A 57,671-nucleotide genomic window follows, 5' to 3' on the forward strand; every position below is an offset into this window, starting at 1 on the left:
AATCATTCCTCAGAAGCATTTAAAGCAATTGATCAATCAAGATTTGGTTTCATCGTATCTGCGCTAAATTCTACATAGAAAGAACTTCTTCATATACCTCAAAAGAAATTTACTAAAACAATTTTATCTGCCTCAAATAAAGTGATAGAGTATTATAAAACTTCAAAAAGGATATACGGTGCAGAAAGAGATGTCTATGTTGTTTTAGACTCAAAAAAGAAGAAGAAATATGTAATCTTACTTAATGAGAAACTTAATGAAATAATCTCGAATATTAATGAATACTTTAATAATAGGCTTAACGTGAAGAAATGGCGTGATAAAGAGGCTGTTGAGAAGAAAATAGAGTCAATGATTGGAAAAAATCCATTTAGAAGCATTATAAATTTCAAAGTTTCTGGTAGCTATGGAAAAGTCACATTTAAGATAAAAATAGATGAGAAAGAGAAGAAAAAGCATATAGAAACCTTGGGAAAGACTATTCTATTTACAAATAGGTTAGATTGGCCTCCCGAATCGATAATTTGGGGATATCGTGAACAGTATATTGTAGAACACGCATTTCGTAAAATGAAATCTCCAACTTCTATCGCTATTCGTCCAATGTATCATTATTCAGATAGTTGTATTCGCGCCCATGTATTTATATGCGTTATTGCCTTGCTTCTGTTATCATTGCTTCGTTTAAAGCTAACAAGGAAATCTGTTCCTGTTTCCTATGAAGAATTGTTAGACGAATTAAGCTCTGTTCACGCATTGAGAATAAATACATCCCCAAAGTCAATTCCGTTATGGAAACTCGACTCTGTCAATGGTTTAGCCTTAAAATTAGTAAAAAAATTGAAATTAAAGAATTTACTAAAAGTTTAATAAAACATGCCCCCCAACTTTTTTATTGTAAGTCGCATTCATCGATGAATTTTCAACTATTTTTGAGAAAATATTTTTGTCGGATCGTTAACTTGTAAACTTAAGAAGTGGAATAAAAAAAAGTAAAGCATAATAAAATTCGATTTAACTAAAGACAGAAATATAAGAAAAATGATTATGAAATAGAAGTAAAAAAATCAATTTACTTTTTGAGTATAAGCATCGTGAATTCCATTCCCGCAAAAATGGGCTCGTACGAACCAGTACGTACCGAAAATTAAATGGAAGGTAGCGATACATTACTTACCCTTTAGATAGAGGATTCATCATGGAAAATAAAATGTTTTGCTATCAGTGCCAAGAAGCACTTAATAATAAAGGTTGTACCATACGCGGTGTATGTGGAAAACCATCAGATACGGCAAATTTGCAATACGCAGCGATATTTGTCTGTAAACAAATTGCATTTTGGAATAAACTTGCTCGAAGCTTGAAAATTGATACAACTCAAGGTTCACATTATATTATACAAATACTATTTGCAACAATTACAAATGCAAATTTTGATGATGCTTGGTTTTCAAGCCAAATTAAGCAAGGGTTTGAACTTCGACGGAAACTTAAGGCAGAGATCGAAGAGAAATCTTCAAATGTATCTGAACCAAAGGTAAATTTGAAAGATATTCCTGAATGGGCAGAGTGGGAAACTGAAGTCTCTAGCTCTGATATTACTGCTTTAGTTTTAAAAGGAAAGATGGAAGATCCTTTATCTGTTAAAAATGTTGATCTTCGCTCTTTAAAAGATTTAGCTGTTATTGGATTAAAAGGTTTAGCAGCATATTTAGAACATGCGATGGTGTTAGGCTTTGAAAAAGATGAAATTTATCAATTTTTGGAGCAAATATTGATCGATACACAAGATCGTTCTTTAACTGTTGAAGATTGGATTGGACTCGTAATGAAAGTCGGTGAATTTGGTGTCAAAGGAATGGCTCTTTTAGATGAAGCAAATACAACAACGTATGGTCATCCTCAACCGACTTCTGTAAATTTAGGGGTAAAAGAAGGACCGGCGATATTGGTTAGTGGTCATGATTTGCGCGATTTATATGAATTATTGGAGCAGACTAAGGATAAAGGAATTAATATTTATACTCATGGAGAAATGTTACCAGCTCATGCCTATCCAAAATTGAAAAAATACCCTCATTTGGTGGGAAATTATGGTGGATCTTGGTGGCATCAAACCAAAGAATTTGAATCTTTCAACGGCGCCATTTTAATGACCACCAATTGTTTGGTACCTCCTAAAAAGAGTTATAAAGATCGAATTTTCGTTACTGGAGCAGTTGGATTTACTGGGCTTCCCAGAATTCCTGATAGAGTGGATGATAAACCTAAAGATTTTTCAATGCTGATTAAGCGCGCTTTAGAATTGCCGGGTCCTACCCAGTTGGAGGAAGGAACTGTGATGACAGGATTTGCTCACGAATCAATATTAGGTGTTGCGGATAAAATTGTTGAAGCGATTAAAAGCGGTGCTTTACGACGATTTATAGTAATGGCTGGTTGTGATGGAAGAATGAAATCAAGACAGTATTATACAGATGTCGCTAAAAATCTTCCAAATGATACAATTATTTTAACCGCAGGATGTGCTAAATATCGCTATAACAAATTAGATTTAGGTGATATTGATGGAATTCCTCGAGTAATAGATGCAGGTCAATGTAATGATTCATATTCTTTGGCACTCGTTGCCTTAAAATTAACAGAAATTTTCAAGACTGATAGTATTAATGATCTTCCAATTTCATTTGATATTGCATGGTATGAGCAAAAAGCAGTTATAGTTTTGCTTGCTTTGCTCTATTTGGGAATAAAAAATATCCGTTTAGGTCCAACTTTACCTGCTTTCTTATCTGAAAATGTAATTAAGGTATTAGTCGAGAAATTCAATATCATGCCAATTAACTCTGTGCAAGGCGATATTGCTGATATGCTTGCAGGGAAATAGTTCAAAATAGATAAAAATATCTTCATTTCATCAGCAAATGCTATAATTTAATTGATAAATTCAATTATATTTCATCAAGTGTAGATTAGTTTTTTTTATTCTTTCTTTTTCATTTTCAGGATAAATTCATGAATAGATTGCTTAATTTTTTCAGTTTGTTCTGTTGTTTGCCGCTTTCTCATTTCATGGATCAGTTTTATACCATGTTTTTGCGTAATCTCTTCTATTTGCTGTGTGATTTCAGTAAATGCAGATACATCACCTCTGAAGCTTCTTTCAATTTGTTCTCGATATTTTCGGATAAATCGTTTTTGCAGACGTTCTAAAATTTTTTCTGCTAAATTAATAGGTCCTGCACGATCCATTAGAAGAACGGTAATTATTTCTTCATCTAGCGAGAAGATTAATCTTAGATTGTCAGTTTCTATTAATCTGATGTCTTCTCTTAATATTTCCTTTGAAAAAAGCATGAATGATGTAATTAATCCAGAAATCAAATTTCCATCAATTAATTCGCCCTTTTTAAATTCGTCAATAGTAGCATCCACCAAATTAAGCCCGCTTTCTCTCTGGAATATCCATAATTTGTACAATTTTAGCATACTTCAAGAAAAGCACCATTATCTAAAGAATATTTTGAATTACTGAAGTATAAATTGTTGAAATCTGAACTATTGATAATTAACTCTTTGATATCTGAAATGTTGATATATGAAATGTCTATATCTGAAATGTCGATATCTGAAATGTAGAATTTTAATTTGTTATAATTTAACATGCAGAATTTTGAATTAAAGATTAAGCCATCAAGAATTTTCCTAATTTCGATGAAATCAAGTGTAAATCTCCCGAAACTTTAAGAACTTTGTAATCCTTTCCTCGATGGTAACTAACATTGAGATCAATCCGCTTCTTCTTAAAATCCCCAATTGCCATCAAATCACGATCAGAACGGCATATACTTCCTTATAAAGATTGGCCAATTTATTTACTTGCTTTTATAAAAACTTTCTATCAATCTCTTTTCTCTTTAGCTCTTCCAAATTATTTAATTTATAATGATCTCATGAGTGCTGATTTAATTGGTGTAGTCTTATCTATGACTGCACTTTTTTATATTGTTACTCCATTTATTGGTCAAGTTATTGCAAAAAAAATTGGATATAGAAATACCATTATTATTTCTCTTCTATTAAGCTTGGTTTCCTATTCTACTCAAGTAATTATATTTACTACTCCGATACTAATTTTAATGCAGTTATTAGATGGATTGGCTTTAGGTCTGTTTTGGCCCAATTTAATGATGCAGATCAGCCTCTGGCAAGATTTATCATCAGAAACTCAAAATGATTTGAATTTTAAGCGATTTAATAAAAGTTGGAATTTTGGCCTCTTAGGTGGGTTTATCAGTGGATACCTGGTTGTGTTACAATTCCACAATGATTTCATTGCTCTAATTATTTCAGTAATCATGGCTTTATTGGTCATTCCTATTGGCTTTTTTGTTGATTCGGCATCAAAAATTGAAGAACTTAAGGAACAGAGTGCATCTACAATAGAAAAGAATAGTATTAAGATTCACCGCCCTGAAGAATCATTGGGAAAAGAATCTTCTTCTCAAAATTATATACATATTATAATCCCTGCCATGATTGCTTGGATGTTAAATTTAGGTTATACTACTGCAAAATCATTAATTAACTTTAATTTCCCATATAATCTAAAATCAGCAGGTTTTGGATCTGAATGGAGATATATTTTTATTTTTGGACAGCAAGCACTTCAAATTATTGCTTTAAATTTCATCGGGCCAAAATCATTGAAAAAAAAAGTGCGTTATGTAAAAATGTGTTTAATAATAGATCTTTTTATGGTTATCAGTTTGATTTTCGTGAAAAATATTTATTTTATAATCTGTGCAACCATATTTTTAGGATTTACTACGGGAATCAAGCAGGGATTTGTTATGAAAGTGAATTTTGATCATTCTGCTAAGACAGGAAATTCAAAATATATTAATATTGGTGAAATTATGGCTGGAATTGGCTTTGGAATTACCCCATTGTGGCTTGGGGCATTAATAAATTATACTTCATATATTTGGGGTTATGTAATTTATACTAGCATGTTTTTGCCGATTTTTATTTATTATTTTATTACAATAAGAAAATTGGGGAAAAAAGTGATAAGTAATGAATCGTAAAAATACTGAGAAACGTGTTGATTTTACCAAAAACCTTGCTAAAAAACGATGTTGGGAAAATATTAGTCCTTTGATGGTTAAATATCATGATGAAGAATGGGGAACGCCTCTCCATGATGATTATAAATTATTTGAGTTTTTAATTCTTGATGGGGCTCAAGCAGGATTAAGCTGGAACACTATCCTTAATAAAAGAGAAAATTTCAGAAAAGCCCTTGATGATTTTGACTATGAGAAAATAGCACAGTATCCTGAATCAAAAATTGAAGACCTGCTAAAAAATCCAGGAATTATCCGTAATAAATTGAAAATCCAATCTTTTATTAGCAATGCTAAAGCTTTTTTGGGAATTCAAAAAGAATTTGGTTCGTTTGATAAATATATATGGGATTTTGTTGATGGAGTTTCTGTTCAAAATCAATGGCGATCATGGGATGAAGTTCCCGCAAAAACAAGCCTATCTGAGAAAATTAGTAAAGATTTGAAGAAACGCGGGTTTAAATTTGTCGGACCAACAATTATTTATGCATTTATGCAGGCAATTGGAATGGTTAATGATCATTTAGTAGATTGCTTTCGCTATTCTGAATTATCTAAATAAGATTTTAATCTCAAACTTATTTACACTCTTTAAGGATAATTTAACGACAATTATTTATAAATCGTAAATTTTAAACCAGTGTATATTAGTGCGAATAAGTTTAGTTGCATTCTTCAAATAAAAAAAAAATTAAAATTTGCGAAGAAAATCAGTGAAATTTTCTCCTAATATTCCACTAACTTCATTTTCTGAAATTCCCGTTACAATAAAATCATCTTTTAAACTGCTGAAATCTGCTGGATAGTGAAAATTTTCCATGATTCCTGGAAGTCCATTGATATCTGTACCAATCGCTACGTGTTTAGATCCAATTAAAGAAGAGATATATTTTGCATGTTTGGCTAAATCTTTCCGTTGTTTAGTTCCATAAGAATTTATATAGAAGGGCCACACACCAATAATTCCTTGTTTTTCTGCAATTTTCTTAATTAATTCATCAGAAATATAGCGGGGAAAATTTGGTTGGAGTGCTAAAGCGCCTGTATGACTGGCAATTATTGGCTGATTGGAATGTTCTATTGCGTCAAAGGCTGTTTCTTCACAAGAGTGGGCTATGTCAACAATAATATCTTGAAGATTCATCTCTTCAATTACTTTTTTTCCAAAATCAGTTAATTTGCCGTATTTCTTAACTGGAAGTGTTTCACTATTTTTAAAAAGTTCTGGTAAAGACAATGTTGAATAACCGATACAATTATCCGCAGAATGAACAATAGTAATTGCCCTAACTCCCATATCATGTATTTCTCTTATTCGTTCAATTCGTTCATTAAGAAAATCTCCTCCTTCTACTGCTAAAAGAATTAGTGGTTGATGATTTTCTTCTGCTTCTTTTATTGAATCAGGATTTTGATAAATAAGTGCTCCGATTTTTTCCGCTTGTTTTCGTATTTTTTTTAATTGAGTTTTTACTGCGTGATAGGCATTAAAACCATATAATCCTGTTACTATTTTATCACCTACTGCATTAACGACTGTAAAACATAAATCAGAAGTAGGAAAATCTTTCAATGATGATAATTTAAACCATGGAGGCATTTCTTTCCTATTAATATATCTATATATTAATCGAAAAGGCTGAGGTATCATATTATGAGGATGAATGTGAATATCTGCAATTTGCACCATAATGCAAATATCGGCGTTTTTATAAATATAATTTGTGGTTTTAATTTTGATATAAAAGAACTTTTCTTCCCAATTTTTCTCTTCGAATAAGCTTCAATTCTTCTAATTTATCTAGATGGTATTGAACACTCTTTCGATTTAAGTCAAGTCTTTTAGCAATTTTTCCTTGATAAATCCCAGGATTTTCTCCAATGATTTTAAGGATTTCAAGAGTAGTTTTAGATTTTGCTATTGTAGGATCTAAATTAGCGAATGGATTTTTGTCTAAATAAGGATAGAATATTAAGTATTTTCCCAAACGCTGCTTTTGAATAATTTTGTATGTTTCTAAGATATCTAAATGCCAAGCTAAATTCGAGGGTGATGTATCAATTTCACGGAGCAATTCACTGTAATGAATCCCAGGGCGTTCAAGAATCAAGGTGATTAGGTTCATTCTGATTTCATTTTCCAGAACTTCTTCCATCGTTAATCGATGTGGGGCAGTATGCATGGGAAGATAGCGATTTAGCAAATATTGTCGAAATTCGGGAACACTCATATATAAAATGAAGAGAACAGTACTAACCAATCCTGTTATCAGAATTATCCACATCCATATAGGGGTTGAATTTCTATTCAAATCAGTTCCTGAACTTGGGAAAAAAGTATTTTCTACTCCAATCTTTGGATCATGAATTATGGAATTTCCTTTCGGATAGGCAAAGAATAATTGATATTCTGTGAATTTTTCTTCATCTGGATAAAAAATGGATGATTTCATTTCTTTTTGCTTTCCATCTACGGATATATCATTTGTCCACGTAAAATATGATGGATAATCCGCTTGAACTGATTTGATTCCTTGTTCATTAGTTGAAATATTATGGCTTTCATCTTCAGTGATTTCCTGTTCTACGATATTATATGTGTTTTCTATCGAAATTTGTAGAGCCAGCAAACCATTTTCTGAAGTAAAAGGAAAATTTACAAAATTCAAATCAATTTTTAGTTGGTTTGGTAATATTACCATATTTTGGGAAATCAATGCATCGCTGGATATTATTACTGTAGGTTGAAAGATTTTTGAAGTATCTTCTAATTGAAAGGTATAAAGAGAGATATTGCCTTGTTCTATTTTTGATTGATTTATTACATGAATACCTTGAAGTGAAATTTGTTGAATTATTTGATCATTATCAATATCATACTTTCCATCTTTATTTGTATCGTTGAATTCTATTAAGGTATCGAATCGAATTTTGAATTCACTGGATATTTTAGGGAGTAATGCATTAGCTCGATATTCTACTTTGATTTCCATTCCTTCATTTTGATTAAGAGAAATTTTAAATTCAAAATTATCATTTTTTTCATTTGAATTTTGTTCGCTTTCAATTTTTAAAAGATCTTCTGTAATATCTGTTTTGATTGATCTCGCTTTATTTGCTTGTTCTTTTCCAAAATCAGAGTGGCTACTCGCTGATGTGAGGTTGATTGTATTTTCCATTATCAGAAAAGAAAGAATGAATGTCATAAAAAGAAGAACATTTAAAATCAATTTTCGCTTCATTATGCATCTATAATTATTATATCATCAATTTGCTTATAAAATAATAAGAGGGATCTTCTCCGTATGCTTATGTAATTATGATTTTATTTGATAGATCATGATATGATGATTATAAAAAATCTAAGTTATTTAATAAATTAATCGTGCATCATTGTATTAACCAAAATCACGCATTAATTCTTGAATAATTAGTTTTCGTAGATTAGAAAGAAAAACAGATGTTATTTCATTAACTTCATGTATTGTTTTTAATTGCATTTCGATTAATGATTCTAATTTCTGTTGATCATAAAAAATAGGGCTGATCTCATCAGGATAAATAATACATATTAAGAAAAATGTGATACCTTTATTACGTGTTTTTTTTTGAGTAGGATCAAATAACGTTAAACTATATACTAGTGCTTTTAAATTTGATGTTCCAAATGGATATGGGCCAAATAATCCGGTGTGATAATCTCTTCCATGACCTAAACTTACAGGGTATAGACTCCCCACCAATTTAATCTGTTGAGTGTATCTATTGTCTGAAATATCAATATTATCTACAGCATGAATCAAAGGTCCAAGATTATCATCTATTTTATAGGAAACAATGAATATTTTGTTTTGATCTTCTTTTATTATAGAATGTCCTGTATATTGAGAGATTATTTGTTGGATTTCTTCGAGAGTAATACTAAATAGAATTTTATCTGATAATTCTTCTTTTTGAAGATTCTTAACATTATTTATAATAAAATTTAATCTTTCTCTAGCACGTTGTACTTGTATTGTCAATCCTCGTGATTCTGCTAATTGCATTGATTCAGAAAGAAGAGATTCCGCTTTATCAAATTGAAATTTGACAGTATAAAGCATTGCATGAACAATACTCGCATTAATGTAAAACGGCATTAAGCCCCTCTCTAAAGCCAAATCCCTCGCTTGATTAATATATTTAATTGCTTCAGAATAACTTGAATCATCTTTATTATCTTCCTTATATCGAAGTAATCCTACTTCAGCTAAAAAAATAAGTGTTTGAAACCGTAATTCGATGTGTTTTGATTTTTTCGTAAGTTTATATGCTTCTTTAAGGAGGAATTCAGCTTCCCATAAATCTAACTGTGATACGTTTATTCTTGCGCGTTCTAGTAAAACTTTGGCTCGCGCTATTTCTGATTTTAATTTCCAAGCAATCTCATTTGCTTTCTTTAATATTTTGTAAGCTTCATTATTATTATTCTCTCGATGATAGATTTCAGCTAGCATTGAAAGAATATTTGTCTCTGGAAGATTTATTCCAGAATAGAACATTAAGCTTTGTGCTTGGTTTAACAATTCTTTTGCTTTTTTTATTTTTCCTGTTCGTAACCATAATTTTGCATAGTTTTCAAGCATATTGATATGTGAAAATTTATCATCAATTTCTTCATAAAATACTTTTGATTGTTCAAAAAGATATTCTGCTTTTGAAAAATCTCCAGTATCAATACATAAAGCGGCATAATTTTCACAAGTTAATGCAATATTTCTAATATCTCCCATTTTTTCTGCAAATTTTAATGTTTTTTCATAAATTTTCTTTGCCTGTGAATATTCACCTATTGATCGTAAAGACCCAGCATAATTATTACCAAAAATTAAAATACCTCTAAGGAATTTTATTTCTGTGGCACGTTCTGTGCAATGTTTATAAATTTCGACCGATTCTTCAATATTTCCCCTGTCTTCTTCAATAATTGCAATATTATTTAGTGCATTTAAGGCAATCGTTTCATCGGATTTTTCTGTTAATTTCAGTACTCTTTGAAATATTCTTTTCGCCTCATCTAGCAAACCTTGTGAATAACGAATTATTGCTAATCTATTCAAAGCAAATGCTTCTTTAGTTTGATCTTTTAATGATTTAAAAATAGCTATTGCTTGTTCTAGGCGCTGTACTGCAGAATCAAAATTTCCTGTGTCTTTATCAATTGTACCTAAACCTACTAAAGCTTCTGCATTTTCTTTATGTAAATTTTTTTCTTGACTAGTTTCAAGAATTTCGAGAAAAAGTTTTCTTGCTTCATCCAATTTTGAATTTAACCAGTAACAATTTGCTAATTCTACTTCAAGTTTTAATTTCTGGATTGGAGAGAGTTTATTTCGAAGATACTTTTTGATTTCTTCTTCAGCTTTTAAATAATTCACTTTTGATAAATGCTGAAGTTCTTTATATCGTTCTTCAAAATTTTCCATTTAATTCCACCAGAATCATGCTCACTCTTAAAATTTTTAATGTTCTATATGAATTAATTATATTCATGCCTAAATTTGTTTTCCATAAAGGATAGTAGAATTTATCAAGCAACAAAATCAAAAAAAAAAGATAAAAAGATTAAAATTGTTTAAAAAAATTCAATTTCTATTCTTATACTTGAGTAATTTTCAGCTTTGGTTTAAGTGGTGAGTTTCCTGCCATGTTATAAATAATTGGACAGTGTGAAAATACTTTTTCCATCATTTCTTCTACTTTTTCTTTTGGTGCAGAAGATTTAATTCTAATTACAGGCTCTAATTTATCATAACCAGGTGCTATGTTATCATCAATCCCAAAAATGCCTGCTAAATTAATGTGACCACGACTGAAAACTTTCATCTCTTCAATAGGGACATTCATAATTTTGGACCAAAATTTAGTTACAGCAATAATACAAGCTCCAACACTACCTAAAATTGCTAACAGAGGACTGGGTCCTTCGTTGGTTCCGTCCAACCCTACTGGTGCATCGATTAAAAAAACAAAAGGTTTGGTATCCATTTTAATTTCAACTTGTGCACCTTTAGGGAGCATGGTGCATTCAACATTAAAGTTCTTTTCACCTTTTGAGATATCAGCTTTTATTGCTTCATATGTTTCTGCAAAGCTTGGCATAATTTTCGAATCCTTCATTTGATTTTTCAAAATATAATAATAGAATAAATTTCTATTAGAATTTAATAGAATGATTATTCAAATCAAAAAAAAGCAGATTCTATTTAATTCTTATGCAAATATATTCAATTTTGATCATAAATATGGGCAAGAATAAATATATTCGATCATAATTTGGAAAAAAGTTACTTTATTGAAGTTATAATGATTTTGCGTTTTTTAAAAGAGTAATTTTTCGAATTTCCTCTTTTTCTGACAGAATTATTTTTTTTTGAATTCTTTTGTAAAGATAATCCTTTTCTGTATATATTTGATGATTTTGATATATTTTGTGAAGAAAATTTCTTCCTTTTTTGTTTTAAAGATTTTTTAAGCAGATCGGTTTTTATATAGGAATGGGTATCGCTTTTTTTTTTATTATTAAGAATTTTTGTAGGACTTTTTGGTATAGGACGTCTTTCAATCTTTTTTTTTAGTAATTTTTCAATATTTTTTAGATATATTCGATTATCTGAAGACACAAGTGAGATTGCTTTACCAGTTGTAACATTTCTCTCAATTCCAGCGGTTCTAGCAGTTCGGCCAATTCTATGAACGTAATCTTCAGGATCACGAGGAATATCATAATTAAAAACATGAGACACTTTAGGAAAATCTAAACCACGCGCTAAAACGTTAGTGCCAACTAAGCAATTTATTTCTCTTTTTCGAAACATTGAAACAGTTTTTTCTCGTTTTGCTTGAGTTAAATCACCATGGACATATCCTACTTTTAATTTAAATGTTAAATTTCGCTCTTGACTTAATCGATGTGATATTTTTTCGGCATTTCGCTTGGTTTTTGTAAAGATTATTGAAAAATCGGGGCGTTCTTCATTTAATATTCTAATAAAATTCCAGAATTTATTATTTTCGATATTATATGCATATTGATCACAATTTTCTACAGTTAGGGAATCTTTACTAACATCAATTTCATGTACAATATCGTTTTTTGTGAATTTTCGGATGATATCTTTAATTTCGGCTAATAAAGTTGCAGAAAATAAGAATAAACGTGGTGAAATATTTTTCATAGATTTGATAAGGATGAATTCGATATCTGGAAGAAAACCCATGTCCAACATGCGATCTGCTTCATCTAAAGCTACAAATTTTACCTGTCTGAAATTTATCTCTCCGCGTTTTATTAAATCAATTAATCTTCCTGGAGTTGCAATTAATATTTGCCCCCCTTTGTGGATTTGCTCTATTTGAACACGAATCGAAGCGCCACCATAAACTTCGACAATTTTTACTTTTTTATACATAGTAATCGATCGGAATACAGAAGCGTTCTGTTTACATAATTCACGAGTCGGAACAATAACAACTGCCTGAATGTGGTGATTTTTAGGATTTATTTTTTCAATTATTGGAATTGCAAAAGCTAATGTTTTTCCGGAACCAGTTTTCGCTTGGCCAATGACATGTGACTTTTGCTTAGAAAGACCGTAAGGAATGCATTGTTCTTGGATTTCAGTGGGGGAAGCTATATTATTCTCTTCCAACGCCTGGATTATTCGAGAATCGATATTCATATCTGTAAATAACATAAATTTAACCTACTAAAAAGAGTAAAAAAGCATTTTTTTTTGATGATTTTTATTCTTTATCTAACTGGAATAACGAAACATTGCATATTTATTTTATTATCGTTGAATAACTTTTTATCACAGAACTTTAATTAGTATATCAATTATTCTTTAGGAGAGAAATAATTTATCGATTCATAGTTACAAGAAAAAAGGAAGAGCCAGGATTATTTCCACTTAATGCTTTTAAAAAATAACCATCTTTTTTCATGTCTTGAAGAAATTTTTTAGAACGTATGTAATTTTTCAAAACTTGGCCTGAATGAAAACCATGAACGATTTCGATAACATGGTCATTTTTCAAGTCAAGTTCTCGAATTGCATAACTAATTTCTACGATTGCATCTGATAATTCATATCCATGAAGATCGATTTTCATTTTTTTCTAAATAGGCATAGTGAAATGATTGTTAAAAATTCTGAGATACAAAAAAGATCAGGAAAAAAATTTTTTATTTTAATTCAACAATAGTATAATAGGAATTTACTCTGGTAAATGATTATAGAAAAAGTGTTGTGAATTAAAATGCAATGGAATCGTTTTATTTGGTGTAAAACTAACTTCACTCGTTGGCTCACTGCGTCGGGTAGAAATAACTAAAATTACCCGTAGTAAGTGAGGTTTCAAATAATCGATTGCATTGCTTTAGGAACAAATCTTCTTGTATTTTGCTTTCAATATATGGGAGATATGGCGTTTTGCAGTGTTTTGATTTAATATATCCTTTCTTGCGTAGCAGTGAGCGAATTTTTGAACACTTCAAAATAGATCCGGTAAATTTAACCAAGATTAATATAATGTAACTCTGGCAGGATTCAATAAAAATGGGATTCTATTCATCTTATTGGAAAGAAATATAACTTCCAGTTGCATGACCATTTCTGCCTGTCTCCCCTAATTTTCTTTAGAATCATAATTTTCTGAGAAAAATATAAAGATTTTTATGTTTGTGTAGATATTTTACATATATTGGATTTTACTTTATTATAATCAACTGATAATGAAATCAATTTCAATATAATGTGATAGAAAAATGAAAAAAGCAGGAAGAAATTTCCTTAATATTAAGGTTTATCCATTTCCATTTGGAAGCACTTCTCTCACTAATTGATTTTTATAACTATGATTTCTTTCTTGTAAAAAACCGAATATTTTATTAAGGGTTTAGAAAGAATTAAGGATCGAATTAAAATAGATACTGATTTAACCATTTTAGCTTCAATTGCCCATGTTTTTAACAGAATCTTAAAAATTATTTAAAAAAATCAGAATTTGAATAAAACACTTTAAGTCTTTTTTTTTGAAAAAATAGAGAAAATATCATAAAAATGAATCAATTAGTGAGAAAAAATGAATGAAAATATGAATAATATTAAAAATCAGAAAATTGGGGCATTAATTGTAATGGAAATTGTAAAAAAGCTCTTTCCCGAAATTATTTTGATTCATGCACATGCTGATAATAATTCTTTCTATTATGAATTTGGAGTGAAAAAAGCATTATCTAATGATGATATAGCTGTAATAAAATCTCATGTGAGCTTATATGCTAGTAAAATTTCTTCGATCCAGCAGTATAAAATAAGGAAAGAAGATGCTTTTTGGTTATTCCGCTCAGAACCTGTGAAATTGATGCAATTAAGTGAAAATAGATCGAGAGCGCCCAAGATTTGTCAAATTAATGAATTTTATGATTTATGCGAAGAATCTCTTGAAATTGATCCATCCAATCGATTTCATATTGTAAATATTCAAGGAAAGATTCCTATGCAAGAAATTGGTAATCTTCCATGGATCAAACAAAGAATTTATGGTTCAGTTCGAATTTAAATCTTTTTTTAAGAAACGTCCATTTTTTCCTTTTTCTTTCTTTTTTTTTTACGCTTCTTTAGTGAATTTCTTGTATTATCTCCAGGTTGGCTCTAAAAGGATTCTTTATCCTTTTTTTTGGGAATTGAAATAATTCCAGGAAAGATTTGTAACTAATCACACATAATGTGCGAATAAGTTCAGTTTTTTTTATGTACCTTATAGTTGTTCTATGTTCAATTAGAATTATTTTCGATTTGATTAAAATACCATTCAAGAATGTTAAAAATCAGTGTGGTTTGTTCAATTAATAAATTATGACCTGCAGCATCTATTATAAAAAAAGAAGCGTGGGAGAATTGAGATAAAAATTGCCAATGATCTTTATATCCTACTGTACTATCTTGCTTTCCAAGTAAAAATAATGTTGGAAATTGATAAGATTGCTTTAAATCTTGCATGCTTTTGAGAAATGGGTAATGGTGATGGAAAAATTCCGAAATAAATGATTTATCTACGGTTGAAAATGCAGATCTAATATATTTTGAAAAAAGTTTCCAATTTTCTGGTGAAATAATTACTGTATTTTTTAAATAATCTTGTCGTTCTTCTTCAGAAAGACTTACCAAAAATTTCGGGTTTTTCTTTATAATTTGCCGATGTGGAACATTTCTTTTATCAACTTCAGGAATTACCACTGGACAAATTAGAATTGCAGCGATTATCGACATAGGAATGTGATACATTATTCCTTGAGCTAGATATCCGCCATAACTCTGTCCTATAAGAATAAATCGGGAATCTCCAATTGTATTTTTGATAAATTTAAGTAATAACTTTAGAATGTCATCAGAACTGCGAATTTTTGAATTTGGGGGTGTTTTTCCCATTCCTGGAAGATCTAAAAAAATTCGTTGGAATGAAAATTTTGGGTGATTTTGGAAAAATGATTCAAAAATAAAAAACAAGGTTCGATGATCTACTCCCAATCCATGCAAGAAAAGAATAGGGATTCCATCTCCAATTATTTGATAAAAGATTCCAGTGGTCTCATCTTGATAATTCATAATTTTTATTCTATTTTCAACTATTTAATGCTCTTGGTGATTAAGTTTGATTTAATATTTGTGATAAAATCAGACTTAACTCACCTAAATTGTAAGGTTTTTTGAGAACACCGCTGTATCCAAATTTTCGATAATTGTTAAAGATTGGATCTCCACTGTATCCGCTGGAAACAATAGCTTTGACTTTAGGATCTACATATTTCAAAATTAATGAGCCAAATTCTCCAACTCCTCCTATCTCTGAAAAATCTAATATAACTGCATCAAATGGAGTTCCCTCTTTCTGATTCTTAATATAAGTCGCCAAGGCATTTTTTAAATTAATCGAAGTTTTAACTTTATATCCCAATCTGTTGATCATTTTTCTTCCAGTTTCCAAAATTGCCTCATTATCATCCATCAAAAGAATTGTTCCTTTTCCCAAAACCAAAGATTTTACATTATCTTGTATGATATTAGGAAAGATATGATTTTTATTATTATCAATTTCTTGTATTTTCTTTTTGGCAATTAATTCGATTTCTTTAGAAGATGTTGCTGAGCTAATATTTTTCGAGATATTTAATAATTGAAAAATGAGATTTCTCGCACGGATGCATGCATGTTCTGTTTCATCCAAGTTTTTAAATATTTCACTTTTTTCAGGAACTTCTAATTTAGACAAATTTACATTGCCCAATATAGTTGCTAATATATTGTTTAATGTGTGGCCTATAGTCCGCCCCAAAATACTGACAGCACCTAATTTTTGCTCTAATTCTGCTATTTTCTTTGCTTGACGGTGAATTCCATCTTTACCAATTGTCAAAGTTGCAGTTATCTCAGGTTTTATATTATTTTCAATTGAAAATTGATGAATTGATTGCTTTTTTTTATCAGTATTTTTATTTTTTATTCTATTCCAATTTTTTTCAATCTCAGATAATATTTTCATGAATTTTTCTTGAACACTTCCACAATCTTCTTCAATTTCATGAATAGAAGATAAATTACTCTCAAAATAGTGTTCTAACATTCTTTCTAAAACAGTTTTAGCTATTTGTTCAGGAGTTTCTTTCTTTGCAATTACAACAAAAAGATCATTATTTTTAGTTTTTTCAGTATAAATTTTATATTGAGAAAATTCAAGATATCGGAGTGGATCACTACCAAAAAATACTTCACTTGAAGAAGAAATAGCGCTGAAAAATCCAGAGAAAAATAATTCATTCATATTCCATGTTTCTTTAGCATTTTCGGGCGAAAACCATTTAAAATAAGGTACTCCTGAAGGACGAATCCATAAAAATCCGCATAAATTCTGATAAATTTTCGAATTAAATAAAATCACAAGATCTGCCTCAAAAATGTATTATTCGATCTGACTGAGAAATATAGTTTCTATGCATATAAAATTTAAAGTTTTTCAGAAATTTCCAAAAGAATTATTCAGATATTTCCAAAAGAATTTTTTATATCTTTCTAAATAAAAAAAATCGAAAAAAAGCTAAAAAAGGGGGTGATTTAGAATACATTTCTGACTATTAACTTATTCGCACTCATAAGTTAATAATAATAATAAATTTACTTTCTACATTTAAATAAAATGTTTGCGATATCATGATCAAATTGTTATTATTTTAAAAACCGTTTTATATAAACGATCGTTTATTGTAAACAATTATAATTTTATGATATTATGTGAAAAAATTATGGAAACTACACGCCTTACAAATGGGTATACTCGGATTTCTAAGTCTAAAACAATTGCTTTTGGGTTAGGACCTCTTGCTGACCAAATGTCTCATCAAATGTTTACATTTCTCGTTTTTACTTTTTACTATGCTGTTGTTCAAATAAATATTAATCACTTGATGATTGGATTTATTGTATTTGCAATTTGGGATTCAATTAACGACCCGTTGCTTGGACCAATCTCAGATAGGACACAAAGTCGATTTGGACGCAGGGGTTTTTGGATTTTGTTAAGTACAATTCCATTTGGAATTTCCAATGTTTTATTATTTACAGTAGGTGTTCATTGGAGTTACTGGATGAAATTTACATATATGTTACTTATCATTATGATATATGATGCAATATATACCATTTTTTCATGTAATCAATTAGCTTTATTTTCAGATATGTTTGAAACCGAAGAAGAGCGTGGATATGCAAATTTATGGAAATCGGTATTAACAATTGTTGGTGTAATTATTGGATTCGTTTTGCCCACTATTTTTATTAAACCGATGACTCCGCAAACAGGAGAAACTGAAGAATTAATTTCAATTACAGATAGTTATATTTTAACTGGGATTGTTGTTGGAATACTCACTATCATAGCAGGATTAACCTTTTTCCGTTGGGGTATGCAAGAAAATATTCATCATCAACCTTCAGAATCTGAGGATGCACCTGGCTTTTTCCAAATGATTCGAGATATCTTATCAAATCGTGATTTTATGATGTTTACTCTTGCCAATCTTGTAAAATGGTTTGTATTTAAATTATTAACTACGATTGTGCCTCTTTATGCTATATTTGTTTTAGGAATCGCAGAGGGGGGAATTTTAGTTTCTTCAATTCTATTAGTTGCATTTTTATCCGCAACAGCCGCGTTTCCATTAATGAAATCAATTGGATTAAGATTCGGATGGAGAAATGGTTTTATTATGTCTTCGGTTTTTTGGATATTTGCATTAATTCCTTTCTGGTTCTTGGAAAATCAACCGTATTGGGCCATATTCTGCATGATTTTCGTGGGTGTAGGTCTTTCTGGAGCAATGTACTTTGTTGAACCGATTATTGGTAACATTGTCGATGAAGATGAACTACGATCAGGTCAGAGACGAACTGGGACATTTTATGGTATTAATGGCCTAATTAATCGATATTCTACTATTTTGGTATTTGTAGTTATTGCAGTGGTTCTTACAGGCTATGGGTGGGAAGATTTCTTGGTTAAACCGACTTTAGAACAACAACAGAATATGATTTTAGGATTGAAATTATTAATGACTCCAATTTCGATGGTAGGATTGTTGCTTGTAATCATGTTTTTATCTTTGTACAAATTACATGGTGTTAAACTTCGAAATATTCAAGAACAACTGAGATTGAAAAGAAAAATCAAAATAAATGGCTCTGAATAGGTATATTTCTATTCTTTTTTTCTAATTTCTTTAATTTTTTTTTTACATCTTAGATCTAAGGTAATACTTATGAATTCACAAAAAATTTCAGTTCAAACATTAATAGAACCTTTAAAACTCGGAGAAATGACTTCAATTTCATCTGAATTAGCAAATCATCTTGAAAATCTTTTGTTATCTACACATCGTGTGAAAATTCCTGATTTTTGGGATCCTTCAATCTCAAAACATATTTTCATTCCCGTTCCTCATGGAAAAATAAGAGTTTTACATTATTGTCCAGAACACCCAATATCTATAAGACCTTTGGTGTTCGTTCCAGGATGGGGGGTAATTCCATCTGGATTTCGAGATCTATTTGAAGTGTTATACGAAAAAGTAGAATTTTATTATATCGAAACTCGAGAAAAAAAAAGTAGCCAAATGAATCGCTGGAAAAGCCAGTTCACCATGAGTCAAAAATCACAAGATATCCAAATTGCGTTAAAATATTTAGATTTATCCGAAACTGATTTTGTTTTAATGGGTCCTTGTTGGGGAGCTGCAGTAATAATGCAAGGACTAATTGATAGATCAATTCAAGCTCCTACAATTATTACTGTAGATCCAATGCATACATTATGGTTTTCTAAATTTGTATTAAAATGGATTGCTCCCATATTACCTACATGGTTATTTTATCTTCTTCGCCCCATAATTCGTGGGTGTAAACTAAGAAATATGCATGAGCCGGTGCAGAAGCAAAGAGCTATTGATTTTATCAATGGGGCTCAATTATGGAAATGGAAAAGAGCTGCATATCAAGTCAGAAATTTTGAATTATATGGAAATTTACATAGAATTTCGCAAGAAATAATTGTTGTTAATGGAACTCATGATGCAATTCACGATCAAAGCGATTATCCTAAAATTGCTTATCAATTACCAAATGCGCGCTTTCTCTTTTTAAAAACTGGTGAAGAGAATCGTGAACGACTTATGGGATTAGTAGCATTATTTTATTCTCAAGTGGATGCAAGTATGAAAATACCGCCGGAATTAAAGCCGTTTGAAAAAAAGATTATAAAAAAATAAATTTATTTTTCTTTAATTATTGTTCCAACAAATGTTATTAAAGAACCTGTTGCAGCAATGAAAAATCCATTTCCTAATCGCCATTTAAGATCTGCTGTTCCAACAATGATGAATATATCTAAATTTTTACCAAAAATTGCAGAAGCCGTTTCATCATATAAGAGATCTCTAATTTCAGGAATATTGCCAAGACTATAAACAAAATATGCCAATCCTAAGATAATTACTAATGCTCCCAAGAATGCAATTAAATTTTTTTCCATAAATCCTCCAATAATTGCTATTAATGCTCCAAGAATCGTTCCTACTGAAGCAATTATTAAAACACTACCTTCAATTTGAGTTGTATCTGTATTTGCATCATTTGAGAGAGTTCCAAAAGGAGAGAGGTATGTCTTCGTAACTGTATCTCCCAAAATTGTTTTTAATATTTGGGTGTGTTGCCACCAACCAAGTGTCATATCAGCGAAAGGTAGAAATACGCTGATTAGAACAATTATACTTCCAATTATCATCACAATTTTCTTCAAAATTTTTTTCACCATCAATTATTATATTACATAAAATGCGGTGATTTTTACTAGAAATTGCTGTATTTGAATGTTCGTATCAAAATTATCAAGATTTTTTCAAAAGAATATAATAAAAAAAAATTCTTATATCTTGATCTCACGATTATTCGATTAATTTGATTATTATCTTGTCATTTTATCGTCTGTGACCGACATTTTTAGCAAATTCTTGCAGTTCTTCATCAGTGAAACCCAGTGATTTAAAACACCAATCTTTATCAATGCAACGGTATTCTATAGTATAGCGAAGATCGTGGAAAAATCTAGTGGCGGGTCCTCCATCAATAATTGCATGATCCATCGCTAAAGTAATTCCTAAAAAATCACGAATTACTACCTTATCATCTAAAATATAAGTCATTTTTTCAATTCCTCCAACACCCATACTTAGAGTATGTGGTGTAATATGAATCATTTTTCCCATGCCAATTCCAAACATTCCAACAGAAGTGACTCCAATTGTACCAAGCAATTGCTTCTTTAACATTGGATCAGTGAAAATTTTGTGAATTACCATTCTACGAATAAATCGGGGCATTTTAATTAATATTTTTAGTAATTTTGCTGTCTTTTTACCTGAACTTGATAAACCAGCGGATTTTTGACGTTGTGCTGAGCGAATTTCATCATGAATTTCTTTTAAAGTTTTAGCTTGAGCCTTACGGACAGTGTAATTTGTTGGTTTTTTAACACCATCTACAACACGTTCGATATTCGTCATTACATCAACATCATCGAAAATATAGAATTTTTTACGACCTTTACGCAGGGTGTTGATGGGATATTTGTGCTGTTCTGCTACATGTGCGATTACAGTAATTAAGAATGCAGTGAAACTAATTTTTTCACCAGTTTTTTTTGTATAAGCTCGCATTATATCTCGTATAACTGTAATGTCGCACTCTGTAGTTGCCCATATAAGGTTTTTACTTTTAGCTTCTGTTGTATAATCATCAATTAATTGATGACTGCGTGAAATTGGTTTAATTTTTACCCCAATTGAGCTTGGTTTTTCCATAATATGTTTCTTCCTCAAAAATTCAAATTATCAAATACAGTCAATTATAATTCTGTTGAGTCCTTTTATATAAGTAATTATTTAATCAAATGAAGAAAAGCTTAAATTGCTATTACTAAAATTTATCATCAGTTGAAATTTTTTTTTTAAAATTTATAAGAGTATGAAAAATTTTAAAAATTGTGATACTCATTGTTTTATTACTTATGCATATTTCAGATGGATTATTGGATCTGACAATCCTTATCCCTTTATGGATTGTTGTTTTTGCATATGGTGCATATTCCTTAATAAAAGTTCGAAAGTCCCTACAAGGAGAACTAACACCTATTGCTTCAGTCTTAACTGCTGTAGTATTCGCATTTCAAATGTTAAACTTCCCGATTGCAGCTGGAACAAGCGGACATTTCTTAGGTTTCATTTTGTTGGCAATATTGATTTCGCCTTCTGCTGCATTTTGGATGATGACAGTAATATTGACCATTCAAGCTTTTATTTTTGCAGATGGCGGAATTCTTGCCTTAGGTGCAAATATATTTAATATGGCTATCGCTACATTACCAGGATATCTCTTATATTGGGTGATTCGAAAGCGTATGGTCAAACCTATTTCTCAAGATCATTCCGAGAATTCTGAAAATTCTGAGTCTTCTTTGCAATCAAAAGTAGTAAAAGAAGGGCTTTATCAAGATCGTGGTTTATTGATAGGTGCATTTATCGGAGCTTATTTTTCTTTAATTACTGCATCTTTGATCTGTGGGCTTGAAATTGGCATTTCTTCTTCATTTCCTTATCCAATTTCACTTACAGTTCCATTTATGTTGGGATATCATGCTTTAATTGGTTTAGGTGAAGCATTAATAACAACATTTGTTGTGGCGTTTTTCAAAAAATACGCTCCTGAATATATCCCAAACATTCAAAAAATTCCTATTTGGAGCTGATTGAACAAAATGAAACGAGAATACAAAATTGCATTAATACTTTTTGGAGGATCAATGGTCATTTTAGGCGCCTTTTTGTGGATGCCATTATATTTAGCAGGTCCTGATGGATTAGAGCGGGTAATGTTTGATCTGACTAATAATGAAGAATATGAACCAGATTCAAACATAGAATATGAAAGTGCTCCTTTTCCTGATTATAGCTTTAAAATTAGTGAAAATACTTATATTCACACTTGGTTAATTGGGTTAATAGGAGCAATTATTGTTGGAGCGGTTATGTTTGGTGTCTTCAAGTTGGTTAAAATTAAGCATATAACTGGTGAAAATCAAACAGAATCTAAATCTAATGAAGTTATGACAAATTAAACTTATTCGCACTTATAATACCTTATAATCGCTGTATGCATATAATCAATGCTGAAAAAAAATGTCCCTAGTTGTTCAAATAAATCAAAAATTCCAGAATTACTTGGCGTATGAACTTGATCATACTCGTAATTCCTTTTTTTTTGCTGTATCTCCTGTAATTAAATTAATAATCACTATTAGTTTCATTATTCTAATTAATAATATAATCACTAAACCATGTATTTGGTTAGGGCTCTCCATTACAATTATTCTTTCTAATATAGGATTTCGTAATAACAACCGCCAATTTTTTAAATTCGTGCTTGTTTTAGGAATTATTTATCCATTTTTGACTGCCATCCCTCTTATTTTTCTTACTTCAGGAACAGAATGGTGGCGTTTTTCTATTGGTTCATTAACTCTAACCACTACTATTGAAGGATTACAATTGGCAATAAATTACTTTTTACGGATATTAGCAACAATAATTGTTATTTCTTTCCTTATATGTTCAACTCCTTTCATACAAATCATTCATGCTCTGCGTCAAATGCAGATTCCATCTATTGTTAGTTCACTTTTAATTCTAACGTATCGATATTTCTTTTTCTTTTTCGATAATTTGGTCACCTTATTACGAGCTGATGCAACGCGCCATTTACAAAAACTTCCATTTAAGGCGCGTTTTATTCATCTTTCAAACTTATTCGGCCATCTTTTACTTCAATCTATACATCAAGGTGCAGCAATTCACCGCGCTATGATTGCTCGGGGATATCATGGAGAATTTCCCATATTAGAATTTTCCATAAACCCAAAAAGTACACTGGTTTATTTATTCTTAACTGGAAGTGGTTTTACAATCGCAATTCTTGTACAATTCAGTGATTTACTACACAATTTTGCGAAATTCTGTAGTTTTTAGTGATGCTTATGCCTGAAATAATCTCATTTAGGGATGTTAGTTTTTCTTATCATCCCTATCTCTCTGTTCTTCAATCGATTTCCTTTAGCATTGAAAAGGGTGAAGCTGTTGTTTTTTTAGGTGAAAATGGTTCTGGTAAATCTACTTTATTTTTGAATCTCCTTCATTTGGTGACAGGTCATAGTGGAAAAATCATAGCAGAAAGTTTGGAGGTTAATCGTAAAAATGAAAAACAAATTCGGGAAAAAATAGGGCTTATATTCCAAAACTCTAATGATCAATTATTTTTACCCACAGTTAAAGAAGAATTAGCATTTGGTCCTTGGAATTTGGGATATCGAGGTGTTCAATTGGAAAAGCAGATTATCAAAGCCTCTGAAGCAATCGGCATTCAATCTATAATGGAAAAAAAGGTTTTTCATTTATCACAAGGTGAAAAAAAGAAAGTCGCCATCGCAGCGGTTTATGCAATGAATCCAGACATTTACCTGTTTGATGAGCCGTTTTCAAATTTAGATCCGAAAACACGACAAGATTTAAACAAAATTTTATTCGATTTACATTTTCAAGGGAAAACATTACTTTTGATCAGTCATGAAGTTGATCAAATTCCATCATTTTTCAAAAGGGCAATAGTATTACATGCAGGCGAAATTATCTTTGATGGAAAAATACGCGAGCTTTTTCAAACACCTGAAATTCTTTTTAAAGCAAATTTAAGAGTACCAATTGTAGCTACTCTTTATCAAAAAGTGAAAAAGGATTTTCCTCACCTAATTAAAAATTGGTCGAAAAATAGAACGATTCCGATAAATGTAGCTGAATTTAAAGAATTTCTGGATTCATTATTAAAAGAAAAGTAAATTTTCATTTTTACTTTTGTATTTTTTATAGGTCTCATAAATAATTAATAAGAGTGCGAATGAATTTTTTCTTAACATTTATTAAATCATTTTTCAGAAAAAGCAAATGAGATCAATTTAAATTTACTAAGAGAGAAATTTAATTGAATAGATCTATTTTTGTATAAAATTTCTATTATTTTCTAAATTCTTTGATGATAAGGAGAAATTTACTTATGTCTAATGAAGAAAACACATCTAATGAGCAATATCTCACCACATTTGAGCAAAATTTCAATGAATATACTCATTCTGCAACAACTACCATGACTTTTGGCTTTGGTGCTTTAACAGATCAAATGTCCCACCAATTCTTTCAATTTGCTGCCTTTACCTTCTATTATGCAGTGGTAGGTATTGATCTCTTTTGGTTAGCACCCAGCTATATTTTATTTGCAATATGGGATAGTATTAATGATCCAATTATTGGGGCTATCTCCGATAAAACCCAGTCAAAATTCGGCAGAAGAAGGTTTTGGGTGCTCTTAAGTCTCATACCTTTTGCTTTGATGAATTTCTTAATATTCTTTCCTCCCCGGTTTTGGCCAATTCCTGTTGAGTCTGATGGATGGAACACTGCTTATATGGTTCTTATTATTTGTCTTTATGATCTTTTCTATACCATGTTTTCTGCCAATCAAACTGCACTTTTTCCTGAAATGTTCAAATCTGAGAGAGAACGAGGTCGTGCTAATAGAATTAAAAATACAATGACTATTATTGGTATTTTAATTGGTTTTGCTTTACCATCATTCTTAATCAACCCAATGGCAGCAGATACAAACACTCCACCAGATGTTGTTGAGAAAATTCCGATTGAATATCGTCAAGTTGCATTGCTAATTGCAATTGTAACTCTTGTTATGGGTTATCTCTTTTTCCACTTAGGTATGAAAGAAGATCCTGCTGAAATGACAAAACCAGAAGAAATGCCTGGAATGTGGCAATCATTGAAGGAAACTTTGAAAAATAAAGCATTTCTTATTTTCATCACCGCAAATATGCTGAATTGGTTTGTATTTAAACTTTTAACTGCTGTAATTTCGCTTTATGGAATCTGGGTTTTAGGAATTGAAAAAGGAGATTTTACTCTTACACTAATGCTTCTAGTTGCTTTATTAGTTGCTGCAGCTGCTTTTCCATTGATGGAATGGATGGGAAAGAGATTTGATATGAGGATCGGTTTTATCATAAGTGATTCTATTTGGATTTTATCTTTAATTCCATTTTGGTTTTTCAATAATAATAGTCAAGATTGGGCAATTTTGGCAATGGCATTTGTAGGCATAGGTTTATCTGGGGCAATGTATTATGTTGATATCCTAATTGGACGTGTGATTGATGAAGATGAAGTAAAAACTGGAAAACGACGTCAGGGAACATATTATGGTGTAAATTCATTAATTAACCGATATTCCACAATTTTGGTGGTTTTAGTTATTATGGTAGTATTATCTGGTTATGGATGGAGTGATTACGTGCTAGGCGTTCAAGAAGGAGAAAATATCGGTAATTTACAGTTAGGATTAAGAGTTTTAATGAGTGTTGCTAATATTGTAGGAATCCTTTTAGTTATTTCACTGTTAATTATCTTTCCATTACATGGTGAACGTTGGCGCAATGTTCAAAAAGCTTTAATAAAGCGGCGCCACAAAGAATCTAAATAAAAAAATGAATAAAAAAATCTTAATGACTATCCAAAAATAAGAATCAATTTAAATCCATTTTTTTCCATTTTTTTTCTATATTTTAAGCTTTAAAATTTTTAATTAAAATTTTATTTCAATATCTGAGTCTTCATCTTTTTCGCTTTCATCTTCTTCAATTATATCACTAATTACCTCTTCTTCTGCATCAATTCCAAATTTTTCAAATTCTTCTTCTTCTTCATCCAAATTAATCTCCATTAATTCAGATTCATCTTCTTCCATTTTCTTCTTTTTATCTTTTTTAAATCGCCTGGTAGCTTTTTTGATCCAATCTTCATTAAAGTTAAATAGTTTTTGTCCTTTTACGATATTACTAATATATTCTGAATCAACATCAGAGATATAGGGGTTTTCTTTAAGTTTTGAAAGGAATTCATTCAATGTTGTTTCAGAGGAATGAAATGAGATTAGATAAATTGCTTGAGAATCTTCTGATAACGCAATGAATAATACTTCTGGAAATTCTGTCTTTATAAAATTAGCAAAACTCGAAAGAAACATCCCGTCAAGCGAGCTGATATTAAGAGGTTTCATTTTCACCTTATGAATCCCAATTCTATGAATATTGAGGTAATCTGGATTAATTATAATAGAATATCCAAGAATTACATCATTAGATTTTAATCGTTGTAATCGATGATATATAGTGCTTGTTTTTTTCTTTAATTTGTCAGCTAGTTTTTTCAGACTCCGGCGGGCATCATTTTGAAGATACTTCAAAATTTGAATATCAAGATCATCGATTTTTTTTTTTGTAGGCATCAAGAAAATAAGTGGACTTTACTGCTAAAAAGATTCCGAATTTTATCAGAATAATTCCAAATCTACTAACAAATTTTATGACAACATTTAGTTAACATTTATATATCATGAAAACCTAAATAATAATAGTAAATCATTATTTACCATCAAATCTTAGGACGTGATTAAATGGCTAACTCACATGATGAACCTTTTGATCTGTGGCATGTATTTATGCATTTCATTACATCTTTTCCAGAACAAATCGAACAAAGTGAAATAAATAGTGCTAATCATATAGATTTAAATGAAAATGATTCTTTACAAAAAGAAAACGAGCGGTTTATCGAAATATTCGATGATAATGATCATATTACTGTTGTAGTCGAAATTCCTTGCATTCGAAAAAATGAAATTGATCTTTTTGCAATTTCTTCTACAGAATTAGAAATAATAAATGGAACGCAGAGATCAATTGTCAATCTTCCTAAACCATGTGATATTGACGGTGCTCATGCATCATTTCGCAATGGAATATTAGAAATAAATATTCCAGTAAAATTAAAATGAATATAAAAAAAAACAAAAAAAAATTATGAAAAAACATAAAAATTCATCGAAACCTTTTTTAAATATTTTTCTTCTTAGAAATATGCACATTCACTAAGAATTCGATGAAAAAGAATGAATGGATTGTGAAAAAATGAGTGAAAACGCCGAAGAAATTAGATCAATTAAAAAAGAACTTTCTCACCGTATTACAAAAAAGCTAAACCGGCTTCTATCAGATAAGGATGTTGTTGATCGTTTTCGGGATTATTATTTTGAACCTGTAAGAGATGAAAATGGCGAAGATTATATTTTCAAATTTACCAATCCATTCAATGGTAAATCATTTCGTTTTAAATGGGATTCTATAAAAAGTAAACCAATATTACTTGATTCTGATCACGACGAAAATACATTAAAAGAATTTCATAATGCATTAGCTCATTTTGTTGAAAAACAAAAAGAGATCAAACGAAGACAAATTAAGCAATTTTTAGATTTTTATGAAGATGATTTACATCTTAAGGTGATTTTAGAAATTCCAGAGCATGAAAGTGGAGATCAAATTGATCTAAAGGCGACACCTTATGAATTAGATGTAAGTTCAGGTGAATATCATCGGAAAATTAAATTAAATACCAGTATCAGTCCCAAATCTGGACGTGCACAATTTCATGCAGACGATAATATTTTGGAAATAACATTTAGAAAATCGCTTAAATTACAAAGAAAACGCCGTATCCGAGTAAGAAAGCGCTAAGTAAATCAATTTGAAATTTAAATAGCACGGATCATTAATATAGCACAATGAAATAAAAAAAGCTAAGAAATAACCTTTATAAGATTTAAACAGAAATTCGATAGAAAGAACAAAGAATATGCAGAAATCGAAGGAGACACTAAAATGACAAGTGAATCGCATCCAAATACAAATTCACAGGAAAAAATTAAAGAAGAAGGACATGTACCTTCTGATAAGCAGGATTCTAAAAGAACATTAGAAACAAAAAATATTTCAACATCTGATTCAAAACAAAAATCTGAGTCAGAATCAAAAATCGAAAAAAAAACAAAACCAGATTCCAAAATTAATGAAAAATCAAAACAAAAAAGCAAACCAAAATCCGAAATGGATAGATTAAAAGAAGAAATCGAGAAATTGAAGAAGCAATTAAAAGAGAAGGATCAACAATTCCAGAACCAAATATCAAAATACCGTTATCTGCAAGCTGAACTTGAGAATACACGTAAACACTATATTAAGCAGCAAGATGTGGTACAACTTAAGACAAAAGTTAAAACTATTACTGCTTTTACTCCCCTAATCGATGCCTTTGAGAAAGCTTTTGAAACTGCTCAAAAGCAAAAATCCAACGGAAACCTTTCGCCAAGCAATCAAATGGATAATTTTTTGCATGGTTTTCAAAAATTATATGATATGCTTAAGCGGATATTCAAATCTTATCATGTAGAGCCTATTGATCAAACAGGGATTCCATTTGATTTTAATTATCATGAAGTGATGATGAAAGTTATTAATGATGATTTACCTGAAGATACTGTGATCAATGTAATTCAAAAAGGTTATAAGATAAAGGATCAAGTAATTCAGCCCGCAAAGGTTATTGTTTCAAAACATTCTCCTCCTCCACCTCCACCAAAAAAAGTTGAATCTAAAGAGAAAGAAACTGAAAAAAAAGATATTGAGAAAAATGAATCAAATAAGAGTAAATCTGAAAATGGTGGAACTAATAAGAGTCAACCTGAAAAGGATGAGAAAAATAAAAATATTTCTGGAATCAATGCCTCAAATAAATCTGAATCAAAAAAGGAATAATAAAAAATGTCTATAATCTAATATGAATGTTATTTTATGATTTTTTAATTACTTTTTCTTATACTTTTTGAATTATTTGTCTAGGGCAGACTTGAGCTGCCCGCTCCAAACAAGTAGCCGATTGATCTACTATTTCTGCATAGCCATCCACCATTTGGATGCCTGAACATTGCATGGTACAAACCGCGCAACCCATACAGTATTCTTTTGTTATTTTCCACATGATAAATTTCACTCCTAAAAATATAAGATAATGAATAATTATTCATATCTTATCTGTTTTTATCAATATTATTAGTTATTAAAAATTGCTTATTTTAAAAATAAAGTGATATTGTCTGAACAAAAGGAAGTGTATTCACTTAACCATTGAAGAGGGTTCAATAATTCCATTTACCATCAATAGATGAGAAGCAATACGGGAAATTTCATCCTTCAGTTTATCGATTCCCTCTCGAGTAGGTAAACTTGTACAAATTGTTGTAATTTCTCTGCCAGTACATTTTGAAAGTTCAAAATATTGTTCTATTTGTTCTTTATTTATTGGCTTATCTACTAAATCTATTTTATTGATCAAAAAAATTAATGGAAGGTATTGTAAATCAAAAAGATTGATCATTTTCCAAAAAGCGGCTTTAGCCTCTGCAAATCGACTTCGATCTGCAACATCAATTACGAAGAGCAGGAGATTGCTGGCTTGAGCACCCCTTAACCAATCTTCTCTATAAATTATTTGTCCTGGCATATCCCAAAATGTAAGATTTATATCATTTTCTAATGAAACATTGGTGATACGGAATTTCTTAGTAGGGATAAAGAAATTTTCATCGAATTTACCAGTAGATAGCAAACGCATTAAAGAGCTTTTTCCGGCATAATCAATTCCAAACACAAAAAGCTTAATGTAGGGTTTATTACGAAAATAATTAATTTTATTTAGATTATTATTAAAAAGATGGGATTCATTTGTATAATTTCGGAGATCTACGAATAAAGTCAATAAAAGAGTTTCTTTATAATTGCTATTTGGTTTAGAAAAATATTTGTCTAAGGCATAATCAAGTAATAATCGAACAATTTCATTTCTGTAATCGTAGGGGTTCGTTTCTTTATCAAAAACAATGCCTAATACATGTCTATATGGTAATGGAACAAGAAGAATGTTCATGTCTTTAATATTAATAGCTTTAATGTTTGAATAAAGAAAATCATCATTATAATATGTTTTTTCAAAATATTGAAGAAGAACTCGTTCTTGATTTAATGTTATCAACTGTATCAAATTGTGAGAAGAATTCAAAATATTTTCATCAGGATATGCAATATAAGTTTTTTTTTTTTGTATAGATGCAGAATTTGATGTAAGATTGGGAAAGAGATCACCATTTTTTAGTTCAAATGATATTAAAAAGATATTTTCTAACACTCACATGTACTCCTAAACAATTCTTTTTACTTTCTTTATAAATTGAATGAATATTCCTTTATACGAATAAGTATTATAAAAAATTGATGATTCTGCAATATAATAGTAAAAAAGCCGGAACTTTATAAATTTTTAGCACAGCCTTGTCAAATAATTTCGCACTTTTAGATGTCCAAGGAGAATTTAATTTTTTAAGGATTTTTAATATTTTGGAGTGAATTTATTCCAATCTTATGGATGCATCCCATTATATTTTTTGTCGCCAATATTAATGAACGAATAAGTTTGAAAATTACAGACAAATAATCAGAGTTATGTTATATTAAATTACATGAATAATTGTGAGATAATAACTGTTTTATAAAAGAATATTGATTATATATGCATTTATAATCTAGAAAATTAACCAATTACTTAATAAAAGGTGCATATCTTGAGTTCATAAAATCTTTTGGTTCTTAGCTCATGCTCATATTAAAATATATGAAAAAACCAACGATAATTCAATATCAAATTACAGATTATATCGGATTATTCACAAATGTGATATTTAACATGCCTCTTCCTGCTGAACGTAGAAAAGGCTTAAAGGCATTATTTCATCAAAAGCCACCAAAGAAGCGTGGACGACATAAATCTTGCATAGGAAGAAAACTTATTCGCACTTGAAAATCTTTAAGTAAGTAATTTTCTTTAGAACCTCTTCAGTAATCATTTTTTTATTTATAAGAACTTCATGATCACTTAAATTGTAAATATTTTGATATTTGATTTTCCATTAAAAGATTTCTCCCATTTATAACCCATGGTAATGGTTAGATCTCATTCAAAACATGCTCTTTAGTTGGAAAAAATGCATTAAAAAATATGATTTTGAAAAACATTTTTAACTTTCGCGCTCTTTTTTCCTAATACTTAATTATCAAGTGAAGTTAAGTCTTTTAAAAATATAACCAGATTACCGTGAATGAGGAAAGAATAATGCATGAATATGAAATAAGTCCTGAGGATCAAGCTAAAATTACAGCACTTAATAATCCAAAGGTTGAAAAAGTTGTTAAAGATGCAATTGAATTAATGAAACCTGCAAAAGTGATGGTCTTCACTGATAGTCATGAAGAGATTCAACGTTTTCGTCAATTAGCTATTGACTACCAAGAAGAAAAACGACTAAAAATTGATGGACACACCATACATTATGATGGTTACCATGATCAAGCCCGTGATAAAGCGCATACTGCTACACTCTTACCTAAAGGGGAGACATTAAGTCGAGGGTTAAATGTGATTGAACGGGAACAAGGGCTTAAAGAAATATTGTCAATAATGGACGGTGCTATGCAAAACAAAACCATGATTGTACGTTTTTTCTGTCTTGGACCTACTCATTCGCGGTTTGCCATCCCTACTCTCCAAATTACAGACAGTTTTTATGTTGGTCATTCTGAAGATTTGCTCTATCGTCCAGGATATGAACAATTTCGACAACACTTAAAAGATAAAGATGAATTCTTTTATTTTTGGCATTCAGCTGGGGAATTGGATGAACGCAATTGCACAATAAATGTTGACAAGCGAAGAATATACATTGATCCTTTAGAATATCGTGTTTTTTCTGTAAATAATCAATATGCAGGAAACAGTTTAGCTTGCAAAAAGCTTGCACTGCGTTTGGCAATTTATAGAGCAAATCATTCTGATTGGTTAGCAGAACACATGTTTCTTTCTGCTTTTTATCCATTAGATAGAAGTAGGAAAACCTACTTTGCCGGCGCTTATCCGTCTGCTTGTGGTAAAACCAGCACTGCAATGATTCCTGGTGCAACAATCGTAGGAGATGATATCGTTTACATTCGAGAAGGAAAAGATGGAGACATGCGTGCTGTCAACATTGAACAAGGAATTTTTGGAATTATTAAGGATGTCAATCCTAAAGATGATCCTGTTATCTATAAAGCAATTACAACTCCTAAAGAAGTAATTTTCTCAAATGTACTAACCACTGATGAAGGTGAAGTTTATTGGACTGGAATGGGTGTGGATGAATATCCTACTGAAGGTTGGAATCATGCAGGTAGATGGAAAAAGGGAATGAAAGATTCTAATGGAAAAGAAATTCCAATCTCCCATCCAAATGCAAGGTTTACTGTAAGAATTGATGAATTAGAAAATATTGATGAAAAATTACATGATCCAGAAGGGGCGCCGGTATCAGGGATCCTTTACGGTGGGAGAGATTCGGATACAACAGTCCCGATTGCTGAAAGTCTGAACTGGGTGCATGGTGTGTTTATTGGAGCAACTATTGAATCTGAAACAACATCTGCTACATTAGGACAAGAAGGAGTGCGAAAATCCAGTCCAATGGCAAATATGGATTTTATTATAGTCCCATTAGGAAAATATTTTAAAAATCATTTGAAATTTGGGAAAAAACTGAAAAAATGCCCTAAAGTCTTTTCTACAAACTATTTCTTAAAAGATGCAGATGGAAAATATCTTAACACCAAATTAGATAAGAAAGTATGGTTGCTCTGGGCTGAGGGGCGAGTTCATAGAGATTATGATGGTATTGAAACACCGATTGGTGTTATTCCTAAATATGAAGATTTGCGCTCCTTATTTGCTGCTGTATTCGATGGAAGAATTTACAGTAAAGAAGAATACAACACACAATTTTCCTTGAAAATTGATCGCTATTTGGCAAAATATGATCGTATGGAAGCCTTGTTTAAGGATGAACCAGAAATGCCTGATGAATTCTGGAATGAATTGCAACGTATTCGTTCTCAGCTTAATGCTTTGAAAGATAATAAGGGTAAGAGCATAATTCTTCCAGAAGAATTATAAAATAACTGAATTTAAAACTTTTTTGGAATTAATTTTGAAATTTTTTTAATATATATTTTTCTATTTTCTTTCTTCTTTATTTATGCGGTATTTACTTTTTTCAGTAAATAGAAGTGATTAAGAAGATGAAAATTTTGGTTTTGGGCAAGCATTGGAGAATTTTACTTCAAGTACTGCTTGGTATTTAGTAAAATATACATTGATGATTTTTTTAATTATTTCTATTATCTTTTCACTTTCTCCATAAAGAATTGTAGAAATAGGGGTATAAATAATTTGCAGATTATCGTTTGATAAATCTCCAATAACTAAGTTGACAATTTCTTTAAAATTCTTCAATCCCAATGGATAAAATGCAAATTCTGCGCTTATATTCATATTTTTCTACCATCATTAATATTATATTTTAAAAATCGCAGCAATAAAATTACCATTTTTTTGGTTCATTTTCTTTCCTTCCTTTTCAATTTGTTCTGCTTTTCCTTCTTCGATTTCAGAAGGTTTCGCAAATGCACAGTGTTGAATTTTAAATTCATCAATTGTTATTCCAAGATAAGATTCTAGTGCTTTTTTAATTGTAATAAGTTCGCTTTCTGTAAAAAAATGAGCGTTTGTATAAATTGAAGGCTCCTTTTTTCTCTGCCGCCCAAGATATGAATCCGCATTCAATAATCCAAGTAATAACAGACCGTTTTTTCTTAAATATCTGAGTGCATGCTTAATAATCTTAAATGGGGAATTCATAAATTCTAATGAAGTAATAAAAGCGATTATATCAAATTCTGGAGGAAATGGCGGATTAATAGAAAAATTCTCTGCATCTGCCTTTATATATAAAATTTCTTCATGGCTATTTTTTCGCGCGATTTGAAGCATGGTTTCAGAACTATCTATTCCAAAAGATTGATAACCTAAACTATGAAAATAAGTGGTCCAATGCCCTGTTCCACATCCAATTTCAAGCAAAGATTGTTTTGAATCACCAGAATATTGTTTTAAAAGAGATACTACAGCTTCTTTTTCCAATCGATCATATGTATGTCCAACAGTAGTTAAATAAAATGATTCATAGTTTTCAGCATTTTTTTGGTCAGAAAAGGGATTGTGTGCATTTTTATTCCGTTGATGTTCCATTTTTTTAAGAATATTCCTCTTATTGTTAATGTATAAATGTGGATAGTATTATTACTTAATTTCTTGCTGGGCGTTTTCCCCCAAGTGAAATTCGTTTTTGTAAAGTTATTTGGTGAATTTTTTGAGTGACAAAATATAGAACAATAATCCAAACCAGTAGCATACCAAGATCGAACCATATTGAAAAAATATTTTGAGATGTTGTTATGTTCCATAAAATATCTACAATATAGGTAATTGGGGAAAAATGAACAAATATTCTGCCTATTGAGGTCATATTTGAGATTGAAAAGAAGATACCACTAATGAAAAGCAACGGAAACTTGATTAAATTCATAAGAACCATAACATTTGATGTCATGTCAGTTGGTAATGCTGAGACTAATACTCCCATAACAGAACCCAAAATACTCATCAGAGAGATTCCAAGTATTACTTCAAGTGATTCGATAAAGGTAATTGTTCCTGCTGGAAGAAATGGTAAAAATACAACAAATACAAACATTGAAACTAAAAATGCATATATACTTGAACCAATAATGATTCCTAAAATTATATCAGAGATTCTCAAAGGAGATGAAAGGATTCGTTCCAAAGATTTCTCTCTGGTTTCGATTGGAATTACAACAGGACTGATAGCTGTAGCCGTAAAGAATGATGTCATTGAGAGTATTCCTACAAATACTTGAAATACTGATAGATTTCTTCCTATAATCCATGAAAGTGCAATAAAAAAGGGAAAAAGTAAGCCAAATACAATTACTGGTCCTTTTTTAATGTAAAGTGTTATATTTTTCTGGGTTAATGCCAAAATTCGTTTAAATCGAATGTGCTGAGGTGAAATAATCGATTGTTTTGTTTTAAAGGATGTTTTTGTTAATATTTTTGAATTCAATTTTAGTAATCCTCCGATTTTCTTTGACTTATTATCATTTTTCAGATTTTTGTTGATTTTGGATGAGATCTATAAATGCATCTTCCAAAGTTGGTTCAATTACTTTGATTTTTTCCAAGTTTAGTTGCTTATTTTGAACAAAATCATACAAAGATGCCATATCTTGAAGAACCTTTTCGCTTATGATATGAATTATTCCATTTTTCTGCTCTGCTCTAAATTTATCACGTAATTCTTTTAGTATATATTCCCAATTATTAGGTTTGGGATCAAATTCCAAAGTAATTACTGTTTCTGATTTGAATTTCCTTCTTAGATTTTCAGGCGTTTCATCAGCAATTATTTTTCCACGATAAAGAATTAATATTCTATTGCAAACTTTTTCAGCCTCACGTAAATCATGAGTAGTAATTAATATTGTTTTTCCTTCTTTTTGAAGTTCTAAAATTTGGCTTCTTAGTAGACGAACAGAGAGTGGATCTAAACCAGTTGTTGGCTCATCTAATATTAAAACATTTGGATCATGAATTAACGCCATACAAAAATTAAGGCGTTGCTTCAATCCTTTAGAGAGAGATTTTGTTATTGCATTTCTTTTTTCTTCAAGGCCATAAAGTTTAAGTAGCCGTGTACCCTGTTTTTCTATTTCTGATTTGCTCATTCCATAAAGTAAACCTGAAAAATTAAGATTTTGCCACACCGTAAAGTCAAGATAAGCATTACTTACTTCAGGAACAATTCCAAAATGGGATTTATACTCCGGTGATTCTAAAATATCTATGCCATTCACTTTTATACAATTTGATTTGTTCACATGAAAAACGCCAGTGATCATCCTGATAGTTGTTGTTTTTCCCGCTCCATTTGGGCCAAGGATTCCTAAAATTTCACCTTGATATATATTGAAGGAAATATCATTAACTGCGGTGAAATCCCCAAATTTTTTAGTCAGATGATTGACTTTGATTATGCTTCTCTCAGACATGTATTTCAAATTGAGTAGAGTTTGCTCATTATAAGAATTTATCGAAATAATATAGTGCGAATAAGTTCGATTATTATAAAGATTATTAAGAAGCCTATTAAAAAAAAATATAGAAAAAAAACTAATTTACACTTATCAACGCTGATAGGTTCAAAATTATAGATTGAAAAAAGGAGAAATGCCTAAATAGAAGCCGTATATAACCATAAATAATCCACAGATTCCTAAAATTGCCAAATATACATTTTTTTTCATTAATTTATGAGCAATTCCAACTGCGGTTGCAATTCCTGTATACCACAGAATAGCACCTAGTTCTTTTGCAAAAATAAAAATAATCAAAGATATCCAATTCCCCCAGATCACACCATTATCTACCATAATACTAACACCTATGGTTATCCACCATAACCACCAATAAGGATTGCTCATCAAAAAGCCCATTGATGCAAGATAGGGTTTGGAATTCTTATTATTTTGAAAGTCTTTGTTCTCAATAGATGTATTTGATTCTAAAAAGGTGGTATCTACTTTTCTATTAATTATATTTGCTAAAATTATCATTCCAAAGCAAATTAATAGTATTCCTCCAAAAATTCCTATTACAATAAGAATTATTCTATTATCCATCCAGTTAACTAAGCCCACTAAAAGAAGAAGAATGAGAAATATTTCTATTGATGCGTGTCCTAAACTGATTTTGATTCCAACTGAAAATGCTTTCTTTTTTTTCTTAATAGCGCAAAAAATTGTATATGTTAGTAGAGCACCTGGAGAAATTGCCCCTCCTAATCCTAATAAGAAAGTTACTGTGAATAATTCAAGGTAGCTCACATATAGAAAAGCATTTTGCATGGATTATAAAAGTAATTATTATGAATTTAATTACATTTATTTTAAAATTAAATTCAACGAAAATGTTCCATTTTGAAAGGAAATTTTTATTTAATACCACGACACAATTATTAACCAATGCAAAGTTAATTTTTCAATGGAGAAGTAACCATGGCAGATAAATACAATATAAAAAATGTAGGAAAAGTTGTTCTGGATAAAAAAACATTAATGTGTGATTTTTCAGTTACTTCAGATCAATTTTTTGTAATGTTTGGCAATCTCGCTTCATCAAATTTGCCAAGAAAAGTAATCCAAGATGCAATTAAGAAAAGTGGAAAAGATGTAAAAATAGGAAAGAAAGATTACAATCCACTAAAAAGTTTCTTTGAGCAAGTTCAATCAAGTTCTGAACGAATGGAATCTAGCACACAAATGGGTTTTGATGCAAGTGAAGGAATGGAACGTGCTGAAGCAGAAAAAATGAAATCTGAAGGTGGTAAACGAGAAATTGAATATCAAAAAGATTCAAGTACTGGGAAAATTTTTACACATGATAAAACAACTGGAAATAAAGAAGGCGAAATTATTTTAGGACCAAAAGGTGCTGTAGGAGAGTTGGTTCCATTAGAAATCATTGAAAAAGTTGAAACTCATTTTGAATTTAATGGTGAAGCCGATATTGAAGAAGATAGAAAAACCAGTGGACTTTTCAAAGTGATTAATCCATCTTCAACAGATAAGATTTGGGATATTGATGTATCTTTCAAAAAAGAGAAATCTGCTTCAATTGATGAAAATGTTTCTATAAAGAGTTTAGAACCTGGAAAGGAATATGAAATTGAATATGAAATCGAAGAATTTGAAGAACCTGCTTTGAAATTAACTGAATTTATTTCAACACAAAATGATGAATCTATCGAAACTTATTCTTTGGCACCAGGTAATGCAAACAGAATTCTCTTTAAGATAACAGCTAAGAATACAACTGATTATGATTTAAAAGATATCAAAATAAAAAAGGAAATTCCAGAAGGGTATATGAATATTGACATTGTAGAAACTTCAAATGGTCAAGCAGAAACAGATATTGATAATTTTGTTGTTTGGACGGTAGATACCATTAAAGCTGGTTCTGAAGTAAGTTTGAAATTAAATATGTCAATTGAAGTCCATTCTGCAGAAGAAAAAATAAATACAGGAAAGGTTTTTGTAGAATATTTTGCCACGAAAGCCTTAACGGGTATCCAAATTGATAAATTTGATGCATACAGTAATAACTTTGTGGGTATGGAAATTTTCCAGCAAGATTCTAATCCAGATAAATATGATTGTAGAGTTATTTTTGAAAATGAATCTGATTTTCAAATGCAATTAGTAAATTTAGACATTGTAAATGCCACTAATAATGAAAAAGTGCTTGATATAGATCCAGGGGAAATTCCTCCAATTGCTTCAGGTGCCCGATGGGAATCTGTAGAGTGGGAAACAGAAACTGAAAATGGAGAAGAACCGAAGTTTTATAAAACTGTTGAATTTTTCCTTGTTAGCGATCACAAAATAACTACTATGAGTTCTATAACCATTGATGATATTGAATTAGCTGTTGCAATGATGGATGGAAAATTGAGATATTCGATAAGTTCTATTGCATCATTCCAGCAAAATACATTTGAAGTTCTTCATCAAGTAAAAAATACCGGTGGTGCTGATTTAAATGAATTAATAATTGAAGATCGTATCCAAAGTGGTTATATTCCTCCAAAACCAGAAGAAATTGAACTTTTTATTGTTAGACCTCCTGAAGATTACAATCACGAGGGATTAGATGAAGAAGAAGAAATCGATTGGGAAGATTTAGGTGAACAAATAACTGTTGATCCATCCTTTATAGAAATAGAACCTGCTACTGAAACTTCTGATTCAGAACACTTAATAAAAATCTCCTTAACCGAATTGCGGGATAGTGCTTTTGGAATGTTCTTGCCTGGAATGATAATAAAAGCTAAATATACAATTATAGCAGATAAACCTCCACGTGATACTGAATTCGTTTCTAATGTGAGGTATTTGGGTAATACATATCCAGCAGGAGCTCAAATTGAAATTATCCCTGAAGCCATTACAATTCCAGTGGTTCACGAAAGGAAAAAGATTCGCAAAGGCAAGCGTATCTCTGCTTTGGCTAGTGAAGGTGAATATGAAATTGTACTACGCTTAACTAATACAGGTGAAAATGTTTTAACTAAAATCGAATTGCGTGATGTTGTTCCTGATAATTTTGAATATGGAGATTATAGTGAAGAACCCTCTGAAGTGAAAAGTTTAGAAAAGAAGGACATGTTGGTTTGGGTAATTGAAGAAATTGCTGCTGGTGATACGGTAGAAATTCGATATAAAATTACTGGAACTGGTGAAGATTACAAAGCTAGCGAAGCCCAATTTTCTCTTTAAACATATTTCTATATTTTCAACAGAAATTGTTTTTTATTTTTTATTTTTATTCAGAAATTTAACTAATCTTTAATATATGGCAATTTTTTACTGATCACACTCGTTCAAAAAAAATTGTGTAGTGAAAAATCTTAAATCTTCATAAAATTCTGCACTGATATAATTACACCAATTTATATTATTAAACTAATCTACACAACTATAAGTATGAGAAAATATAGATGAAGAGAACAACAATTTCAAAAATATTGCTAATATTTCTTCTTTCAAGATTCGTAATAAATCAAAGTTTTAATTTTAGTGCTTCTAGTGAAAAAGATATAGATTTTAAAAATAAAAAAGCACTATGGATTGAAGATGCATTTAACACACTTAATAATCAAAGTTATAATCGGATAAAAGCAATAAGTTATTGGCACGAAAATTGGGATAATGGGGGGATAGTTGGGGAATCTAAAGTCCGACTTGATTCATCTATTGAAGCCACTACTGCTTATAGAATTGGAATTTCTGATGATAAATTTATCACTGAAGCAAAGTGGGAAAATACTTCAAACGGAGTAAAATTAATTCCAAATTCTGATGGGATTTATCATAGCGCATATCCTGATTTCAATGATTCAGAAGATAGTATTACCGCTGATGTCATCACTGATTTCCAAGAATTAGTTGGAAAAAAAATCGTATGGGCATATTTTACTAACCCCTGGATGGAACATATTGAGTTTCCCGCCGAAGCAGTGGATATTATTCATAGTTTAGGTATTATCCCCTTTATTCGTATGTTTCCAATTAGTTCTTATGAACGACCAACTCCTGATCCTGTGTATTCTTTGCAGAAAATCGTTGATGGAATGTATGATAGTGATCTGAGATTTTGGGCTAATGATGCAAAATCTACAGCAATTCCACTCATTATTGAATTTGGCACTGAAGTTAATGGAGACTGGTTTGCATGGAATGCTAAATGGAATGGTGGCTGCAATACTGGACCAGAACTTTTCAAAGCTGCTTATCGGCATATTATTGACCTATTTCGGGAAGAAAACGCCACTGATATTACATGGGTCTTTCATGTTGATGATTATTTTGAATTTGATGATCCTTGTACAAATATGAGTGTTTACTATCCTGGGGATGATTACATTGATTGGATTGGAATCAGTATTTATGGTTCATTAGATCGTTTTGATCATTGGGAATCCTTTTCAAATTTGATGGCAAAAGCCTATCCATATTTTTCATCAATATCAACAAATAAACCCTTGGCACTTTTGGAATTTGGCGTTATTGAGCCTGATTATTTCATTATTTCAGCTAGTGCGGTTCTAATTAGTCTTTTAATTGGAATTTGGGCAATAATAATCATTATTATTAGAAAAAATAGAAGAAAGAAAAGCTTCATTGACTGATATTGAAATAATAATTTTTTAACTGCGAATAAGTTTTTCCATGAATCTTTTTTTCAAAAATCCCTTTTTCAAGAATATATCCTATGTTCTTCAAATTAGAAGTTTGTTATCTGGCTAGTTAGTTATCTGGTTAGTTAGTTATCTGGCTTATTTATTTCAGAATATTCACTTTCTGATTCGTCCGTTCTTATAGATTCGTTTTCTGAAAGGAAATTCTTTTTGTATATTGGTTCGACCATTCCGTATTCCGTATCTTGAATTGCGGTAATCGTTTTATTATATCCTCCAAAAATCAGTTCTCTTTTTTTATCCTGGTTAAAATCACTTAACAATAAACAATTCAATGTATGATGGATTCTGTAGTTCCATTTCATCTCAAAGAAGGCAGGAGATTTTCCAGAAAACTTAAATGCTTTAAGTGCTATATCGCCTTCACCTAAAATCATATCATTATTTTCATCTCCATCAATATCACCCAGTATTAATGCAGTTATCCTGTCTTTAAACTCTTCTTTGTGAATTAAATTTCCATTAGGATCAATAATAAACAAAACCTTACTATTTCCTCCAGTAACAATATAATTTATTCCTTTATCATCAAGTGGTCCAATATCAACAGCCAGTAATTCTTTATCTGTCTCAAAAAGCCATAAGGGTTTGCATATATCACAAGAGAAAACTCCTAAACTCCCTCCTTTGAATAACACTAAGATTTCATTTTTTCCATCTTCATTGATATCTGCTACTTTAATGATATTTACTCGTTTTTCTAATTCTCTGACCCATAATATTGATAAACGTTCTGGAAAGAGTTTTAATGCATGAATTGTCTGATCCCATGAGCCTACGATAATTTCTAATTCTCCATCTCCAGTAATATCTGCAATTTCGCATGTATTGACAAAGTGATCAAATTCATAAGAATATAATTCATGAAATTTCTTATCTGAATCTAAAAATTTGTAAATGTGGAGGGATTTGTCACCTCCACCCACAACTAATTCATCAAATCCATCTCCAAGTAAGTCTCCTAAAGCAACACATCGCACCCATTTATCAAACTTTATTTTTTGAAGTTCCTGTAAATTTTGATCTAGTAGATATAAATATTTATCTTGGGATCCTACTGCGATTATTTGCGTTTCTTTAATTTTTCCTACTGCAAGACAGCGAATTACTTGTGAAAACTTATGTTTGCCAATTAATTTTGTGTCTAATCGAATCATAGGTCTATAGGATCTCCGAATTATAGGATGCTTAATAACTTGAACAGATTCCATAATATAATATTTAAACAATTTTTAGTTTTATTTCAGCATGTTATGTCGATCTTCCATGATTTTCAAGTTATGAAGTATTGTTCTCTATTATTAAAAAGAAGAGGCATCCTAAAAATTTACAATAATAGAAAAAAAAGTAAATTAATAATTTTTTAGCCAAATTACAAAAAAAAATTTCATCCATTAATTAGATTTATTACTTTGGTATTATTTGTGCAGAAATTCGAGCAAATCTGGTCGTATACTTCCAAATTTGTTTGGCTCTTGTTCTTAAAGTTACTTCCGTTATTCTTGCAATTGAGGCAATATTAGTCTGTGTTCGTTTTTCTTCAGTATCTTTTGCGGCCAAATAAAGAACCGCAGCAGCAATTCCTTTTGGATCCTTTCCAATACGTGACATTCCTGATCGTTTAGCAATAAAAAGTAATCGAGTTGCTTTCTGCTGAATTGGCATCGATAAATGTAATTCATTTCCAAAACGATAGATTAATCGATTACTGGAAATAGGACTATATCGAAGTCCCAAATCAGGTAAAACCCGTCTTACGATAAGTGCTAATGCTTTATGTATTGTGCGTAGAGGTAAAATTGAACATTCAACCACTTCTTCCATCAAACGTGGGTATTCATGTACTCTAATTGCTGCGTACATTGAAGCTCCAATAAATGCTTCAATACTTCTTCCCATTGTTAGTTTTTTCTTTGCAGATAATTTGTAAATATTCCAAGCAGTTTCTTGAATAAAATCTGGAATATCTAACCGTGTAGCAATGTGGTGTAATTTCGGTTTAGCTTCCCAATAATTTCGCTCTAAAGAATTAATCAACGACCCTTGAATTTTGTTCAACCGAGAGAATAATGCTCTTTTTTCTGGATGGAGATGTCGACCTCTAGAATCTGTGTTATATTGACCAATTACAGTTCGATTGCCAAAACATCGCCATAGTGGTTCTGTTCTCCTTCTTGAACTAATTTCATCTGCATTATAAGCGCGTCTTTCAGCATTAATAAGATTGGGTGCAATTACCATCCCACAGTTAATGCACACATACTGGCTCTCATGATTCAAAATGATATGAGGATTGCCACAGCATGGTTCTTCATCATACTCTTGGTACTGATATGGTTTAATGATTTGTCTACTCCCCCTGATAGATAGGAATTTCTTGCAAGCATTTCGAATGGAACCACTCGAAATTGATTTAAACGGGCATATTATATCAAGTCAAAAGTGCCTGTGGTGAGAAAATTTGCTTACTTTATTCGTAAATTCCCCCCTTATATAGTTAAGCCACAATTTATAATCAATAGAAATATTGATATTATCATTCGTGATTTAATAATAATCAAATATTATAGACTGATCTGTGTGGAAGTGTAAACTAGTTTTTTATTTTAATTGAGAATTCACAATTTTTAATAATTTATTGAGATGTTAGAAATGAAACAAGAAAATCATAAAAATGCTGATGTGACAAAGATCAAGGGTGGAATGATTATTAGAATTGCCGTTTGGGTTTTAATTATGTTTGGTGGCGCGATTTTAGGAATAATTGTAGATCAATCTCTTTTTCCTTTTTTGTGGAAAAGTATTCTATTCCATATACTTTCTATTATTCCAGGTATTTTTCTAATGTGGACTGTTTTTCGTACCAGCAAAATAACAGGGAGGTTCTTGGCTCGTTTTGGGCGTGAAGGAGATATTCCACGGATGGAAACAAATAAATTGGTAACAGATGGCATTTATGGTTGCATGCGCCATCCTATGCATTTAGGTCTACTTTTCTTTCCATTGTCATTCGCTTTATTAATTGGATCTCTTACTTTTATAATTATAATTGCACCTTTAGAGATGCTTTTTATCTTAATGTTAATAAAGATCGTGGAAGAACCAGAAGCAATTGCTAAATTTGGGGATGATTATTTAAATTACATGAAAAAGGTGCCAATGTTTAATTTTCGGATAAAATGTTTAAAATACTTGTTCAATTTGGACAAATCCCAAAAATAGATAATGTTAATTAATCCTTTTTTTTTTACTTAATTTGCCTGTTGATTATGTATCAATGTATCACTTCAAGAATAGGGGATGAATTATCATTCATCATTAAAATTTCTATTTGTAATCATTATTGAGATGTTATATTATAAATTCTATAATTTATTATTAAGGAAGCAAAAAAATTTTTAGGGGAAAGAATCAATCGTTTTATATTGATTCTTTTATAAATTTTGAGCGAAAAAACGTAGATGAATAAAATGGAAACTCAAATGTTTTTAATAAATCAAGGCAATCTTACTCCCTTGAAGAAAGCCATTTTTACTTCTGGTGATGCTTATTTGGTTGTAGATCATGAAAATAAAAAGATTTACATATGGCTGGGAAGTAAATGCAGTGTCGATGAGAAAGCTACCGCAGCAGTAGAAGCTCGACGAATCGATGATGGTGAAGTCTTTAATGGTCAAGCAAAGATTATTACTATCGATGAAGGTGAAGAGTCACCTGAATTTATGCGTCTTGTACAGAATTTAAAAATTCTAGATAAAAATTTAGCTAAAACTATGCTAAAAGACGTAAGTACTGGAGAATTTGCCGGACAAGCAGAACATGTTGATGCACTGTATCGAATTTCTTCTGAAGAATTTGATGGAATTAATGCAATAAAATATAATCAGGTTCCTTTTGAACGTGATTCACTCGATAGTGAAGATTGCTTTATTGCTGATTTGGGTGTCGATATTTGGATCTGGCAAGGAAAGGACAGCAATGTCAAAGAAAAAGTTAAAGCTATGCAGTTTGCTCGTGAATTTGATGCTGATCGAGCAGGAGCTCAACGACCTCGATTATTTATTGATGGTGAAGATGATGATGAATTTATGAAATTGTTTGAAGGATATCGACCAAAACAAGATCGTAATACAGTTGATTTACATCCAGAATCATTTGATTCTTCTACAAAATCTGAACCAAAATCTGAACCAAAATCTGAAATAAAACTTGAACAAAAATCAGAACCAAAACCAAAAACAGAACCAACATCAGATGTAAAACATGAGCGAAAACCTGACCCTACCATATCTTTACAAACAAATGAAAAAGTATTGATTCAAAAAACAGATGGAAGAGTAACCTGTCCAAAATGTGGAAATACAAATCGTAATTTAATTCGTGAAGTCGAAGATAGAAGTAATATCATAATGGACTATCCTGTAATTTATGGAAAAAAATGGGTTTGTGGAAAATGTGGCGCTGAGTGGCGTAAATCTTCGATGTAACAGTCAAATTTAAAAGATCATAAAAAATTTGATTAGTTTGCTTTTTTTTTATTTTAATTCAAAGAATAAATAAAATTCAATCTCCCCCCTTTTTTGTTGTTCCACCTTTGATCGTTTCATTTTTCATCCTCTTCCGAGTTTAATACATCATTGTGGCCTTTTTCAACCGAAACTGTGATAAAGAAAAATGTTGGAAAGTTGAATCCAGTCTCTAAGATTTACACTTAAATCGTTTGTTTCGTCTCTTTGCCTGTTCTGGGCGCCAGCAATTATATATAATTATTAAACTTATTCCCATCAACCGCATTAAATAATTACGATCATTAGTATGGACATTCGAAGGTGGATCGTTACTATTTAGATCTTTGAATCCTGTTTTAATTTGCCAATGCCAATCATATTTTCTACATATACCAACACTCCATCCGTGTAGCCATTTATTACCCTTTGTGGGGTTTAAAGTATTATCATCACCATGATTTCTTTTGTTCATATGGTGAGAGTGAGCTTATCCTTTAAATAATCGGCAAGAATTTCCCATAACCTTCGTCTCTGTCGATTTGTAAATATTATGGTGGTTTGAAGGTGATGTTGGAGATAAAATTTGGCAAGAGCTCCTTTAATTTTATATTTTCGGATATAACTGCCTCCATTTTCTAAATAATCTATTATTTCTCGTTCAATTCCATTCAATTTTTTATAAGGGCCGATAGATTTGATTGTTCGAATGCATTATTAAAAAATTAATTCATTTGTGGGAAACCCTCTATCTCCCATGGCATAATCAACATATAGATCATTCAAAATTAAGCGATCAATACAATTTAGGCTGAATGGGACGTTTGAATGATGTTTCTTGATGATTTCTACTCTTATATATAATGATGAATTTTTACTTCTAATCATTAGAGCGCTGTATTTTCTACGTCGAGAAGTTCCTGGTTCTTTATTACTCTTGTTTATATATTGATTGCCATGATATTGGGCCTTTCCATAATACCATATATCATTATCATCAACAATAGCACAGAGTTCCTTACTGATCAGTCCGTTTTTTTACGCAAAGGTGAGTTAAGCACCGAAAATCTTGTTCCTTGATTGCTTAGTAATCCACATCGGCAAAAAATGAGGATATTTCCAGATTTGGTCTCCATTTGATACAAGATGTTCTTTTTGAGGGATATATCTCCTTTATATTGTAAAGTTTTCATTTTTTTCCTGCGATGTCGATTCGTTTCAAATCGTGCTTCTTTATTTAATTGATTGAAAGCTTCATCACTGGACACATTTAATTACCTATTAAAAAGGAGCACTCCCAAAAAATCTTTAGCATTGTATTTTTTGCCGATAACACTGGGAAGATGAAATTGTTTTAAAAATAAAAGTGTAAAATCCTATAGTTTAGCACCCCAATATTCAATTGTGCACTTTTCATCTCCTACATAGAAGTGTTAACCGATTTAACTTGTTGGAATGGCTTTGATCATTACAATTAAGAGCGGGACATTTGTAAGGTTTATGGAAAAAAAGCGAATTTCATTGTTGGCTGAAAATAAAAAGAACTCATCTTAACAATTTTAAAAAGCTCTACTTATAATTATTCTTATAAACGTTCGATTATCTGATTTAGAATTATTCTGATCAATCAAGTTTAAATATCTAGGCCATTTGATTGATAAATGACTTATTAAACTTTATTTAAATTTGATTTCAAATTTTGTGTTTTTTCAGAACAATCGATAAAAAAGTGTCATTTAAAGATTGAAAATCTGATGAAATCGAACTAAAATAAGATAATAAGTTAAAAACATTCAAAACATTAGGAAGTGATATTTATTAGCCGGATAGATGAAGTAGGATTAGCAGAACTAAGAAATATGCTAAAAGAGGGTAAGCCTTTTAATGAAATCATGACTGATGTTATGAAAATTGGTGTAGAACTAGCAAAAAAAGTAGGTCATAAGGATTATTCGTCATTTGAAGAATTTATGCTGGAAATAAAAGAACATAAATCGCCGCTTTATTACATTGATGAAGATGTTATTACTGACTTTGAAAGCGGAGGCACTAATCTAATAGGAGTAAAAAAATGCCCATTTAAAGATATAATGAAAACAATGAGTTCTTCAGGAACAGCTGATGCAAATGTAGATACAGTAATGAACGATCATCATACGCGCGAAGGTACAAACGATAAATTTATTGATTTGGGTTGTTATGTTGCTCAACAATTGCGCCAAATGATTATATCATCACTAACTGTAAATGGAAAATATCATTTGAACTACATTCATTTAGGGTGTGATAAATGCACAGGAAAGCGTACAATTAATAAAGATGATTTAGAAGCAATTAATTTCGACCAAGCTAAGTTGGAGAAGCTTCTTGAACAAGTAGATTGTGTTTACGCAATTTCTTATAAAGAGGGAGTTGAAGAATAAAAATGTCAGAATTAAAAAAACAAGTATTTTATAGAGTAGTCGAAGTCTTAGAAGAAAAAATTAGTATGTCGGCTTACTATACTGTAGAATTAGCATGTCAAAATTTAGGTCTTACACCAGAAAGTTTGAGTGAACAAGACTTACCGAGGTTAGTGAATGCTATTATTGATATATATAAGGAATATTACCCTCATAGGGTTTCTGATATCGGAAATCATCTTTCAATGAAACTATTACAAAAATTTGATATTAAGAAAAAGAAACGGAGACGATTCTTCAAATTCTTTTAAAAAGGTGATAGAATGAGCTTCAGTTTTATTGCGATTTCAAAAACAGGAATCCCGATGTTTGAATATCCTCTAAATAATGGAGAAATCGAAGAAATGAATATAAATTCAGTTCTATTTTCTGGTTTGTTAAGTGCAATTAATACACTTTCAATTGAAGCAACAGGAGAAATGATAGGCGATATAAAATTTGGAGCAATAAAGTCTACATATTCAAAAGATGAATATGATAATTTATATGTTGTTCTAACTGGTGAAGAAATTTCAACTGAAATATTGAAACAAATTCACGTGGAAATGAAAGCGTTATTTATAAATTCATTAAAACAATTAAAACTTGATATAAATCCTGAAAAAATAGAAAAAATTGAAAATAGAAATATAGATAAAACTGTTATTGAATCTATTTTCAATCCTTTCTATAGGATGTGGAATAAGAAAATCCACTTAACTGTAAATTGTTAGTGCGAATAAGTTTCGAGAATCTTTTTTAAAATTTTTGAGGTTATAATCTTTTTTTATATATCTTAAGTCTACAAATTGTTAATTTTTTTTAAATCCAGTCTTGAAGGTTATGATTTATTTCACAATAAATAACCTCCTTTTTTCTTTTTGTAGAAACAACGCATTTTCTCTTATACTTCCTTGCATCTCCTTCTCAATGTATGTCCTCAACTTTGATTGATACATAGTTAAGCTTGTTTTCCAAATTTTAGTGCCACTTTTAATTTGTTGCTTGCGGTAAAATTACCAACAATTGAAAAGATATGCGCGTAGATATAACCGAGCTAACTGCACAGTTGGATGATGATTTCTGAACTGATAAATCTCACTCTATCAGATGTTATCATATATCTTAAAACGAATCAAAAATCCCATTTATACTTGATATGCTGATTAGTTATTAAAATGAGGGCTTAAAATCAAAGTTAATATGATTAATCCTAAAAATTATTGTCAAAATATCCTAAAATTATTCAAAGACAGAGGAATTCTTGTATTTACGCCTGAAAAAACTAAAAACAACTTAAAAAAGCCAAAAAAGAAACTATTTTTGAAAATAAAGGGAGAACTCAAACTTTCACAACATGAACTAAGAATAAAAAGAACCGAAAACGAAAATTGACACGTTGTTAGGTTCATTTATTTCTTCGAGAAAAGCAGAGATTAAATGATTTAAAATGCGCCTATTGACAAGAATTACTATGTTTAGACAAAATATATGAACAATTATATGGATTAATTGCGACTATTACCCCACAATAATGCTCAAAATCTTTTGTGTACTTAATAAAGCGACATTACAAAATGAGATGGCAATATAAGACTGCGTTTCGTGATCTAGATCTCCACAAAGAACTATAGATGTCAAACGATGACGAAACTGTGTTTTTTGCTAAAACTAATAAATATTTACTCTTTAATTTCTTGCAATTTAAACGAAATCAAGTTTTCTCAAATATTCAAATGACGTTCTAAGAATATCGAGATTGGTTTGTGGATGAATTTGCTCAGAGTACTAATTTAAAACGTGCTGTAATTTCATTAAAATCTGGTGATAGATGAGGAAAATGTGAAAAAAGTTAGTTCATTGAGAACTCATCAAAAAAAGTTCTTAGTATCAAATAATCTGATTGAAAAATGATAACTGATAACTATTTGAATTTTTATTTTAAATTATTCCTGTTGTTCCCAGCGCCATTCGCTACCGCATTCACCACAGATGTATTTCTTACCATAAATAACGGGATAATCATTTATTATGTGATCCTTATCATCAACTTCTCGAATCATATTTTTTCTATAATTTCCACATTTTGGGCATGTTAAGCGCGTGCCCCCATTTTGAATCAAAATTTCTGTCATAAAATACACCGATTTGATAAATTTACTAAAATTCAATTTTGGAATATTTAAAAAGCTTCACTTTCAATATAATTTCTTTTAGTGAAGATCAAATTTGATAAGAATTGGATCCTTGAAAGTCTTTATTTTCAATGTATTTATTGAAAAGTAACATAATCAATTTTACTTACAAAGGTTGAACATTATGTCGAAAGTTGAAAATAAAAATAATCAAAAGAGAAATCCACTTTTTACAATATTTATTATTGTAGCAATAATCGGATCAACAGCTTTTTGGTACTATTCCTTATATTCACCTACGTATTTTTCAGGGTACGAAGGAACAGGTTATCATACTATACCAAAGAGTGCAAATAATATTACTAAAATTAGTATTGAATTGTATGCAGATGTTGGTGAATTCTCATTTTCACTTTTACCTGAATCAAGTTCTAATGCAATTGAAATTGATTGGGATTATTCGTATTTTTTCAAAAGCGAATATAATTCATCTGAACAACCAATTATCATCAATATTTTTAATGAAACAAGAAATGGCGTGCTATACTATACTATTATTGTCAATTTTGAGGAAGAACTTAATATTTTTCAGTTATCAAATTTAGATTGTCGAATCAAATTAGCTCCAGGATTTTCACTTTATAACATAACAGGAAATGTGAAAGTAGGAGGAATCAATATGGATTTTAATAATATTCAATTTGGAGATATTGTACTTTCAAGCGACACTTCAAGTTATGAATGTAATATAGTGGATTGTAATTTCACAAGTTATCTGTCATTAAAAACTAAAGTTGGCTCAATTATGCTTGATTTGGAGGATATTCGCTTTTTAAATTCAACTTTGGTGAACTTAGAGTCGTCAGTAGGAAGTATTGAAGTGGATTGGGCTCAAACTGAGCAAATGATTTCTGATGTTGACTTTATCTGTGTTACTGAAACAGGCAGTATTGAAATCACAATCGAAAATTCTTTATATTTTTCAAAATTTGATATAATCGGAAAAACTTCTACTGGATCAACAGACATCAATTTGACTTCAGGATTACATATTGAGGAAAATCACTATCAAACTGATGGATTCGAAGAACTTTCTTTACCAATCACTTGGATATATGCAACTACTTCAGTTGGCTCTATTGAAATTAACGTTGATTTAAATCCTTAATTTTTTTCTTTCAAGGTTATTTTTTTTATAATCTCCATTTTCCACGTTCATAAAGTGCATAAGAGATTTTCGCTTCATGCATTGCATCATCATATGCACGATGTGCTTCTCAATATGTCTGCTTTGGATAAAGAAATTTTCATACATCTTCAACTTTTAATCATATATCTTTTATTCAGTTATATCCTCTGTATATTTTGGAAATATCCAAAATAGGGGTTTAAGTTGTAATAGGTCAAGAAAATTCACATGAGAATGAAAAATAACATGATTTTAAGAATCATAAATCGAATACTTTATTGTATGCTGTTATTGCGAATATTGATCAAATATTTAGTAATCATTTGAACTAAAATCAAAAAACAGTCTCATATCTTCTGATCTGATAAATCCGAAATTATTTATCAAGATTTCCAGCAATTTCAATAGTTCTTGTCCTCTTTCTATTGTTTTCGGATCTGTTTTCAAATGTTTTGCATGAGAAACTCCTGCCCGCTGCCGTTTGCGTAAAAATAACTCGTTTATTATGTCATTTAATGTCAAACCTTCAACAGTAGATTTAGTATCAAAGAAAAGTGAGAAAATAAGTTCTTTTTCCAAATCATTTTCTACGACACTGTTAATAATTAACTGGATTCTATTTAACATTGAAGTTTTTTTCATTAAGATTTCTTTTCTTTTTTTCTCAATTTCGCTAATTTCTTGCTCAATTTTATGTAATTCATTTCCCAGATTCTTAAGGGCATAGTTAAGTTGCTCATAATCTATGTGTGCTTTTGTGGAAGCTGTTATCGCTGTTTTAGGATCATGTTCTAATTCACTAATGCCTTTTGCTAAATCTTTTGGAGTATTTTCCACAGAAATATGAAAATAATTTGGAGTGAGATCAATTTGAGCGGATAAGGCAATGTTGGGAGAAATGCGATAGAATTGTTTTTTTTGATCATCAGAACCTCCAACTTGTTCTACTAAACCAAATTCTACTAGTTTATCCAAGTGTTTTTTAATTGCTTGTTTTGAGACACCTAAATCAATGGAGAGATCTGAAGCGTATCGTTGGAATTTTGAAAGTTTGGAGAGTATTTTACGTCGAATATCATTTCCTAATAATGTATAAAAGAGATTTTCGTTGAAAGTGCCATCTTCTCTATACATTTTTGAATGAGTTTTCTTAATTAGGATAGGTTTATTTTTTACTGTTGTAATTGCTAATGCTTTTTTTTCATTTGAAGTTGTTTCTGAATTATTCCCTTTTTTTGTGGACACAATTTAACTCTCCAAATAGATAATTTAGTAATTTAAGAGAGAGAAAAAAAATAAATCTTTCTTCTCTCTTCTTCTTTTTTTTCCTAAGAATATAGATCTTTCGGTAAAGATCCATCTAATTTTTGATATGCCCGTTCAGATCGATTTGAGGATTTCATCACATCATTCATAGCTTCAGCAAAATGTTCCGTTTTAATGCTAACCATTTTTAATTCTTCTTCATTAAGGTCACGAAAATTTACTTTTGTAATATATTCCCTAATTGCATTTTGGGTTGCTGATTTGCATAAAGCTTCAATATCAGCTCCTGTTTTTCCTTCCATTGAAGTTGCTAATGATTCTAAATTTACTGATTTGTCTAGCGGTAGATTGCGAGTGTGGATTTGAAAAATTTTTATTCGGGTTTCTTTATCTGGAAAAGGAATTTCTATTTGTTTACCGAATCTTCCAGCCCGCATTAATGCAGGATCGAGAATATCAGGTCGATTGGTTGCAGCAACTAAAATAACATCTCTTAGTCGATCTAATCCATCAATTTCTGTTAGAAGTTGGGAAACTATTCGTTCAGTGACTTGACTGCTTTCTCCCTTTCCGCGTATAGGGGCAATAGCATCAATTTCATCCATAAAAATTATACAAGGTGCTGCGGCTCTAGCTTTTCTAAATGTTTCTCGAACTGCTTTTTCACTTTCACCTACCCATTTACTGATAAATTCAGGACCTTTTACAGAGATAAAGTTTGCTTCACTTTCATGAGCTAAAGCGCGTGCTAAAAGAGTTTTTCCTGTTCCTGGAAATCCATATAATAAGATTCCTTTTGGAACCTCAGCCTGTAAGTAATTAAAAATATTGGGGTATTTTAAGGGCCATTCAACAGCCTCTTGTAACTCTCTTTTTGCTTCATCTAATCCCCCCACATCATTCCAAGTTTCACTTGGTGTACTAATTAAAACTTCACGCAAAGCTGATGGCTCAATTGTATTTAATGCAGTAAGGAAATCATCTTGGCTAATGTGTAATTTTTCTAAGACTTCTGGAGGGATAATTTCTTCATCTAGATTAATTTTGGGTAAAATTCTTCTTAGAGCAATCATTCCAGCTTCTTTTGCTAGTGCTTGAATATCTGCTCCAACAAATCCATGTGTTTTTTCAGATAAGTATTTTAAATCAACCTTTTTTTCAAGGGGCATTCCCCTAGTATGAATTTGGAGTATTTCAAGTCTTCCATCTTTATCCGGAACTCCAATTTCAATTTCTCGATCAAATCTTCCAGGTCGTCGCAATGCTTCGTCTAGGGAATTTGGACGATTTGTCGCTCCAATAACAACCACATTTCCACGTGAATCTAATCCATCCATCAAAGCTAAAAGTTGAGCAACGACTCTTCGTTCGACTTCACCTTGAACTTCCTCGCGTTTTGAAGCAATTGAATCAATTTCATCAATAAAAATTATTGAAGGTGCATTTTTCTGAGCTTCATCAAATACTTTACGTAAATTTTCCTCAGATTGGCCGTAGAATTTAGACATAATTTCTGGACCTGATAATGTAATAAAATGTGCATCAGTTTCATTTGCCACAGCACGTGCTAATAATGTTTTACCTGTTCCTGGTGGTCCATATAGAAGCAAACCTTTTGGCGGTTGAATGCCTAAACGATTGAATAATTCTGGATGCCGCATTGGAAGTTCTACCATTTCTCGCACTTTTTGAATTACTTCTGCCAATCCACCTAAATCTTCATAGGTGGTTCTAGGAACACGTTGTTCAAGTTGTTTGGAATCAATTGGTTTTCGATCAATAGCTATCTCGGTCCCTCTATGGATTTGGACTGCGTGAGCTTTCGGGGAAATTGATTTTACCATAAAATGAACAGATCCACTATAAATATCAAAACTAATCATATCTCCTTCCATTACAACGCGATTTTCTAATATTTGAGCAAATACTTCTACATTTCGAACACCAACAGGTCGATCAATAGGAGCAAAAATAATTCGATCTGCAGGAACAACTTTTATTTTTCGAATTATTACTCGCTCGTCAATCGATGCTTTTAAATTTCGTCGCAATGAACCATCAATCCGGATAATATTTGTTCCTGTATCTTCAGGATATCCTCTCATAACTAATGCTGCCGTTTTTCGGCCAGTTACTGTGTTTTCTAATTCAATTCCATCACCTACATGAAGATTTAGTCGTCTTTGGACTTCAGGATCTATCCGTGCAAATCCACGCCCTGCATCTCGTCGTTTTGAATCAGAAATTCTTAAATATGCTTCCTTTTCTGAATTTGGATTTGGTTCTCCCATTATATGTTCCTCTCGAGTTAATTTTTAAATTAAATTTCAAAATAGAATTCTTTTCTTTATTATTTATAGTAAAACGCTGAAAAAAAGCTTTAGGTTAAGATGAAAATGGTGAATGAATGCAACGATATTTATTTTTTTTGACTTCTCCAAATAAATACTGGTGCTAAAATCCAAAAAATCCTTCCAAATATTACAGCAACAAACGAATAAAATCCCGGAATTGCTAAAATAACTGCAAAATATACTACACCTGTTGGAATCAAAGAGATTCCAATAATTAAATTAAACATCTTGATTTTTAATTTCTTATCATCTACATTCTGAGATATCATTTTAAATAATACCCATATAGATTGAGCATATAGCAATAATGGAATAGCCATTAAAATCATTGTTATTGAAGAAATATTGGCTGAAACTATAACCATTGGTGCAGAATCCCATTGGGAAGGAGATAACACATTTCCTACTTCATCTTGAATTATTAATTTATCAGTTATAGATGCAGTAATTGCTATAACTAAAAAAACTGAGCCAATAATGTAGATTTGCTTCCAATTTAAACCAGAATAACCTTTAACTACTATTTGAGTTGAAAAATAAATTAAAAACGCGAAAACAGTGATTAAAATTACTTGCATATCTCGAATTCTATTATCTATGAAAAACCATGTTTCACTATTTGCAGCTGTTATCCACATAACTAAATCTGCCATCGTATAGAAACTCCAAACAAAAAAGCTAATTGCATAAACTAAATTCAACTTTGTTTTCTTTGCTTTGTAAATTTTTATTCCTAATATCCAAAACAGTGAAATCTCGATCAATTTTGGTATTTCTGTAAAATATTCGATAGATGCATATACTGCTCCTAACATTAATAATTATTTTTCATAAGTAATCTTAAATTTTTCCTTTTCATTTGATAAGATAGAAAAATATACAGCCAATTTTTAACATCATAAATGACATCTATTTGACAATTTTAATTGACTGATGAAATATTTAGTAAAAAAATTTATTTTTAATTGAATATAAAGGGTATCCATGAATAAGAAGGTGGAGAAGATCTTTTCATATTTAATAAAACCTTTTCTTTCTTTGAATAAAAATCCAATATTATTTAAGGGAAAGAACTTTCATATTGTAAATTTCGGCTTGATTATGGTCATAAGCATCTTTATTTCTAACTCATTATTATTATTCTATTTAAATAGTAAAGGAATTTATTTTATTCATCCCACAATTGTTCCATTGGGGATTATGCTTTTTTCAATGTTGTTTTTCACTAAATTTTTTCAAGTTTTTGTAGATGGACTAAAATATTTTAAAAATTTTCTTTATAACTTAAATCAAACTACCATGTATAATCAAGGGGGTTTGATGGGGATTGGAATTGGGGCAATAATTGTTTGTTGGATGGAGCATATCAATATTGTTATATTTTTGGATGCTGTAACATTTGGAGCCACTCTTTCTCTCTTTGTAGGAAGAATTGGATGTTACAATTACGGATGTTGTTATGGAAAACCAACAAAAGGTTCATTTAGCGTTAAATACTCAAATATGAAATCAAAAGTAATTCGTGTTAATCCTGAATTATTGAATGTGCCTTTATACCCTACCCAACTTGTTGCTTCTTTATTCAATTTATTTCTATTTATCTTGGGATTCATTTACGTGTCATTTTTTGATATAGATGGTGTTATTCTTGTATCTTTTTTAATTTTGTATAATCTTTTTAGATATTTCTCCCAGCAAAAAAGAGCCTCATCAAAAAATAATGTTTTTTCTCGTACTGCGATTTTATATTTTCTATCTGGAATATTATTACTATTTATTTCAATTATCTTTAGGAATAATTTCTACACTCAAACACCATTCATAACACGTATTTCATTAGTGAATTATGTTAAAGGAATTTTGTTCAATTTTGATTATATGGCTACAATGAGCACTCTTTCTGTGGTAACCTTCCTTTTTTATGGAGTTCATGGAAGAAAATTGGGTCAGTATGTAGGTGGATAAATTTTTTTTTATTTTTCCTTATAGAATTAATTTTATTCAATAAAATTGATATAAAACGAAAGAAAAGCTTATCAAGCACTTTGGCTCCAATAGAATATAATGGAATCTACTTCGATCAATGAAAAAAAAAAATTTATTTTAGCTATAGATAGTGGAAGCACTGGAATTCGAGCTTTATTATTTAATCATAACGGGAAAATTGTAAATCGGGCATATCAAA

Annotated in this window: 56 protein-coding genes (1 of these 56 running past the window's edge); 27 read left to right on the top strand and 29 right to left on the bottom strand. The window is 30.5% G+C overall.

What is annotated here, in order from left to right; translation table 11 throughout:
* Window positions 1-141: 141 nt before the first annotated feature.
* Both ACXLDF_RS01900 and hcp read left to right on the top strand, forming a co-directional pair.
* Window positions 142-870 carry an IS1634 family transposase gene (locus ACXLDF_RS01900; protein ID WP_457556798.1) on the top strand — a complete coding sequence of 243 codons (729 nt, stop codon included), beginning with the start codon at window positions 142-144 and terminating at the stop codon, window positions 868-870.
* Between the two features lie 340 nt (window positions 871-1,210).
* On the top strand, window positions 1,211-2,887 hold the full coding sequence (hcp, locus tag ACXLDF_RS01905) for a hydroxylamine reductase (protein ID WP_457556884.1): 1,677 nt from the start codon (window positions 1,211-1,213) through the stop codon (window positions 2,885-2,887).
* A gap of 95 nt (window positions 2,888-2,982) precedes the next feature.
* Here the strand turns inward: hcp and ACXLDF_RS01910 are convergent, their stop codons facing one another.
* Both ACXLDF_RS01910 and ACXLDF_RS01915 read right to left on the bottom strand, forming a co-directional pair.
* Entirely contained in the window at window positions 2,983-3,489 is a 507-nt protein-coding gene (locus ACXLDF_RS01910; protein WP_457556799.1) for a hypothetical protein, read from the bottom strand.
* Window positions 3,483-3,665, bottom strand: a complete 183-nt coding sequence (locus tag ACXLDF_RS01915; RefSeq protein WP_457556800.1) for a hypothetical protein — start codon at window positions 3,663-3,665, stop codon at window positions 3,483-3,485. The genes ACXLDF_RS01910 and ACXLDF_RS01915 overlap by 7 nt, the downstream gene beginning before the upstream one ends.
* Before the next feature lie 117 nt (window positions 3,666-3,782).
* Here ACXLDF_RS01915 and ACXLDF_RS01920 point away from each other — a divergent pair, with 117 nt between their 5' ends.
* Window positions 3,783-5,090, top strand: coding sequence for an MFS transporter (locus ACXLDF_RS01920; protein ID WP_457556801.1), 1,308 nt, complete (start codon window positions 3,783-3,785; stop codon window positions 5,088-5,090).
* Entirely contained in the window at window positions 5,080-5,691 is a 612-nt protein-coding gene (locus tag ACXLDF_RS01925) for a DNA-3-methyladenine glycosylase I (RefSeq protein WP_457556802.1), read from the top strand. Before ACXLDF_RS01920 ends, ACXLDF_RS01925 begins: the two co-directional genes overlap by 11 nt.
* Before the next feature lie 129 nt (window positions 5,692-5,820).
* On the opposite strand, the gene ACXLDF_RS01930 is transcribed toward ACXLDF_RS01925, so the two are convergent.
* The 7 genes from ACXLDF_RS01930 to ACXLDF_RS01960 form a co-directional block, all read right to left on the bottom strand.
* Window positions 5,821-6,819, bottom strand: coding sequence for a dipeptidase (locus ACXLDF_RS01930; RefSeq protein WP_457556803.1), 999 nt, complete (start codon window positions 6,817-6,819; stop codon window positions 5,821-5,823).
* 40 nt (window positions 6,820-6,859) lie between these two features.
* Window positions 6,860-8,371, bottom strand: a complete 1,512-nt coding sequence (locus ACXLDF_RS01935; protein ID WP_457556804.1) for a winged helix-turn-helix transcriptional regulator — start codon at window positions 8,369-8,371, stop codon at window positions 6,860-6,862.
* Between the two features lie 156 nt (window positions 8,372-8,527).
* Complete coding sequence (locus tag ACXLDF_RS01940) at window positions 8,528-10,594, bottom strand: tetratricopeptide repeat protein (RefSeq protein ID WP_457556805.1); 2,067 nt, start codon at window positions 10,592-10,594, stop codon at window positions 8,528-8,530.
* 172 nt (window positions 10,595-10,766) lie between these two features.
* On the bottom strand, window positions 10,767-11,288 hold the full coding sequence (locus ACXLDF_RS01945; protein ID WP_457556806.1) for an OsmC family protein: 522 nt from the start codon (window positions 11,286-11,288) through the stop codon (window positions 10,767-10,769).
* Between the two features lie 167 nt (window positions 11,289-11,455).
* On the bottom strand, window positions 11,456-12,865 hold the full coding sequence (locus ACXLDF_RS01950; protein ID WP_457556807.1) for a DEAD/DEAH box helicase: 1,410 nt from the start codon (window positions 12,863-12,865) through the stop codon (window positions 11,456-11,458).
* 166 nt (window positions 12,866-13,031) lie between these two features.
* Window positions 13,032-13,283 carry a Smr/MutS family protein gene (locus ACXLDF_RS01955; RefSeq protein WP_457556808.1) on the bottom strand — a complete coding sequence of 84 codons (252 nt, stop codon included), beginning with the start codon at window positions 13,281-13,283 and terminating at the stop codon, window positions 13,032-13,034.
* Between the two features lie 105 nt (window positions 13,284-13,388).
* Window positions 13,389-13,532: a hypothetical protein gene (locus ACXLDF_RS01960; protein WP_457556809.1), complete on the bottom strand. Its 144-nt coding sequence runs from the start codon at window positions 13,530-13,532 to the stop codon at window positions 13,389-13,391.
* Window positions 13,533-14,255: 723 nt separating this feature from the next.
* On the opposite strand from ACXLDF_RS01960, the gene ACXLDF_RS01965 reads away from it, so the two are divergent.
* The gene (locus ACXLDF_RS01965) at window positions 14,256-14,735 is read left to right on the top strand and encodes a hypothetical protein (protein WP_457556810.1); all 480 of its coding nucleotides are present in this window, start codon (window positions 14,256-14,258) and stop codon (window positions 14,733-14,735) included.
* A gap of 215 nt (window positions 14,736-14,950) precedes the next feature.
* Here the strand turns inward: ACXLDF_RS01965 and ACXLDF_RS01970 are convergent, their stop codons facing one another.
* Window positions 14,951-15,781, bottom strand: a complete 831-nt coding sequence (locus tag ACXLDF_RS01970) for an alpha/beta fold hydrolase (protein WP_457556811.1) — start codon at window positions 15,779-15,781, stop codon at window positions 14,951-14,953.
* Window positions 15,782-15,821: 40 nt separating this feature from the next.
* Entirely contained in the window at window positions 15,822-17,111 is a 1,290-nt protein-coding gene (locus ACXLDF_RS01975) for a response regulator (protein ID WP_457556812.1), read from the bottom strand.
* Window positions 17,112-17,472: 361 nt separating this feature from the next.
* Here ACXLDF_RS01975 and ACXLDF_RS01980 point away from each other — a divergent pair, with 361 nt between their 5' ends.
* Together ACXLDF_RS01980 and ACXLDF_RS01985 are read left to right on the top strand one after the other, a co-directional pair.
* Entirely contained in the window at window positions 17,473-18,915 is a 1,443-nt protein-coding gene (locus ACXLDF_RS01980; RefSeq protein ID WP_457556813.1) for an MFS transporter, read from the top strand.
* Between the two features lie 69 nt (window positions 18,916-18,984).
* A complete protein-coding gene (locus ACXLDF_RS01985) occupies window positions 18,985-19,989 on the top strand; it encodes a hypothetical protein (RefSeq protein ID WP_457556814.1) in 1,005 nt (334 codons plus the stop codon).
* 2 nt (window positions 19,990-19,991) lie between these two features.
* On the opposite strand, the gene ACXLDF_RS01990 is transcribed toward ACXLDF_RS01985, so the two are convergent.
* Together ACXLDF_RS01990 and ACXLDF_RS01995 are read right to left on the bottom strand one after the other, a co-directional pair.
* Entirely contained in the window at window positions 19,992-20,519 is a 528-nt protein-coding gene (locus ACXLDF_RS01990; RefSeq protein ID WP_457556815.1) for a hypothetical protein, read from the bottom strand.
* A gap of 178 nt (window positions 20,520-20,697) precedes the next feature.
* Window positions 20,698-21,579 carry a 2-oxo acid dehydrogenase subunit E2 gene (locus ACXLDF_RS01995; protein ID WP_457556816.1) on the bottom strand — a complete coding sequence of 294 codons (882 nt, stop codon included), beginning with the start codon at window positions 21,577-21,579 and terminating at the stop codon, window positions 20,698-20,700.
* Between the two features lie 206 nt (window positions 21,580-21,785).
* On the opposite strand from ACXLDF_RS01995, the gene ACXLDF_RS02000 reads away from it, so the two are divergent.
* The 5 genes from ACXLDF_RS02000 to ACXLDF_RS02020 all read left to right on the top strand — a co-directional run bounded on the left by ACXLDF_RS02000 (window position 21,786) and on the right by ACXLDF_RS02020 (window position 26,368).
* Window positions 21,786-22,523, top strand: a complete 738-nt coding sequence (locus ACXLDF_RS02000) for an energy-coupling factor ABC transporter permease (protein WP_457556817.1) — start codon at window positions 21,786-21,788, stop codon at window positions 22,521-22,523.
* A gap of 9 nt (window positions 22,524-22,532) precedes the next feature.
* A complete protein-coding gene (locus ACXLDF_RS02005; protein ID WP_457556818.1) occupies window positions 22,533-22,892 on the top strand; it encodes a PDGLE domain-containing protein in 360 nt (119 codons plus the stop codon).
* Between the two features lie 61 nt (window positions 22,893-22,953).
* A complete protein-coding gene (locus ACXLDF_RS02010; RefSeq protein WP_457556819.1) occupies window positions 22,954-23,799 on the top strand; it encodes an energy-coupling factor transporter transmembrane component T family protein in 846 nt (281 codons plus the stop codon).
* Between the two features lie 8 nt (window positions 23,800-23,807).
* On the top strand, window positions 23,808-24,662 hold the full coding sequence (locus ACXLDF_RS02015; protein ID WP_457556820.1) for an energy-coupling factor ABC transporter ATP-binding protein: 855 nt from the start codon (window positions 23,808-23,810) through the stop codon (window positions 24,660-24,662).
* Between the two features lie 215 nt (window positions 24,663-24,877).
* The gene (locus tag ACXLDF_RS02020; RefSeq protein WP_457556821.1) at window positions 24,878-26,368 is read left to right on the top strand and encodes an MFS transporter; all 1,491 of its coding nucleotides are present in this window, start codon (window positions 24,878-24,880) and stop codon (window positions 26,366-26,368) included.
* 102 nt (window positions 26,369-26,470) lie between these two features.
* On the opposite strand, the gene ACXLDF_RS02025 is transcribed toward ACXLDF_RS02020, so the two are convergent.
* Window positions 26,471-27,172 carry an Lrp/AsnC family transcriptional regulator gene (locus tag ACXLDF_RS02025; protein ID WP_457556822.1) on the bottom strand — a complete coding sequence of 234 codons (702 nt, stop codon included), beginning with the start codon at window positions 27,170-27,172 and terminating at the stop codon, window positions 26,471-26,473.
* 168 nt (window positions 27,173-27,340) lie between these two features.
* Between ACXLDF_RS02025 and ACXLDF_RS02030 the strand changes: the two genes are divergently transcribed.
* From ACXLDF_RS02030 to ACXLDF_RS02040, 3 genes are all read left to right on the top strand, one after another.
* Complete coding sequence (locus tag ACXLDF_RS02030) at window positions 27,341-27,721, top strand: Hsp20/alpha crystallin family protein (protein WP_457556823.1); 381 nt, start codon at window positions 27,341-27,343, stop codon at window positions 27,719-27,721.
* 133 nt (window positions 27,722-27,854) lie between these two features.
* Window positions 27,855-28,460 carry a hypothetical protein gene (locus ACXLDF_RS02035; protein WP_457556824.1) on the top strand — a complete coding sequence of 202 codons (606 nt, stop codon included), beginning with the start codon at window positions 27,855-27,857 and terminating at the stop codon, window positions 28,458-28,460.
* Between the two features lie 144 nt (window positions 28,461-28,604).
* A complete protein-coding gene (locus ACXLDF_RS02040; protein ID WP_457556825.1) occupies window positions 28,605-29,537 on the top strand; it encodes a nucleotide exchange factor GrpE in 933 nt (310 codons plus the stop codon).
* A 58-nt stretch (window positions 29,538-29,595) separates the two neighbouring features.
* Here the strand turns inward: ACXLDF_RS02040 and ACXLDF_RS02045 are convergent, their stop codons facing one another.
* Together ACXLDF_RS02045 and ACXLDF_RS02050 are read right to left on the bottom strand one after the other, a co-directional pair.
* A complete protein-coding gene (locus tag ACXLDF_RS02045; protein ID WP_457556826.1) occupies window positions 29,596-29,733 on the bottom strand; it encodes a hypothetical protein in 138 nt (45 codons plus the stop codon).
* Window positions 29,734-29,895: 162 nt separating this feature from the next.
* Entirely contained in the window at window positions 29,896-30,963 is a 1,068-nt protein-coding gene (locus ACXLDF_RS02050) for an ADP-ribosylation factor-like protein (protein ID WP_457556827.1), read from the bottom strand.
* A 483-nt stretch (window positions 30,964-31,446) separates the two neighbouring features.
* Between ACXLDF_RS02050 and ACXLDF_RS02055 the strand changes: the two genes are divergently transcribed.
* Together ACXLDF_RS02055 and ACXLDF_RS02060 are read left to right on the top strand one after the other, a co-directional pair.
* Entirely contained in the window at window positions 31,447-31,632 is a 186-nt protein-coding gene (locus ACXLDF_RS02055; protein ID WP_457556828.1) for a hypothetical protein, read from the top strand.
* 294 nt (window positions 31,633-31,926) lie between these two features.
* Entirely contained in the window at window positions 31,927-33,813 is a 1,887-nt protein-coding gene (locus ACXLDF_RS02060; RefSeq protein ID WP_457556829.1) for a phosphoenolpyruvate carboxykinase (GTP), read from the top strand.
* A 117-nt stretch (window positions 33,814-33,930) separates the two neighbouring features.
* Here the strand turns inward: ACXLDF_RS02060 and ACXLDF_RS02065 are convergent, their stop codons facing one another.
* The 5 genes from ACXLDF_RS02065 to ACXLDF_RS02085 all read right to left on the bottom strand — a co-directional run bounded on the left by ACXLDF_RS02065 (window position 33,931) and on the right by ACXLDF_RS02085 (window position 37,661).
* Window positions 33,931-34,191, bottom strand: a complete 261-nt coding sequence (locus ACXLDF_RS02065) for a YkoF family thiamine/hydroxymethylpyrimidine-binding protein (RefSeq protein WP_457556830.1) — start codon at window positions 34,189-34,191, stop codon at window positions 33,931-33,933.
* Between the two features lie 21 nt (window positions 34,192-34,212).
* Window positions 34,213-34,947 carry a class I SAM-dependent methyltransferase gene (locus ACXLDF_RS02070; protein ID WP_457556831.1) on the bottom strand — a complete coding sequence of 245 codons (735 nt, stop codon included), beginning with the start codon at window positions 34,945-34,947 and terminating at the stop codon, window positions 34,213-34,215.
* 55 nt (window positions 34,948-35,002) lie between these two features.
* Entirely contained in the window at window positions 35,003-35,842 is an 840-nt protein-coding gene (locus tag ACXLDF_RS02075; protein ID WP_457556832.1) for an ABC transporter permease, read from the bottom strand.
* A 34-nt stretch (window positions 35,843-35,876) separates the two neighbouring features.
* Window positions 35,877-36,827 (bottom strand): ABC transporter ATP-binding protein, encoded by a 951-nt coding sequence (locus ACXLDF_RS02080; protein ID WP_457556833.1) that lies wholly within the window; start codon window positions 36,825-36,827, stop codon window positions 35,877-35,879.
* A gap of 156 nt (window positions 36,828-36,983) precedes the next feature.
* Complete coding sequence (locus tag ACXLDF_RS02085) at window positions 36,984-37,661, bottom strand: LysE family transporter (RefSeq protein ID WP_457556834.1); 678 nt, start codon at window positions 37,659-37,661, stop codon at window positions 36,984-36,986.
* A 171-nt stretch (window positions 37,662-37,832) separates the two neighbouring features.
* Between ACXLDF_RS02085 and ACXLDF_RS02090 the strand changes: the two genes are divergently transcribed.
* Both ACXLDF_RS02090 and ACXLDF_RS02095 read left to right on the top strand, forming a co-directional pair.
* Window positions 37,833-40,115 carry a COG1470 family protein gene (locus ACXLDF_RS02090; protein WP_457556835.1) on the top strand — a complete coding sequence of 761 codons (2,283 nt, stop codon included), beginning with the start codon at window positions 37,833-37,835 and terminating at the stop codon, window positions 40,113-40,115.
* Window positions 40,116-40,336: 221 nt separating this feature from the next.
* Complete coding sequence (locus ACXLDF_RS02095) at window positions 40,337-41,527, top strand: glycoside hydrolase family 26 protein (protein WP_457556836.1); 1,191 nt, start codon at window positions 40,337-40,339, stop codon at window positions 41,525-41,527.
* 134 nt (window positions 41,528-41,661) lie between these two features.
* Here the strand turns inward: ACXLDF_RS02095 and ACXLDF_RS02100 are convergent, their stop codons facing one another.
* Window positions 41,662-42,753: an FG-GAP-like repeat-containing protein gene (locus ACXLDF_RS02100; protein ID WP_457556837.1), complete on the bottom strand. Its 1,092-nt coding sequence runs from the start codon at window positions 42,751-42,753 to the stop codon at window positions 41,662-41,664.
* Window positions 42,754-43,003: 250 nt separating this feature from the next.
* Complete coding sequence (locus ACXLDF_RS02105) at window positions 43,004-43,837, bottom strand: transcription initiation factor IIB (protein ID WP_457556838.1); 834 nt, start codon at window positions 43,835-43,837, stop codon at window positions 43,004-43,006.
* A gap of 411 nt (window positions 43,838-44,248) precedes the next feature.
* Here ACXLDF_RS02105 and ACXLDF_RS02110 point away from each other — a divergent pair, with 411 nt between their 5' ends.
* Together ACXLDF_RS02110 and ACXLDF_RS02115 are read left to right on the top strand one after the other, a co-directional pair.
* A complete protein-coding gene (locus ACXLDF_RS02110) occupies window positions 44,249-44,818 on the top strand; it encodes a methyltransferase family protein (protein ID WP_457556839.1) in 570 nt (189 codons plus the stop codon).
* Between the two features lie 248 nt (window positions 44,819-45,066).
* Complete coding sequence (locus ACXLDF_RS02115; RefSeq protein ID WP_457556840.1) at window positions 45,067-46,083, top strand: hypothetical protein; 1,017 nt, start codon at window positions 45,067-45,069, stop codon at window positions 46,081-46,083.
* A gap of 211 nt (window positions 46,084-46,294) precedes the next feature.
* Here the strand turns inward: ACXLDF_RS02115 and ACXLDF_RS02120 are convergent, their stop codons facing one another.
* Both ACXLDF_RS02120 and ACXLDF_RS02125 read right to left on the bottom strand, forming a co-directional pair.
* A complete protein-coding gene (locus ACXLDF_RS02120) occupies window positions 46,295-46,576 on the bottom strand; it encodes a hypothetical protein (protein ID WP_457556841.1) in 282 nt (93 codons plus the stop codon).
* A 550-nt stretch (window positions 46,577-47,126) separates the two neighbouring features.
* On the bottom strand, window positions 47,127-47,369 hold the full coding sequence (locus ACXLDF_RS02125; protein WP_457556842.1) for a hypothetical protein: 243 nt from the start codon (window positions 47,367-47,369) through the stop codon (window positions 47,127-47,129).
* Between the two features lie 540 nt (window positions 47,370-47,909).
* Between ACXLDF_RS02125 and ACXLDF_RS02130 the strand changes: the two genes are divergently transcribed.
* The 3 genes from ACXLDF_RS02130 to ACXLDF_RS02140 all read left to right on the top strand — a co-directional run bounded on the left by ACXLDF_RS02130 (window position 47,910) and on the right by ACXLDF_RS02140 (window position 49,276).
* On the top strand, window positions 47,910-48,524 hold the full coding sequence (locus ACXLDF_RS02130) for a hypothetical protein (RefSeq protein WP_457556843.1): 615 nt from the start codon (window positions 47,910-47,912) through the stop codon (window positions 48,522-48,524).
* A gap of 65 nt (window positions 48,525-48,589) precedes the next feature.
* Complete coding sequence (locus tag ACXLDF_RS02135) at window positions 48,590-48,814, top strand: hypothetical protein (RefSeq protein WP_457556844.1); 225 nt, start codon at window positions 48,590-48,592, stop codon at window positions 48,812-48,814.
* 12 nt (window positions 48,815-48,826) lie between these two features.
* The gene (locus tag ACXLDF_RS02140; RefSeq protein ID WP_457556845.1) at window positions 48,827-49,276 is read left to right on the top strand and encodes a hypothetical protein; all 450 of its coding nucleotides are present in this window, start codon (window positions 48,827-48,829) and stop codon (window positions 49,274-49,276) included.
* Window positions 49,277-50,488: 1,212 nt separating this feature from the next.
* Here ACXLDF_RS02140 and ACXLDF_RS02145 read toward each other — a convergent pair.
* On the bottom strand, window positions 50,489-50,677 hold the full coding sequence (locus tag ACXLDF_RS02145) for a hypothetical protein (protein ID WP_457556846.1): 189 nt from the start codon (window positions 50,675-50,677) through the stop codon (window positions 50,489-50,491).
* Between the two features lie 184 nt (window positions 50,678-50,861).
* On the opposite strand from ACXLDF_RS02145, the gene ACXLDF_RS02150 reads away from it, so the two are divergent.
* Window positions 50,862-51,845, top strand: coding sequence for a hypothetical protein (locus ACXLDF_RS02150; RefSeq protein ID WP_457556847.1), 984 nt, complete (start codon window positions 50,862-50,864; stop codon window positions 51,843-51,845).
* 333 nt (window positions 51,846-52,178) lie between these two features.
* On the opposite strand, the gene ACXLDF_RS02155 is transcribed toward ACXLDF_RS02150, so the two are convergent.
* The 3 genes from ACXLDF_RS02155 to ACXLDF_RS02165 form a co-directional block, all read right to left on the bottom strand.
* Entirely contained in the window at window positions 52,179-53,111 is a 933-nt protein-coding gene (locus tag ACXLDF_RS02155) for an ArsR/SmtB family transcription factor (protein WP_457556848.1), read from the bottom strand.
* 83 nt (window positions 53,112-53,194) lie between these two features.
* Window positions 53,195-55,423 carry a CDC48 family AAA ATPase gene (locus ACXLDF_RS02160; RefSeq protein ID WP_457556849.1) on the bottom strand — a complete coding sequence of 743 codons (2,229 nt, stop codon included), beginning with the start codon at window positions 55,421-55,423 and terminating at the stop codon, window positions 53,195-53,197.
* A 128-nt stretch (window positions 55,424-55,551) separates the two neighbouring features.
* Window positions 55,552-56,301 carry a hypothetical protein gene (locus ACXLDF_RS02165; RefSeq protein ID WP_457556850.1) on the bottom strand — a complete coding sequence of 250 codons (750 nt, stop codon included), beginning with the start codon at window positions 56,299-56,301 and terminating at the stop codon, window positions 55,552-55,554.
* A gap of 169 nt (window positions 56,302-56,470) precedes the next feature.
* Here ACXLDF_RS02165 and ACXLDF_RS02170 point away from each other — a divergent pair, with 169 nt between their 5' ends.
* Window positions 56,471-57,451 carry a prolipoprotein diacylglyceryl transferase family protein gene (locus tag ACXLDF_RS02170; RefSeq protein WP_457556851.1) on the top strand — a complete coding sequence of 327 codons (981 nt, stop codon included), beginning with the start codon at window positions 56,471-56,473 and terminating at the stop codon, window positions 57,449-57,451.
* A 99-nt stretch (window positions 57,452-57,550) separates the two neighbouring features.
* Window positions 57,551-57,671, top strand: the 5' end (the start) of a protein-coding gene (locus tag ACXLDF_RS02175) for a glycerol kinase 5 (RefSeq protein WP_457556852.1). The gene runs 1,484 nt beyond the window's last position; the window shows 121 of its 1,605 coding nt (coding positions 1-121); its start codon is at window positions 57,551-57,553; its stop codon lies off the right edge, out of view.

It is taken from the genome of Candidatus Harpocratesius sp. (genome assembly GCF_054039255.1).

Coding starts and splice junctions, on each gene's coding strand:
- ACXLDF_RS02105 (WP_457556838.1), bottom strand. CDS start 43,837: ATGGTAATTGCACCCAATCTTATTAATGCTGAAAGACGCGCTTATAAT.
- ACXLDF_RS02090 (WP_457556835.1), top strand. CDS start 37,833: ATGGCAGATAAATACAATATAAAAAATGTAGGAAAAGTTGTTCTGGAT.
- ACXLDF_RS01980 (WP_457556813.1), top strand. CDS start 17,473: ATGGAAACTACACGCCTTACAAATGGGTATACTCGGATTTCTAAGTCT.
- ACXLDF_RS01925 (WP_457556802.1), top strand. CDS start 5,080: ATGAATCGTAAAAATACTGAGAAACGTGTTGATTTTACCAAAAACCTT.
- ACXLDF_RS01970 (WP_457556811.1), bottom strand. CDS start 15,781: ATGAATTATCAAGATGAGACCACTGGAATCTTTTATCAAATAATTGGA.
- ACXLDF_RS02110 (WP_457556839.1), top strand. CDS start 44,249: ATGAAACAAGAAAATCATAAAAATGCTGATGTGACAAAGATCAAGGGT.
- ACXLDF_RS02165 (WP_457556850.1), bottom strand. CDS start 56,301: ATGTTAGGAGCAGTATATGCATCTATCGAATATTTTACAGAAATACCA.
- ACXLDF_RS02005 (WP_457556818.1), top strand. CDS start 22,533: ATGAAACGAGAATACAAAATTGCATTAATACTTTTTGGAGGATCAATG.
- ACXLDF_RS01910 (WP_457556799.1), bottom strand. CDS start 3,489: ATGCTAAAATTGTACAAATTATGGATATTCCAGAGAGAAAGCGGGCTT.
- ACXLDF_RS02045 (WP_457556826.1), bottom strand. CDS start 29,733: ATGGGTTGCGCGGTTTGTACCATGCAATGTTCAGGCATCCAAATGGTG.
- ACXLDF_RS02120 (WP_457556841.1), bottom strand. CDS start 46,576: ATGAACAAAAGAAATCATGGTGATGATAATACTTTAAACCCCACAAAG.
- ACXLDF_RS02135 (WP_457556844.1), top strand. CDS start 48,590: ATGTCGGCTTACTATACTGTAGAATTAGCATGTCAAAATTTAGGTCTT.
- ACXLDF_RS02150 (WP_457556847.1), top strand. CDS start 50,862: ATGTCGAAAGTTGAAAATAAAAATAATCAAAAGAGAAATCCACTTTTT.
- ACXLDF_RS02025 (WP_457556822.1), bottom strand. CDS start 27,172: ATGCCTACAAAAAAAAAAATCGATGATCTTGATATTCAAATTTTGAAG.
- ACXLDF_RS02000 (WP_457556817.1), top strand. CDS start 21,786: ATGCATATTTCAGATGGATTATTGGATCTGACAATCCTTATCCCTTTA.
- ACXLDF_RS02055 (WP_457556828.1), top strand. CDS start 31,447: ATGAAAAAACCAACGATAATTCAATATCAAATTACAGATTATATCGGA.
- ACXLDF_RS01945 (WP_457556806.1), bottom strand. CDS start 11,288: ATGAAGGATTCGAAAATTATGCCAAGCTTTGCAGAAACATATGAAGCA.
- ACXLDF_RS02065 (WP_457556830.1), bottom strand. CDS start 34,191: ATGAATATAAGCGCAGAATTTGCATTTTATCCATTGGGATTGAAGAAT.
- ACXLDF_RS01995 (WP_457556816.1), bottom strand. CDS start 21,579: ATGGAAAAACCAAGCTCAATTGGGGTAAAAATTAAACCAATTTCACGC.
- ACXLDF_RS02170 (WP_457556851.1), top strand. CDS start 56,471: ATGAATAAGAAGGTGGAGAAGATCTTTTCATATTTAATAAAACCTTTT.
- ACXLDF_RS02040 (WP_457556825.1), top strand. CDS start 28,605: ATGACAAGTGAATCGCATCCAAATACAAATTCACAGGAAAAAATTAAA.
- ACXLDF_RS01950 (WP_457556807.1), bottom strand. CDS start 12,865: ATGTTATTTACAGATATGAATATCGATTCTCGAATAATCCAGGCGTTG.
- ACXLDF_RS01940 (WP_457556805.1), bottom strand. CDS start 10,594: ATGGAAAATTTTGAAGAACGATATAAAGAACTTCAGCATTTATCAAAA.
- ACXLDF_RS02070 (WP_457556831.1), bottom strand. CDS start 34,947: ATGGAACATCAACGGAATAAAAATGCACACAATCCCTTTTCTGACCAA.
- ACXLDF_RS02015 (WP_457556820.1), top strand. CDS start 23,808: ATGCCTGAAATAATCTCATTTAGGGATGTTAGTTTTTCTTATCATCCC.
- ACXLDF_RS02115 (WP_457556840.1), top strand. CDS start 45,067: ATGGAAACTCAAATGTTTTTAATAAATCAAGGCAATCTTACTCCCTTG.
- ACXLDF_RS02140 (WP_457556845.1), top strand. CDS start 48,827: ATGAGCTTCAGTTTTATTGCGATTTCAAAAACAGGAATCCCGATGTTT.
- ACXLDF_RS02095 (WP_457556836.1), top strand. CDS start 40,337: ATGAAGAGAACAACAATTTCAAAAATATTGCTAATATTTCTTCTTTCA.
- ACXLDF_RS02020 (WP_457556821.1), top strand. CDS start 24,878: ATGTCTAATGAAGAAAACACATCTAATGAGCAATATCTCACCACATTT.
- ACXLDF_RS02010 (WP_457556819.1), top strand. CDS start 22,954: ATGTCCCTAGTTGTTCAAATAAATCAAAAATTCCAGAATTACTTGGCG.
- ACXLDF_RS01915 (WP_457556800.1), bottom strand. CDS start 3,665: ATGTTAAATTATAACAAATTAAAATTCTACATTTCAGATATCGACATT.
- ACXLDF_RS02035 (WP_457556824.1), top strand. CDS start 27,855: ATGAGTGAAAACGCCGAAGAAATTAGATCAATTAAAAAAGAACTTTCT.
- ACXLDF_RS01935 (WP_457556804.1), bottom strand. CDS start 8,371: ATGAAGCGAAAATTGATTTTAAATGTTCTTCTTTTTATGACATTCATT.
- hcp (WP_457556884.1), top strand. CDS start 1,211: ATGTTTTGCTATCAGTGCCAAGAAGCACTTAATAATAAAGGTTGTACC.
- ACXLDF_RS02145 (WP_457556846.1), bottom strand. CDS start 50,677: ATGACAGAAATTTTGATTCAAAATGGGGGCACGCGCTTAACATGCCCA.
- ACXLDF_RS02030 (WP_457556823.1), top strand. CDS start 27,341: ATGGCTAACTCACATGATGAACCTTTTGATCTGTGGCATGTATTTATG.
- ACXLDF_RS02100 (WP_457556837.1), bottom strand. CDS start 42,753: ATGATTCGATTAGACACAAAATTAATTGGCAAACATAAGTTTTCACAA.
- ACXLDF_RS02160 (WP_457556849.1), bottom strand. CDS start 55,423: ATGGGAGAACCAAATCCAAATTCAGAAAAGGAAGCATATTTAAGAATT.
- ACXLDF_RS02080 (WP_457556833.1), bottom strand. CDS start 36,827: ATGTCTGAGAGAAGCATAATCAAAGTCAATCATCTGACTAAAAAATTT.
- ACXLDF_RS01985 (WP_457556814.1), top strand. CDS start 18,985: ATGAATTCACAAAAAATTTCAGTTCAAACATTAATAGAACCTTTAAAA.
- ACXLDF_RS01930 (WP_457556803.1), bottom strand. CDS start 6,819: ATGGTGCAAATTGCAGATATTCACATTCATCCTCATAATATGATACCT.
- ACXLDF_RS01965 (WP_457556810.1), top strand. CDS start 14,256: ATGAATGAAAATATGAATAATATTAAAAATCAGAAAATTGGGGCATTA.
- ACXLDF_RS01955 (WP_457556808.1), bottom strand. CDS start 13,283: ATGAAAATCGATCTTCATGGATATGAATTATCAGATGCAATCGTAGAA.